The organism is Ruegeria atlantica, assembly GCF_001458195.1.
Taxonomy (GTDB): domain Bacteria; phylum Pseudomonadota; class Alphaproteobacteria; order Rhodobacterales; family Rhodobacteraceae; genus Ruegeria; species Ruegeria atlantica.
The window spans coordinates 1-57,671 of the sequence record NZ_CYPU01000013.1 but is presented as its reverse complement, the minus strand read 5'-3'; the positions used below and the strand labels follow the sequence as shown (position 1 = coordinate 57,671).

General features: G+C 54.5%; 52 protein-coding genes and 6 pseudogenes (1 of these 58 running past the window's edge). 45 read left to right on the top strand and 13 right to left on the bottom strand.

The window, feature by feature from the left end; translation table 11 throughout:
- From RUA4292_RS03920 to RUA4292_RS25135, 4 genes and pseudogenes are all read left to right on the top strand, one after another.
- Positions 1-807, top strand: partial view of an alpha/beta hydrolase gene (locus RUA4292_RS03920; protein ID WP_058276404.1) — the 3' portion only. The gene continues 90 nt to the left of window position 1, outside the view; 807 of the gene's 897 nt are visible here — the last part of the coding sequence; its start codon lies beyond the left edge, outside the window; it ends in the stop codon at positions 805-807.
- The gene (locus RUA4292_RS03915; protein ID WP_058276403.1) at positions 804-1,178 is read left to right on the top strand and encodes a nuclear transport factor 2 family protein; all 375 of its coding nucleotides are present in this window, start codon (positions 804-806) and stop codon (positions 1,176-1,178) included. The genes RUA4292_RS03920 and RUA4292_RS03915 overlap by 4 nt, the downstream gene beginning before the upstream one ends.
- A gap of 529 nt (positions 1,179-1,707) precedes the next feature.
- Complete coding sequence (locus tag RUA4292_RS03910; protein WP_058276402.1) at positions 1,708-2,415, top strand: IS6 family transposase; 708 nt, start codon at positions 1,708-1,710, stop codon at positions 2,413-2,415.
- Between the two features lie 52 nt (positions 2,416-2,467).
- A pseudogene (locus tag RUA4292_RS25135) lies at positions 2,468-2,623 on the top strand (IS6 family transposase); the annotation flags it as partial.
- A 66-nt stretch (positions 2,624-2,689) separates the two neighbouring features.
- Here the strand turns inward: RUA4292_RS25135 and RUA4292_RS03905 are convergent.
- On the bottom strand, positions 2,690-3,940 hold the full coding sequence (locus tag RUA4292_RS03905; RefSeq protein ID WP_058276401.1) for a M24 family metallopeptidase: 1,251 nt from the start codon (positions 3,938-3,940) through the stop codon (positions 2,690-2,692).
- Complete coding sequence (locus RUA4292_RS03900; protein ID WP_058276400.1) at positions 3,937-4,722, bottom strand: HalD/BesD family halogenase; 786 nt, start codon at positions 4,720-4,722, stop codon at positions 3,937-3,939. The genes RUA4292_RS03905 and RUA4292_RS03900 overlap by 4 nt, the downstream gene beginning before the upstream one ends.
- A gap of 99 nt (positions 4,723-4,821) precedes the next feature.
- Between RUA4292_RS03900 and RUA4292_RS03895 the strand changes: the two genes are divergently transcribed.
- The 3 genes from RUA4292_RS03895 to RUA4292_RS03885 all read left to right on the top strand — a co-directional run bounded on the left by RUA4292_RS03895 (position 4,822) and on the right by RUA4292_RS03885 (position 9,508).
- Positions 4,822-5,718, top strand: coding sequence for a LysR family transcriptional regulator (locus RUA4292_RS03895; RefSeq protein ID WP_058276399.1), 897 nt, complete (start codon positions 4,822-4,824; stop codon positions 5,716-5,718).
- A gap of 491 nt (positions 5,719-6,209) precedes the next feature.
- Positions 6,210-7,292, top strand: a complete 1,083-nt coding sequence (locus RUA4292_RS03890) for a DUF2652 domain-containing protein (RefSeq protein ID WP_058276398.1) — start codon at positions 6,210-6,212, stop codon at positions 7,290-7,292.
- Positions 7,293-7,795: 503 nt separating this feature from the next.
- Entirely contained in the window at positions 7,796-9,508 is a 1,713-nt protein-coding gene (locus RUA4292_RS03885) for an adenylate/guanylate cyclase domain-containing protein (RefSeq protein ID WP_058276397.1), read from the top strand.
- A gap of 71 nt (positions 9,509-9,579) precedes the next feature.
- On the opposite strand, the gene RUA4292_RS03880 is transcribed toward RUA4292_RS03885, so the two are convergent.
- Positions 9,580-9,993 carry a cupin domain-containing protein gene (locus RUA4292_RS03880; protein ID WP_058276396.1) on the bottom strand — a complete coding sequence of 138 codons (414 nt, stop codon included), beginning with the start codon at positions 9,991-9,993 and terminating at the stop codon, positions 9,580-9,582.
- Between the two features lie 409 nt (positions 9,994-10,402).
- On the opposite strand from RUA4292_RS03880, the gene RUA4292_RS03875 reads away from it, so the two are divergent.
- The 11 genes and pseudogenes from RUA4292_RS03875 (at position 10,403) to RUA4292_RS03825 (ending at position 20,919) form a co-directional block, all read left to right on the top strand.
- Positions 10,403-10,897 (top strand): aminopeptidase P family N-terminal domain-containing protein, encoded by a 495-nt coding sequence (locus RUA4292_RS03875; protein WP_082636988.1) that lies wholly within the window; start codon positions 10,403-10,405, stop codon positions 10,895-10,897.
- 31 nt (positions 10,898-10,928) lie between these two features.
- Positions 10,929-11,570 (top strand): annotated as a pseudogene (locus tag RUA4292_RS03870) (IS6 family transposase); the annotation flags it as partial.
- A gap of 255 nt (positions 11,571-11,825) precedes the next feature.
- Entirely contained in the window at positions 11,826-12,776 is a 951-nt protein-coding gene (locus tag RUA4292_RS03865; protein ID WP_058276395.1) for a Bug family tripartite tricarboxylate transporter substrate binding protein, read from the top strand.
- A 67-nt stretch (positions 12,777-12,843) separates the two neighbouring features.
- Positions 12,844-13,326: a tripartite tricarboxylate transporter TctB family protein gene (locus RUA4292_RS03860; protein WP_082636987.1), complete on the top strand. Its 483-nt coding sequence runs from the start codon at positions 12,844-12,846 to the stop codon at positions 13,324-13,326.
- 5 nt (positions 13,327-13,331) lie between these two features.
- A complete protein-coding gene (locus RUA4292_RS03855; RefSeq protein ID WP_058276394.1) occupies positions 13,332-14,834 on the top strand; it encodes a tripartite tricarboxylate transporter permease in 1,503 nt (500 codons plus the stop codon).
- Between the two features lie 2 nt (positions 14,835-14,836).
- Positions 14,837-16,012, top strand: coding sequence for an L-rhamnonate dehydratase (locus tag RUA4292_RS03850; protein ID WP_058276393.1), 1,176 nt, complete (start codon positions 14,837-14,839; stop codon positions 16,010-16,012).
- Positions 16,009-16,923 (top strand): dihydrodipicolinate synthase family protein, encoded by a 915-nt coding sequence (locus RUA4292_RS03845; RefSeq protein WP_058276392.1) that lies wholly within the window; start codon positions 16,009-16,011, stop codon positions 16,921-16,923. The genes RUA4292_RS03850 and RUA4292_RS03845 overlap by 4 nt, the downstream gene beginning before the upstream one ends.
- A gap of 1 nt (position 16,924) precedes the next feature.
- Positions 16,925-17,635, top strand: coding sequence for a GntR family transcriptional regulator (locus RUA4292_RS03840; RefSeq protein WP_058276391.1), 711 nt, complete (start codon positions 16,925-16,927; stop codon positions 17,633-17,635).
- Between the two features lie 2 nt (positions 17,636-17,637).
- Complete coding sequence (locus RUA4292_RS03835; protein WP_058276390.1) at positions 17,638-18,633, top strand: 4-hydroxythreonine-4-phosphate dehydrogenase PdxA; 996 nt, start codon at positions 17,638-17,640, stop codon at positions 18,631-18,633.
- A gap of 2 nt (positions 18,634-18,635) precedes the next feature.
- Entirely contained in the window at positions 18,636-20,144 is a 1,509-nt protein-coding gene (locus tag RUA4292_RS03830) for an aldehyde dehydrogenase (NADP(+)) (RefSeq protein WP_058276389.1), read from the top strand.
- 67 nt (positions 20,145-20,211) lie between these two features.
- Positions 20,212-20,919: an IS6 family transposase gene (locus RUA4292_RS03825; RefSeq protein WP_058276388.1), complete on the top strand. Its 708-nt coding sequence runs from the start codon at positions 20,212-20,214 to the stop codon at positions 20,917-20,919.
- A gap of 106 nt (positions 20,920-21,025) precedes the next feature.
- Here the strand turns inward: RUA4292_RS03825 and RUA4292_RS03820 are convergent, their stop codons facing one another.
- The gene (locus tag RUA4292_RS03820; protein WP_058276416.1) at positions 21,026-22,054 is read right to left on the bottom strand and encodes a LacI family DNA-binding transcriptional regulator; all 1,029 of its coding nucleotides are present in this window, start codon (positions 22,052-22,054) and stop codon (positions 21,026-21,028) included.
- Positions 22,055-22,445: 391 nt separating this feature from the next.
- Between RUA4292_RS03820 and RUA4292_RS03815 the strand changes: the two genes are divergently transcribed.
- From RUA4292_RS03815 to RUA4292_RS03785, 7 genes are all read left to right on the top strand, one after another.
- Positions 22,446-23,612, top strand: a complete 1,167-nt coding sequence (locus RUA4292_RS03815) for a Gfo/Idh/MocA family protein (protein ID WP_058276387.1) — start codon at positions 22,446-22,448, stop codon at positions 23,610-23,612.
- Positions 23,609-24,523, top strand: coding sequence for a sugar phosphate isomerase/epimerase family protein (locus RUA4292_RS03810; RefSeq protein WP_058276386.1), 915 nt, complete (start codon positions 23,609-23,611; stop codon positions 24,521-24,523). The genes RUA4292_RS03815 and RUA4292_RS03810 overlap by 4 nt, the downstream gene beginning before the upstream one ends.
- A 49-nt stretch (positions 24,524-24,572) precedes the next feature.
- Positions 24,573-25,598: an ABC transporter substrate-binding protein gene (locus RUA4292_RS03805; RefSeq protein ID WP_058276385.1), complete on the top strand. Its 1,026-nt coding sequence runs from the start codon at positions 24,573-24,575 to the stop codon at positions 25,596-25,598.
- Positions 25,599-25,727: 129 nt separating this feature from the next.
- Positions 25,728-27,158, top strand: coding sequence for a sugar ABC transporter ATP-binding protein (locus RUA4292_RS03800; RefSeq protein ID WP_233493336.1), 1,431 nt, complete (start codon positions 25,728-25,730; stop codon positions 27,156-27,158).
- Entirely contained in the window at positions 27,155-28,096 is a 942-nt protein-coding gene (locus tag RUA4292_RS03795) for an ABC transporter permease (protein WP_058276383.1), read from the top strand. The genes RUA4292_RS03800 and RUA4292_RS03795 overlap by 4 nt, the downstream gene beginning before the upstream one ends.
- Positions 28,093-29,100: an ABC transporter permease gene (locus RUA4292_RS03790; RefSeq protein ID WP_058276382.1), complete on the top strand. Its 1,008-nt coding sequence runs from the start codon at positions 28,093-28,095 to the stop codon at positions 29,098-29,100. The genes RUA4292_RS03795 and RUA4292_RS03790 overlap by 4 nt, the downstream gene beginning before the upstream one ends.
- A gap of 261 nt (positions 29,101-29,361) precedes the next feature.
- Positions 29,362-30,069, top strand: coding sequence for an IS6 family transposase (locus RUA4292_RS03785; protein WP_058276381.1), 708 nt, complete (start codon positions 29,362-29,364; stop codon positions 30,067-30,069).
- 90 nt (positions 30,070-30,159) lie between these two features.
- On the opposite strand, the pseudogene RUA4292_RS23855 reads toward RUA4292_RS03785, so the two are convergent.
- Positions 30,160-30,696 (bottom strand): annotated as a pseudogene (locus RUA4292_RS23855) (inorganic phosphate transporter).
- 438 nt (positions 30,697-31,134) lie between these two features.
- Here RUA4292_RS23855 and RUA4292_RS03770 point away from each other — a divergent pair.
- The 7 genes and pseudogenes from RUA4292_RS03770 to RUA4292_RS03740 all read left to right on the top strand — a co-directional run bounded on the left by RUA4292_RS03770 (position 31,135) and on the right by RUA4292_RS03740 (position 37,119).
- Entirely contained in the window at positions 31,135-32,994 is a 1,860-nt protein-coding gene (locus tag RUA4292_RS03770; protein ID WP_082636986.1) for a Na/Pi cotransporter family protein, read from the top strand.
- 40 nt (positions 32,995-33,034) lie between these two features.
- Positions 33,035-33,283, top strand: coding sequence for a hypothetical protein (locus tag RUA4292_RS03765; RefSeq protein ID WP_145974850.1), 249 nt, complete (start codon positions 33,035-33,037; stop codon positions 33,281-33,283).
- Positions 33,284-33,384: 101 nt separating this feature from the next.
- Positions 33,385-34,092, top strand: a pseudogene (locus tag RUA4292_RS03760) (IS6 family transposase).
- Between the two features lie 212 nt (positions 34,093-34,304).
- Positions 34,305-35,366: a DUF1214 domain-containing protein gene (locus RUA4292_RS03755; protein WP_082636985.1), complete on the top strand. Its 1,062-nt coding sequence runs from the start codon at positions 34,305-34,307 to the stop codon at positions 35,364-35,366.
- A gap of 16 nt (positions 35,367-35,382) precedes the next feature.
- Positions 35,383-36,384 carry a DUF1214 domain-containing protein gene (locus RUA4292_RS03750; RefSeq protein WP_058276377.1) on the top strand — a complete coding sequence of 334 codons (1,002 nt, stop codon included), beginning with the start codon at positions 35,383-35,385 and terminating at the stop codon, positions 36,382-36,384.
- A gap of 93 nt (positions 36,385-36,477) precedes the next feature.
- Positions 36,478-36,696, top strand: coding sequence for a YMGG-like glycine zipper-containing protein (locus tag RUA4292_RS03745; RefSeq protein WP_145974849.1), 219 nt, complete (start codon positions 36,478-36,480; stop codon positions 36,694-36,696).
- A 54-nt stretch (positions 36,697-36,750) separates the two neighbouring features.
- Positions 36,751-37,119 carry a YmgD family protein gene (locus RUA4292_RS03740; protein WP_058276375.1) on the top strand — a complete coding sequence of 123 codons (369 nt, stop codon included), beginning with the start codon at positions 36,751-36,753 and terminating at the stop codon, positions 37,117-37,119.
- A gap of 102 nt (positions 37,120-37,221) precedes the next feature.
- Here the strand turns inward: RUA4292_RS03740 and RUA4292_RS03735 are convergent.
- Positions 37,222-37,503 (bottom strand): annotated as a pseudogene (locus tag RUA4292_RS03735) (DDE-type integrase/transposase/recombinase); the annotation flags it as partial.
- Between the two features lie 56 nt (positions 37,504-37,559).
- Between RUA4292_RS03735 and RUA4292_RS03730 the strand changes: the two are divergent.
- A pseudogene (locus tag RUA4292_RS03730) lies at positions 37,560-37,712 on the top strand (IS6 family transposase); the annotation flags it as partial.
- A gap of 208 nt (positions 37,713-37,920) precedes the next feature.
- On the opposite strand, the gene RUA4292_RS03725 reads toward RUA4292_RS03730, so the two are convergent.
- On the bottom strand, positions 37,921-38,793 hold the full coding sequence (locus tag RUA4292_RS03725) for a LysR family transcriptional regulator (RefSeq protein WP_233493335.1): 873 nt from the start codon (positions 38,791-38,793) through the stop codon (positions 37,921-37,923).
- 162 nt (positions 38,794-38,955) lie between these two features.
- Here RUA4292_RS03725 and RUA4292_RS03720 point away from each other — a divergent pair, with 162 nt between their 5' ends.
- The 4 genes from RUA4292_RS03720 to RUA4292_RS03705 all read left to right on the top strand — a co-directional run bounded on the left by RUA4292_RS03720 (position 38,956) and on the right by RUA4292_RS03705 (position 41,266).
- A complete protein-coding gene (locus RUA4292_RS03720; RefSeq protein WP_082636984.1) occupies positions 38,956-39,387 on the top strand; it encodes a GFA family protein in 432 nt (143 codons plus the stop codon).
- Between the two features lie 32 nt (positions 39,388-39,419).
- On the top strand, positions 39,420-39,614 hold the full coding sequence (locus RUA4292_RS03715; protein ID WP_058272354.1) for a DUF1059 domain-containing protein: 195 nt from the start codon (positions 39,420-39,422) through the stop codon (positions 39,612-39,614).
- A 232-nt stretch (positions 39,615-39,846) separates the two neighbouring features.
- Positions 39,847-40,467: a DUF1326 domain-containing protein gene (locus RUA4292_RS03710; protein ID WP_158506943.1), complete on the top strand. Its 621-nt coding sequence runs from the start codon at positions 39,847-39,849 to the stop codon at positions 40,465-40,467.
- Positions 40,468-40,495: 28 nt separating this feature from the next.
- Positions 40,496-41,266, top strand: a complete 771-nt coding sequence (locus tag RUA4292_RS03705) for a DUF2182 domain-containing protein (RefSeq protein ID WP_058276414.1) — start codon at positions 40,496-40,498, stop codon at positions 41,264-41,266.
- A 181-nt stretch (positions 41,267-41,447) separates the two neighbouring features.
- Here RUA4292_RS03705 and RUA4292_RS03700 read toward each other — a convergent pair whose 3' ends face one another.
- From RUA4292_RS03700 to RUA4292_RS03665, 5 genes are all read right to left on the bottom strand, one after another.
- Positions 41,448-43,157, bottom strand: coding sequence for an adenylate/guanylate cyclase domain-containing protein (locus RUA4292_RS03700; RefSeq protein WP_267885445.1), 1,710 nt, complete (start codon positions 43,155-43,157; stop codon positions 41,448-41,450).
- 204 nt (positions 43,158-43,361) lie between these two features.
- Positions 43,362-43,982, bottom strand: coding sequence for a class I SAM-dependent methyltransferase (locus RUA4292_RS03690; RefSeq protein WP_058276369.1), 621 nt, complete (start codon positions 43,980-43,982; stop codon positions 43,362-43,364).
- A 420-nt stretch (positions 43,983-44,402) separates the two neighbouring features.
- Complete coding sequence (locus RUA4292_RS03685; RefSeq protein WP_158506941.1) at positions 44,403-45,551, bottom strand: adenylate/guanylate cyclase domain-containing protein; 1,149 nt, start codon at positions 45,549-45,551, stop codon at positions 44,403-44,405.
- 546 nt (positions 45,552-46,097) lie between these two features.
- A complete protein-coding gene (locus tag RUA4292_RS03675) occupies positions 46,098-46,457 on the bottom strand; it encodes a hypothetical protein (protein ID WP_145974847.1) in 360 nt (119 codons plus the stop codon).
- A gap of 712 nt (positions 46,458-47,169) precedes the next feature.
- Positions 47,170-47,751, bottom strand: a complete 582-nt coding sequence (locus RUA4292_RS03665) for a TetR/AcrR family transcriptional regulator (RefSeq protein ID WP_058276364.1) — start codon at positions 47,749-47,751, stop codon at positions 47,170-47,172.
- Positions 47,752-47,829: 78 nt separating this feature from the next.
- Between RUA4292_RS03665 and RUA4292_RS03660 the strand changes: the two genes are divergently transcribed.
- The gene (locus RUA4292_RS03660; RefSeq protein ID WP_058276413.1) at positions 47,830-48,294 is read left to right on the top strand and encodes an MAPEG family protein; all 465 of its coding nucleotides are present in this window, start codon (positions 47,830-47,832) and stop codon (positions 48,292-48,294) included.
- 247 nt (positions 48,295-48,541) lie between these two features.
- Positions 48,542-51,916 carry an AAA family ATPase gene (locus RUA4292_RS03655; RefSeq protein ID WP_058276363.1) on the top strand — a complete coding sequence of 1,125 codons (3,375 nt, stop codon included), beginning with the start codon at positions 48,542-48,544 and terminating at the stop codon, positions 51,914-51,916.
- Positions 51,917-52,232: 316 nt separating this feature from the next.
- Here the strand turns inward: RUA4292_RS03655 and RUA4292_RS03645 are convergent, their stop codons facing one another.
- On the bottom strand, positions 52,233-52,784 hold the full coding sequence (locus RUA4292_RS03645; protein ID WP_158506937.1) for an ankyrin repeat domain-containing protein: 552 nt from the start codon (positions 52,782-52,784) through the stop codon (positions 52,233-52,235).
- A gap of 507 nt (positions 52,785-53,291) precedes the next feature.
- Here RUA4292_RS03645 and RUA4292_RS03640 point away from each other — a divergent pair.
- From RUA4292_RS03640 to RUA4292_RS03615, 6 genes are all read left to right on the top strand, one after another.
- A complete protein-coding gene (locus tag RUA4292_RS03640) occupies positions 53,292-53,870 on the top strand; it encodes a Crp/Fnr family transcriptional regulator (protein ID WP_442475949.1) in 579 nt (192 codons plus the stop codon).
- 85 nt (positions 53,871-53,955) lie between these two features.
- Positions 53,956-54,387: a YeeE/YedE family protein gene (locus RUA4292_RS03635; RefSeq protein WP_058276412.1), complete on the top strand. Its 432-nt coding sequence runs from the start codon at positions 53,956-53,958 to the stop codon at positions 54,385-54,387.
- A gap of 4 nt (positions 54,388-54,391) precedes the next feature.
- Positions 54,392-54,820: a DUF6691 family protein gene (locus RUA4292_RS03630; protein WP_058276360.1), complete on the top strand. Its 429-nt coding sequence runs from the start codon at positions 54,392-54,394 to the stop codon at positions 54,818-54,820.
- Between the two features lie 37 nt (positions 54,821-54,857).
- Positions 54,858-55,739 (top strand): MBL fold metallo-hydrolase, encoded by an 882-nt coding sequence (locus tag RUA4292_RS03625; RefSeq protein WP_058276359.1) that lies wholly within the window; start codon positions 54,858-54,860, stop codon positions 55,737-55,739.
- Positions 55,740-55,758: 19 nt separating this feature from the next.
- The gene (locus tag RUA4292_RS03620; RefSeq protein WP_058276358.1) at positions 55,759-56,097 is read left to right on the top strand and encodes a protein tyrosine phosphatase family protein; all 339 of its coding nucleotides are present in this window, start codon (positions 55,759-55,761) and stop codon (positions 56,095-56,097) included.
- Between the two features lie 12 nt (positions 56,098-56,109).
- On the top strand, positions 56,110-57,671 hold a 1,562-nt coding region (locus tag RUA4292_RS03615; RefSeq protein WP_058276357.1), incomplete at its 3' end, for a SulP family inorganic anion transporter.

Sequence of the window (57,671 nt, the reverse complement as noted above, 5' to 3'; positions counted from 1 at the left end):
GTCACTGTCATTCCGAGTTGGAGCAGCAACAGCGAGTCGGCGCGCGCCTCTACCGATTGCAGTCTCGATATCCGTTATGGAGAAGGCGAAAAACAAAAGCTGGATGTCTTCCGTTGTCAGGATGCGGATGCGCCGACGCTGGTTTATGTGCATGGCGGCTACTGGCAGCGCGGCGACAAATCGGTTTACAGCTTCATTGCACCGCCCTTTGTCGCGTCGGGTATCAATACTGTTGTCATTGGCTATGACCTGTGCCCATCGGTAACCATCACGCGAATTTCCGAAGAAATCCGCGAAGCGATTGCCTTTATCTGGCGCAACGCGCGCGATTTTGGCATCAATCCAGACCGTATCACCGTGATGGGCCACTCGGCTGGCGGCCATATCACCCAGATGATGATGGCGACCAATTGGCCTGCTTTCAGAGCGGATCTTCCAACAGACCTGATCAAATCCGGCATCCCGGTTTCACCGCTCAGCTACCTCGAACCGGTGCGTCTGACTGAGGCGCTCAATTCCGGCATCCGCTTGACTCCGGAAGAGGCCGAGGCCGAAAGCCCGATGACCAACCATCCTCCGGTTACAAATGCACCGCAGCTGGTCGTTGTTGGTGGCGCGGAAACGGATGAATTCCACCGGCAGGCACGGATGTATGTCGAAAAATTTGGGACGGCAGACCGCGAGGTCGGCCTGTACATCGTCCCGGACGCCGATCACTTTGACGAATTGAATGTGCTTGTCGACCAGGCAAGCCCGTTCTTCAAACACACTTGCGATATGCTTCATGGAAAAGGACCGCAATCATGACCGCTTTGACCCGAGCCCTCGTCGACGCTGTCGGCGACGCGTTTAACGCTAACGACATCGATGCAGTGATGAAGCATTTCGCAGACGACGCCACATTTGACCACGCCGTCGGCCCGGACGAACATGGCATGCGGCTGGAAGGCGCCGAAAAGATCCGCGGTGCATTTTCTGCGCTGTTCGAAAAAGTCGAAAACGTGCATTGGGAAACCATGGACTGCGCGATCTCGGGCAACAAAGCCTACTGCGAATACCGCCGCACCGCGACGCATAAGGATGGTTCTAAAGAAGAGTTTCTGAGCGTCGACATCCTGACCTACCGTGATGGGCTGATAGTCCACAAGGACACCTATTACAAGCAACGGACAAGTTGATCGCTTATCCCCTGATGCGGCCAGACCTTCGACAGGCTTGTCGGTGGGGCGCGTCGTCGCTTAGGTAAACCCGACCACGGGTGACACTTTCGTAGCCCGCGCAACCAATGCGCGCTTTGGGCCTGTTCATTGTCGTGCGGCACCAGTTGTTTCGGCCTCTGAACCTATTTCAGGGGGCCGTGCAGTAATATTGCAATCAGCAAGCCAGACGACTGTCAATCACGATTCATGTCGTTCGTCCCTTTCACGGCGACGCGCACTTCCCGCCAATTCTGTTCTTCTTCAACAAGCACGTTCCTTGTTCAAATTTTCCAATGTACGCTTTGAGGAATGCCCGAGTTTTTTGCCGCAAAGCAGCGAATTCACACTTTTCGCCCTTCCGCTTTTTGTCTCGGAAGCGATGCGCGCAAACCGGTCTTTCGTTGTAAAATTGCGAATGGCTGCTCCGTCCGCTCAGCAGGCGTTCAACGAGGGTCTTGTCAGAAGAACTTTGCTTGAGAGGGGTAGGGCGGTTGCGTAGCTTTTGTTCATGACCAGACCTGCCTCATTCAAATACTCCAAAACCAGCCCTGAGATTATCCGCCTTGCGGTGATGCTGTATATTCGGTTTCCACTCTCGCTTCGGAATGTCGAAGATTTACTGCACGAGCGAGGCATCGACGTGAGCCACGAAACTGTCCGATACTGGTGGAATAGGTTCGGCCCGATGTTTGCTGCTGAGATCAGGCGGAAGCGGGTGCAGCAGCTGCGCGCGTTCTCGAAATGGAAGTGGCACGTGGACGAAGTCTTTGTGAAGGTGAATGGCAAACGCCACTATCTCTGGCGTGCAGTTGATCACGAAGGTGAAGTCCTTGAGGCCGTTGTCACCAAACGCCGAAACAAAGCTGCGGTACTGAAATTCCTCAGGAAATTGATGAGGCGGCACGGCAATGCCGAAAAGATCGTCACCGACCGCTTCGCTTCCTACAAGGCTGCTCTAAGAGAATTGGGTGCTCTCGAAAAACAAAGGACGGGCAGGTGGCTCAACAACCGCATTGAGAATTCGCACCTGCCGTTCCGACGAAGAGAACGCGCAATGCAGCGTTTCAGGCGTATGCGAAGTTTGCAGAAATTCGCCTCCGTCCATTCTTCCGTCTACAACCACTTCAATCAGGAAAGATCGCTAGCCAGCCGAGACACCTTCAAGCTGACGCGCACCGCCGCTCTTGCCGAGTGGCGCGAACTTGGTGCGGCATAAAGGGCAGCTATGCTGGCCTAGCTGAGACTGGTTCGAATTCGTCTGACAGCACCGTTTCAGGCGCATGCGAAGTTTGCAGAAATTCGCCTCCGTCCATTCCTCTGTCTACAACCACTTCAACCAGGAAAGATCGCTAGCCAGTCGAGACACCTTCAAGCTGACCCGCGCCGCCGCTCTTAGCGAGTGGCGTCAACTCTGTTCCGGATAGGTTCGCGGTTTCCGCGGTAAACTGAGACTGGTTCGAATTAGTCTGACAGCACCCTTTGAAGCAGCGCTACTCAAACGGGAAGCTGTCCAGCCGTTCAGCCCCTGTTTCGGTCACGAGGACCTGGGTTTCCAATTTGATGCTTTCCGAGCCCTCCTCAGCAATCAGACTCTCCACGCAGACAACTTGACCAGGCTCAAAACGCCCTGACATCGCACCTGCGCCCCAGTCCACATGCAGCGGCACCACCGGCCATTCATCGGCCATGCCAACGCCATGGATCGCCAGTGAATAGCGGTACGGCACATGGGCCTCCGGGATGCGCCAGCTTTTGTCGTTGAATTCATCAAAGCTCACGCCTGGGCGCACAAGGTCCAGATTGTGATGAATCTGCTCCAACGCTGTGTCATAGAGCCGCCGTTGCCTGTCATTCATCTGGGTGTACCCGCAGGTCCAGGAGCGTGACAGATCGGCACAATAGCCATAGGGCCCGATCATGTCGGTATCGAACGAGATCATCTCACCTTCCTGGCACACTCGGTCTGAACATTCCTGATACCACGGGTTGGTCCGTGGGCCGCATGTCAGCAACTTGGTCTCCAACCAGTCACCACCGGAGCGGGCGTTTTCAAAGTGGAGATGCGCCCACAGCTCGCGCTCGGTAACACCGGGATGGGAATGGTCGAAGATCCGGGCCATCCCGGCCTCGCAAACGCGGACGGTCCAGCGCATCAGCTCAATCTCGTCTGCAGATTTGATAGACCGCGCAATTTCGGTCATTTGCGTGCCCTCGACATAGCTCAGCCCGCGTGCCTCAAGCGCGTAGACCCCGCTGCCATCCAGACGGTCACAGGCAATACGCGTGTTGCCGCTGCCAAATTCCCGGACAAGACCGGCAATCTCATCGGCCCAAGCGTCTGTAGCGGCACCAACTTTGTCGCCCGAAGCCATGAACATCCAGGTCCTGGCAACCCGAACTTCATCAATGCCAAGCAGGCCCTCGCATTGGTGCAGACAGCCCTTGAATTCGAACATGATAGCCGGACCATCTGCCAAGATAAGCGCGTAGCGCATCGGGTTATGCAGCGTCCAGACCTGCATGTTCGAACAGTCAAATGCATAGCGGATGTTGCAGGGGTCATAGAGCAAAAGCGCCGCACAGTCCGAGCGGTCCAGTGCCGCGCGTAAACGGCCAAATCGATAGGCGCGCGCGCGGGTAAATACATCATCGTTGACCGGGCTTTTCAGTGGTTTGCTTGCGCCCTCGGCGTTTAGATAGGTGAGCTTGCGATCGTCCTTAAAGGCAGTGTTCGGGCTCATGCGGCGCGACCGTAAAAGCCGATGCGTTCCTGTTCGGAGAACTCCACGCCCGGGCGTTCGTAAAAGGAAAAGACGGCAATGATCCTGTCCTGATCGCCTTTCACGGGCGTCACGCGATGGGCCGTGTTCTTACCCTTGAAGATGTTGAGCGTTCCCGGCTCCAAAACGATGCGCTTGGGGCTGCGGTGTCCTTCCAGTAAGTCGGCCACACCGGCATAGTTCGGATCATCCGCACTACGCAGATCCTGATCATATTCAAACTCACCGCCGACTTCAGGCGCTTGCAACAGCAGGGTGGTGGTGAACTCGGAGCGGTCAAAGTGCCAGTTCAGCGCCTGTCCTTCGTGATACCCCATCACATTCACGCGCGCCAAAGGGTCCTGCATGGTGAATAGCACCGACTTGTCCATCACCGACGCTAGGAATTTTGCAAAGGGCGGCCACTCATATAGCCGGATCACCGCCGCCTGGCCCATCTGATCCGCGCAGATCGTGCGGTTCGAGGTTTCGTATTCGGTCAACGCCGGATGGTCGGCGGGCAGCCCTTCGATCTCTTTCTGGAAGTAAATGTTGTGCTTGCGCGAGTGAGTGAAAGACTGCGTCTCCAGAACGGGTTTCAGCTCTGCCACAGCCTCGGGTAGCGCATCTGCGTTTATGAACCCTGCCAAGTTGAACAGGCCGTCCTCTGCAAGCTTCGCCTTGCAGTTATCGACTAGGGTCACCCAGTCCGGGCTGCCGGGCCGGTCCAAAGGATAATCCTGCAGATTGATTAGCTCGCGCATGGCAGTGCTCCTCTTGCTCGTGAGCAAGTTACGTCCGTACCCCTTTTCAACAAACAGTATTTCTATTTATGATGCATAAGGAAAACTTTTGGAGAACCTGTGACTTACAACGCACCCCTAAACGCTCTCAAAGCCTTTGAAGCGGCTGCCAGAACCGGGTCGTTCACGGCCGCCGCGGCCGAATTGGGCGTCAGCTCCCCTGCAGTCAGCCAGCAGGTGAAGCTGTTGGAGGCGTTTTGGCAGCAGGCTCTGTTTATCCGCCAAGGCAATCGGCTGTCTTTGACTGATGCCGGGCAGACTGCCTACCCGCAGTTGGCCCAGGCCATGGGAAGCCTTACGGAACTATCGGCCAGAATGCAAAGCGACGAGATCAGGAAAACCCAGCTGGTGCTTAGCGCGCCGCACTCAGTTGTGGAAACCTGGTTGCCAAGGAAACTTGCACCACTGATGCATACCGATGACTATTCTCCGATTGACGTGCGCATTGACGACGACCCCATCGATTTTGTGCGCGACAAGATCGACATGCGGATTTTCTTTGGCCATGATCTGTATGGCGATTTCCAAACCGAAAACCTGATTGCCGACAGCCTGATCGCTGTCGCCAGCCCGGATTTCATTCGCCGTTTCGGCTCCCGGGTGCAGGATCTGCCGGATCGCTACTTGATCCACACACACTGGGGCAGCGGCTTTGCATCATCGCCAAACTGGGAAACCGTGCTGCCGGTCGGCAAAACCGTCAATCGCAGTCTGGGCATGTCGGTCAATTCCAGCAGCACCGCCTTGAACTTTGCGCGCAGTGGTTTTGGCGCAGCCTTGATACCAGCAGAGATGGCGGCGGATGATCTTTCTTTGCAGCGAATCCTGCAGATGGATACCGAGGCAAAGGAACTACCCCGAAGCTACCGTATTGCATATCCCAAGCGGCTGCGCTTCAACCCAACCATTGTTTGCGTTTTACATGCTCTGTCACACTGGCCAATTCAATCGGAGTGAGCGACAATCTTTATGCTCCAATGACGACAAAGCTGCCGTTCCTAAATCGAAGGCTTAAGTCTGCTTCGTCCCGCACAGCGGTCTTTCAGGCTGAACGCGGCGAAAGACAGCTCAGAGCCCAAACTACCAATTTGCTGCGGCGCGACGAATGTCGGCTATACCACCAATTTCGGTGGCTTCAGCTGAATCAGTTTTACCACTTCTCACAACACTTCGCGTCTCGCCCTTCGTAGGCCTCCGAAACCTTCGCCGGGTCCAGTTCGAATTGATTTTCGGTGACTAGGTCAACGCCGTCAAACGCATGCTGTTGCCTGCGCAGTTACGCGATAGAAATGCGCCGGTGGTGCTCTCTGGGCTGCGTCCGATACCAAACAGCAGGCGTTGCGATCTCAGCAGCGTCTATCTGATATGTTGGACGAGGGCAGACCCGCTTGCCCGCTATTTTGGCGGCAGCTACAGTGAAGATACGCAATGCAAATGGGGATGCTCGGATGTCTGTTCAGACAGGTTACCTGCTAATCGCGGATATTACGGGTTATACGGGATACCTGACCCGGTCAGAGTTGGAACACGCCAACCCAATCATCCGGTCTTTGCTTGAAGCAATTGTAATAGAGCTGAAGGACCCAATGAAGTTGCGGGGTCTCGAAGGTGACGCCGTTCTCGCTTATTCGAGTGGACCGTTCCCTTCAGGTGAAACTTTCCTCAACATATGCGAAAGCCTTTATCGGGGGTTTGCCGAACGCCGTCGTAACATTGTGCAGAATACGACTTGCCCCTGCAATGCATGTCGCAACGTTGCCGATCTCGATCTGAAGATCCTTGCACATCACGGGAAATTCGAAGAGCTTTCGATTGGCCCGATGAAAGATATTTCTGGTGCTGACGTCATATTGGTGCATCGCATGGCGAAGACCGATGTGAAAGAAGATACTGGTATCCGCAGCTACGCCCTTTTCTCGGAAGACGCGTTCCAGGCAATGAGCATCGAGTCTGATCTCATGCAATACAGCGCTCAGTTCGAGCACTTTGGTGACGTGCCCATGCGGGTCTACGATCTTGCAGCCGCCTGGCAAAGATACCGGGAGATCGCCGGACCCGTTCGCGTTGCCGATGAAGATGCTGTGTTCACAACCCGGCACATACTGAAGGCCCCGCCGGTCATAGCCTGGGAAATGCTTACGGATCCCCGGCTCAAGATGCGCTGGATGATGTTGAAGGACGCTTATCGGGAAGGGGATGTGTCGCGAACGTCTGCAGGCGTGCGCCTGCACTGCATTCATGAAGCAGCTCACTTTCAGATGCTGATCGTCGACTGGCATCCATTCGAATACGTGACCGATATCCTGCACAATTCTTCCATTGAGGGCCTTACAAACCTGGAGACCTATGAGTTGGTCCCGGTACAAGAAGGAACCGAGATCGTATTTCGGATGGGGCAGCTGACTGACGCCGAAGGCAAACATCATCCCGCAGAGGAATCTGCAGTAATCGATCTGTTCGAGAATTTTTATCCGGTGGCTTTCGGTATTCTGGACGAAATGGCGTTGGAGCTCCAACAAGAGAAAAAATAGTAATGAGAATGCTGCTTGGGCGACTATTAATCGGAACCGCCACCGCGAAACAGTCGGTCGCTGTGAAAATCCCTCGCTCAGGGTTGGTCAGCCGCCCAGCGATCAGGAACGAGTTGCTGTCATAATTTTCGAATATTTGCTTCGGAATAAGCGAGCTTTTTAACCGCCAACGTCAGCCAAAGCGGTCGCTGACGCGATCAGGTTGAACGGCAGAACTGTCCGCAAGGCAGACGTAGAGCGAATTTCACTGAATGACCGCTTCGAGCCCAAAGCGGAATTGCTTTGCCACGAACATTGGTAGCTAAAGAAACGCAAGTGACTAACTCCGCGGATATGAAGGTGACCGTTTGCTGAATGCGCGACAGGTATTTGAGCATTACCTTTTTAGTTGTGCGTGTATGCCTGTACCTGTGCTTTCTATTCATTAAGGCTTTTCAAAATCTGACGAATGGGCTGACAGAAGCAACCCACCGAGCTAACTTCATTGCAAAGAGGAGGGGTGAATGGGAAGACGTCTCACGACGGTATTGGCCGCCGACATTGTGGGCTATTCCGCGCTGATGGATCAGGACCGTACTGGCACAGTCGCTGCATTAAAGACCTTCCGCGAGGACACGTTTCTCCCGATCGTGGAAGATACCAATGGTTCACTGATCAAAAGCATGGGCGACGGCTGGATCGTCGAGTTTCAATCACCATCTGAAGCAGCAGCTTGCGCGATTGCAGTTCAGTCCGCCCACAAACCTGACCACATCAAACTGCGCATCGGGGTTCACACAGGGGAAGTGGTAACCGATGGCGATGACATTTTCGGCGACGGCATCAATGTTGCGGCGCGTCTGGAGGCTCTCGCGAAGCCGGGACAAGTGCTCTTTTCAGATACGTCACATAACAGCCTTGACCGTAACGATGCGGGATTATTCGACGGCGGAGAGCAAACCGAACTGAAAAACATCAAGCGGCATGTTGGAATCTGGTGTTGGCCAAAGGGTACGAAAGCCAATCTCGCGATCAAAGCGGATGTGAGGCCGGGAATCGCAGTGCTCTCATTCGACAATATGTCGGGTGATCCGGAGCAGGAGTTCTTTGCCGATGGCATAACGGAAGACATCATAACTGAGCTATCTCGGTTTCGTTGGTTGATGGTCGTCGCACGAAACTCTTCTTTTGCTTATAAGGGGAAAAGCACGGACATCCGCGACGTGGGCCGCGACTTAGGGGTTCGGTATGTACTGGAAGGCTCCGTTCGGCGTTCCGGGCAGCGCGTCCGCATCACGGGACAGCTCATAGATACCGAAAATGGGAGCCATTTGTGGGCGGACCGCTTTGACGGTGTGCTCGACGACATCTTTGATCTTCAAGATCAAGTCACCGAAGACGTAGTTACAGCTATTGAACCATCGGTGCGGCACGCTGAAACAAATCGTGCGCGTGCAAAACCCACCAAGGACTTACAGGCATACGAGCTCTACCTCCGAGCTTTATCACATTTCCACTTGCTGACTGACCAAGACAACATAGAGGCAATACGACTGACAAAACTGGCTTTGGATCGAGATCCGGAATACGCCTCCGCAGCGGGCTTGCTGGCATGGCTTCATATCCAACGTCTTGTGCAAGGTTTGGAACCTGTAGATCAGGGACCCAAGTCAGCTGTCGCGGCCGCAGAGCAGGTGCTGCGGAGCGATCGCGCGGACGGCATTGCAAAGGCTTATGCCGCACATTCGATCTCAATGCTGGCACAAGACCTGTCCCGCGCGCGGACAGCCTTTAAGGAAGCATTGTCGGAAAATCCCAACGCGGCGACGGTCCACATGCTCGCCGCTGCAAATCTTTATTTGCTGAATCGCCCTGACAAGGCGCTGGAACATGCAGTCCGGTCTGTCGAACTCAGCCCGGGTGATCCATTGCGGCACGCCGCTTTCATGGGACAGGGTGCCGCCTTGTTTCACTTGGGACGTTATGAGGAAGCCGCGCAGGCCTGTCGCGAAGCCTTGTCTGTGCGTACAACCTTCCTGATGAGCCACCTGATGCTGATTGCCTCGCTCGCTGAGCTCGATGACATAGATGCGGCAAAAACAGCAGCTGTCAAATTGAACGAAATCGCTCCGAATGCGGCTTCGATAACCGAGACAACACGTTTACCATTATTCTCTATTCCAACCTGCGCTGATCGCTGGCGCAGCGGGTGGAAAAAAGCAGGGTTGCAAGTGTGAAGGCAAACGGCACCCCCCCGGTTCCGACAACCATGCATTCGGTAAAGGATATTTCGCCTTTGTCTTGAAAATCAGTCGCTGACCAAAACTCTGCCTGGCTGGCCCTCCTCATGGACACGGAACACCAAAATGGTTGCCCCTTCGTCCCCTGAGCGAGCGGTGTGCACTTTTTTCAACGGAACGACGCCTACGTCACCTGAAAAAGCTTCTTGTTCGCCTTCGCCGTCTAGGATGAGGGTGACGCTGCCCTGCAGAATGTAGGCAAATTCTTCACCGGGATGCCAATGCATTGGTAAAGTGAGGTTTGGTGGTAGGGCAACATGGCTCACGACAACCTCCAAGCCCTCAGTGCTTTTGAGCGACTCGGTTAGCAAGTCCTGAATAAGCGGTTTTTGCAAAGTCGCTGGATCCCGCACATCGTGCGACATAGCCGCTGCGGCACCAATCACGACAATCAAAAAAGCAAATATAATTGGTTTCCACATCTAATCCCCTCCTACTTTTAGAAGATGATGGCATTGGGACCTTTTCGAAATCAATGCTGGTGTGCACGCTGTTAACTGCGGCGTTCCAAATTGTTGTGTCAAAGGCTGTTCCAGGGTCCGCAAAGTTCGCGGAGCGCTTCTTAGTGGACGGTGCGGCGAGTGGCGGCTTAGTCCGCAACTCGGACAGTCGTGCAAGGTGCTGCGAATGACTGCTGTGAGCGCATATTGCAAGACTTCGGAAATACCGCGAATGCCGCATTATAGGCGTTTGAATACAGCTGAATTGTCTCGCAGAAATAGTTTTCTCGTTTGTCGCATCCAATTTTGGAATTTCGGTTTGTGATATGATTTGACACGTTCGCAGCACACAGCCTAGCGTTCCGAAGTCATTATTTTCCAGGAATTTGCAATGCTTGAAGAGGCTCAAAAGCGCACCAGCGCATTACAGTCCCGCATGAAAGAAAACGGTGTCGAATGTGCCGTCATCACTGACGAAAGTTCGATTGCCTATCTTGCAGGTTTTTGGGGATACCTCGGCATTGAATTTGGCAGACCAACCATGTTGGTGATTAAAGCTCAGGATGAGCCGATCGTCATCACACCGTTGATGGAATCCGAAATGGTTGCAGAAATGACATGGGTCGAAGACGTGCGTGTTTGGGAGAACTTTGGAAACCGTACCTGGGGTGCGGCACTTGCTGGCGCTCTCGGTGCTAGACCGTCTGAAATTTGGGTTGAACGCAATACCATACCGGCCATCGTGCGCAACCATTTGGATGAAAACTTCACTGATGTCCCGATCAAAGATATCTCGGTAATTCTGGGCGCAATGCGGATAGTCAAGTCGCCGTTTGAAATCACGGGGATGAAGGAAGCAGGGTCTTGTCAGAAGAACTTGTCTTGAGGCGGGCAGGGCGAGCACTTAGCGTCGCAGGATGACAAGACGCAGCCCTTTTCGCTACTTCAAGACGAGCCCCGAGATCATCCGTCTGGCCGTCATGATGTATGTTCGGTTTCCGCTTTCGCTTCGCAATGTTGAAGATCTTTTGCACGAGCGCGGCATCGAGATCAGCCACGAAACTGTGCGTTATTGGTGGAACAGACTTGGCCCGATATTCGCGGCAGAGATCCGCAGAAACAGGGTCAATCGGATGCGGTCTTATTCGAACTGGCAGTGGCATCTGGACGAGGTCTTCGTGAAGATCAATGGCGAGACGCACTACCTATGGCGGGCTGTGGATGACGAAGGCGAGGTGCTGGAAAGTTATGTGACCAAGCGCCGTGACCGCAAAGCTGCGTTGAAATTCCTCAGAAAATCAATGAAACGCTGCGGTCAACCTGAATCCATCGTGACAGACAAACTGCGGTCTTATGGCGCGGCGATGAGAGTTGTCGGGAACGGTAGTCGGCAAGAGACCGGCCGCTGGCTGAACAATCGGGCCGAGAATTCCCATCTGCCATTTCGACGACGAGAACGTGCGATGCTCCGCTTCAGGCAAATGCGATGTTTGCAGAAGTTCGCCGCAGTTCATTCTTCCGTCTACAACCACTTCAATCAGGAAAGATCGCTAGCCAGCTGAGACACTTTCAAGCTGACGCGCACCGCCGCTCTCTCCGAGTAGCGCGAACTTGGTGCGGCATAAAGGGCAGCTATGCTGGCCTAGCTGAGACTGGTTCGAATTCGTTTGACAGCACCCGTCTGACAGCACCACACCCATATTCCAATGTTGCCAATTTTTGGTATACCAAATTCCAAATACCTGATACACCATGCTCACGAGATTACGAATCGGCCCTAGGGAGTGCCGGTTTGAAACACCTAGGAGGAACTAATGAAAAACTTTCTTGCCACCGTATCGGTCGCTGCAATGGCCCTAACGGGCTCTATTGCAGGTGCCGATGAGTACCCATCCAAGACTATCGAAGTCATCACTCATGCCGGTAACGGCGGCGGCACGGATGTCACTACCCGCATGATGATGCTGCGCGCCCGTCGTGAGCTGAAAACGGATATGGTTGTCGTGAACAAAAAGGGTGGCGGCGGTGCAGTTGCCATGGATCACTATCTGACCGTTCCCGCGGATGGTTATTCGATCCTGACCTTCACCATTGGTCACGCGGCGACTGTCGCAAAGGGCAAAACCGAAATGACGCTGGATGATATCCGTCCAATTGCACGCGGTACGGATGATCCACAAATCCTGATGGTACGCTGTGGCGCCTATGCTGACGCGGACGCATTCGTTGCGGCGCAAAAAGAAGCGCCTATCAGCTATGGCACCACCCATCTTGGCAACATCGATGACGTATCGGCATTCATGTTCACCAAGAAAGGCGGCATGCAGACCCCAAAAATCGTCCCGTTTGATGGTGGTGGCGAATTGGCGACCCAACTGGTTGCCGGTGCGGTTGACGCAGCTGTTCTGAACCTTGCCGAAGCTGGTTCGCAAATCGATGCTGGCGACGTTTGCCCGATTGTTGTTCTGGCGAATGAGCGTATGGCAGGCTTGCCTGACGTAAAAACCGCTAAGGAAATGGGCATTGATGTCAGCTTCTCAACGGTACGTGGGTTCGTTGTTCACAAGGACACGCCTGACGAAGTGGCTGAACAGATCGAAGCTGCTTTGATGAACTCGATGAACCACGGGGTTTATCAGGGCTTCCTGGAATCGGTCGGTCTCGACAGCACTTCGGTTGTTGGTTCAGAAGAGTGGGGCAACCAAATCACCACTATGGTCACCGATATGGAAGCGGCTCTGAAAGAGCTGGGGTTCATCGAATAATTTGACCAGTTGGCACGGCGACTTCCCTGTCGCCGTACCGCACTTCCTTCTTCAGGAATGACATGAGATGCAAGACGCTGCTGACACCACCGATCAACCCCGCCGAGACATTTCCCGTTATGCTGTCCCATTGGGGATTATTGCATTTTGTGCTTGGGCCTATTGGTTGTCGACCCAGTTTGACCGGGTGCCGCCAATTCTGAAACGCGGAATGCAACCCGAAGACTTTCCCCAGCTTGTGATCGGTTTGATCATCATGCTGTCAGTCTGGCTCTTGTTTCGCGACACCAGCGCCGCGCCTGAACGACTGACAAAAATGGTGCAAATGACCATGGGGCTATTGATCGGGTTCTTGCTTGTCGCTGAAATCGATTTGTTTCTTGGACTTGGCCTATTCGCCGGATCGCTGTCAGCCCTTTGGGGTGAACGCCGCTTCTGGGCCGTTTTCCTCGTTGGACTGATCACCCCAATTGCCGTCTTTTTTCTGTTTGACGGCGTTTTCGAGGTCCGCTTCCCGCGCGGGCTGTTCACTAACCTCTGGTACGGATAAAGACCATGGATGCAGCTATCCTGAACGGACTGTTGGCGTTAGCTGATCCACATCTGTTGATGTTGATCTTTGTAGCCACCCTTGGTGGAGTCCTCGTGGGTGCGCTCCCCGGACTTAACGCCACTACAGGCGTCGCGCTACTGTTGCCATTTACCATCACGATGGAACCGATCCCGGCAATCGCCATCCTGACGACAATCTATTGCGCTGCCACTTTTGCAGGCGCAATCACCGCTATTCTCATCAACACGCCAGGGACTTCGGCCAGTGCCACCACTTGCCTTGACGGCTATCCACTGGCGCAACGTGGCGAGGCAGGCCGTGCGCTGGGGATGGCGGCGGTCTCCTCGACCATCGGTGGCATAATCTCGGTTGTGTGCCTGATGGCCGCTGCCCCGCTAATGGCCCGTGCGGCCTACAACTTTGCGCCTCCTGAATACTTCGCCCTGACCGTTTTTGGTCTTTCGATGCTCGCCACTATAGGCGACGGTTCTCCAGTCAAGAACATCCTGTCTGGCGCATTCGGCGTGCTGGTAGCCACAGTGGGTATTGACCTGCTGACCTCGATCGAACGCTTCACCTTTGGTATGAACGAGCTGAGCGAAGGCATTCCCTTCGTACCTGTCATGATCGGCGTTTTCGGAATATCGGAGCTTCTGGTGCAGGCCGACAACCTGCATGTGGAACGCAAACAGGTCATCATGAAAGCGATAAAATTACCCAGCCGAGAGGATTACTCGCGCGTTTGGAAGACCATTCTTCGATCATCAGGTATCGGCACATTCATTGGCATTCTACCTGCCGAAGGCGCAACTGTTGCCTCGATGATCGGTTACAATGAGGCCAAGCGGTGGTCCAAGAAACCCGAAGAGTTCGGCAAAGGCTCGCTCGAGGGAATTGCTGGTTCTGAAGCGGCAAATAATTCAGCAACCGGTGGTGCCATGGTGCCAACGCTTGCGCTGGGCATTCCAGGTAGCCCCACCGCCGCTGTGATCCTTGCCGGTCTGATGGTGCATGGATTGCGTCCGGGCCCGACCATGTTCACGGAACAGGCCGATTTCGCATTCGCCATCTTCTGGTCGATGATGCTGGTCAACATAATCTTCTTCTTCATCGGGCTCTGGGGCGCCAAGATATTTGCTCGCGTCACGTTGATCCCGATCCAGGTCCTGTGGCCCATCGTCTTTATCTTCTCGATTGTTGGGGCATATGCGCTGGAGCAATCGATGATGGACGTCTGGATCGCCATCGGTTCGGGTATCTTGGGCTTCTTCATGCGCCGACATGGTTTCTCGGTTGTGCCTATGGCGATTGGCCTGATCCTTGGTGGGATGCTTGAAACCCGTCTTGGTCAATCCATGGTCATGCTCGACGAAAAATGGTGGCTGATGCTAACCCGCCCGTTGTCGCTCTTCTTCTTTGTTCTCACAGTTTTGGCCCTGTTTGGGCCGACGATCTGGGGACGCTTTTTCAAACAACGCTCGCCGCTTAAGTCGACTGGAGAATAACAATGACAAAAATTAGATCAGTCCGCACACGTGTCTGGAACTGGAAAGGCAAAACCGTTCCGCCAACTGGCAACTTCTGCACCAACGCGAGTGACGTTTTGTGGGAAAAAGGGGATGCTATGTCGTCCTTCCGCTTTCATCAGTGGCTGACCTGCGAGATTGAAACCGAAGACGGTACGGTCGGGATTGGTAACGCAGCTCTTGCACCGAATGTCGTGAAGAAAGCCATAGACGAGTGGTTCGCGCCGATGGTGATTGGCGAAGATCCATTTGATTATGCCTATCTTTGGGAAAAGATGTATCGCCGCTCGCATGCATGGGGCCGCAAAGGTGTTGGCATGACCGCGATTTCCGCGATTGATGTGGCGATTTGGGATCTGATGGGCAAGCTGACTGGAAAGCCGGTGTTCAAACTGTTGGGCGGGCGCACCAAAGAGAAAATCCCGGTATATTATTCCAAGCTTTATTCTGGCCCGATCGAAATGATGCAGGCCGAAGCCGAGGAAGCGAAGAAGAACAATTACCAAGGCTACAAGATGCGCTTTGGCTGGGGTCCCAAAGACGGTATGGCGGGCATGCGCGAAAACCTCAAGCGGGTGGAAGCGGTCCGCGAAGTTGTCGGTTACGATGTGGACCTGATGTTGGAATGTTATCAGGGTTGGAACCTTGATTACACCAAGCGGATGTTGCCCAAGTTGGTCAAATACGAACCACGCTGGCTGGAAGAGCCGGTGATTGCGGATGATGTCGAAGGCTACCGGGAACTGAACGCCATGAACATCGTGCCAATTTCCGGTGGTGAGCATGAGTTCTCGGTTATTGGTTGCAAAGATCTGATCGAGAAAAAGGCCGTTAGCGTTCTCCAATATGACACCAACAGGGTGGGTGGTATTACGGCGGCGCAAAAGATCAACGCCATCGCCGAAGCCTTCCAAGTGCCTGTGATCCCGCACGCCGGGCAGATGCACAACTACCACCTGACCATGGCCAATACGAACTGCATGATCAGTGAATATTTCCCCGTCTTCGATGTCGAAGTCGGTAATGAGCTGTTCTACTACATCTTCGAAGGTGACCCGGATGCCGTCGACGGATACCTTGATCTGGATGACAACAAACCCGGTCTTGGTATCGAGATCTCGGACAAACACCTGCATGACTTTGAGGTGGAAGAATGAGCCGCATTTACACTGGTATCTGGCCGGTTGTTCCCACTCCTTTTAACCCCGATGGTTCGCTTGATCTTGAAGGGATGAAGCGGGTTCTGGATTGTTTGATTGATCAGGGCGCAGACGGGATCTGCATTCTGGCCAACTTCTCTGAGCAGTTTCTGATTTCCGATGCAGAACGAGAGGTTCTTGCCCGGCTTTCCGTTGAACATATTGCGGGTCGCGTGCCGGTGATCGTCACGATCAGCCATTATGCGACGCAGATCGCCATGGAACGCGCGCAATTTGCCAAGGATCTTGGCGCCGACATTGTCATGATGATGCCCCCTTATCATGGTGCTTTGCTGAAAGGCACGCCTGAACAGAGCTTTGAGCAATTCGAAGCCGTGGGCAAAGTAGGTATCCCGATCATGGTGCAAGACGCGCCGCTGTCAGGTGTAGATTTGCCCGTGCCTCTTCTTGTGCGCATGGCCAAAGAGATCGAAGCGGTCAAGCTGTTCAAGATCGAGTGCCCGCGTGCGGCTAGCAAGATCCGTGCATTGATCGAACAGGGTAGCGAGGCCATTGAAGCGCCTTTCGACGGCGAAGAGGCGATTACGCTTTTGGCGGATCTGGACGCCGGGGCGACAGGTTCCATGACCTCCGGGATGATTGTCGACCAGATCAAGCCGGTGCTGACCCATCACTACGCCGGGCGTATCGACGAAGCGACATCAGCCTATGGCCGTGTGGCTATGGCAATCAATCATGAAAACCGGCAATGTGGCTGGCAATCGTGTAAGGCTGCCATGGTCGAAGGCGGCGTAATCAAGTCGGAATTCTGCCGGCATCCGATCCCTCCTTTGCATCCCGCCATCCGCAGCCGGTTGATAGACCTGTTAAAACCTCTGGATCCAATGGTCCTGAAGTGGGGGAAATGAATTGAGTGAAAGCTGGATTGATAACCTGAAAGAAGAAGGTGGCGTGCGACCCCGTCGCACACTGGCCGAAGAAGCGGCGGATAACCTCCGGGAGTTTATTCTTCTGGGTAAACTTGCCCCCGGAACTGCTATTCCAGAACGCGATCTTGCCGATGCTCTGGGCGTGTCCCGCACACCGTTGCGCGAAGCGTTGCGGTTGTTGGAAATTGAAGGGCTTGTTGAATATTCTGCCACCCGTCGCCCGCGTGTAGCTGACCCGTCTCTGCATGAGTTGACGCAGTACATTTCCGTACTTGGCGCTCTCGAAGCGCTGGCCGGTGAAATGGCCTGTATCGAGGCTACAATGGCCGAGATCGCCGAGATCGTGCGGTTGGGTGCCCGGATGTTCAAAAATTCGTCGCGATTGGAGCCGCTTGAGTTCTTCCAACTGGACATGCAATTCCACGCCGCCATCGTTGAAGCCAGCCGGAATGAGCCCCTGATCGAAACGCACAGACAGTATAACGCACGACTTTGGCGCGCGCGCTTTCTTTCTTCACAGCAAGTCGATCGCCGGGATAACACACTGGCGCAACATGCCGACATCACAGACGCCCTGCAAAGACGCGATGCCAAGGCAACGCGCCGCGCACTCAGAGACCATCTGAAAAGTACAATCGAGAACATCGCCCGCATTCATTCAGATGACGCGGACAGAGCCCCCGAGGAGTGAGCATGAAACCCAAAATTGGCATTATCCCCGGTGACCCCAGCGGCATCGGGCCTGAGTTGATCGCGCGCTTGCTGAGTTCTGAGGGCGTAGCAGATGCCGCTGATATCCTGTTGATCGGCGATGCGCACGTATTTGAGGCCGGCCAGAACGTGGCCCAATGCCAATATGATCTGATCCCTGCCGACGTCACAACAAACTGGACTGTCGAGCAGGGCTTCGCTCACCACGCAATGGATACCATCGCCCCGGATGAGATCAGGGTAGCAGAAGTTTCTCAGGAGGGCGGTGCTTCGGTATTGCAAACGCTGGATCAAGCTCTGGAGTTCGTTCAGACCGGTGTTATCGATGCCATTGTCTTTGGTCCATTTAACAAGGCCTCCATGCATCTCGCAGGTTTGGGACATGATGATGAGTTGCACTACATGGCCGAGAAGCTGGGCGTAACCAGCTACATTTCGGAATTAAACACGTTGGACGGCATTTGGACGAGCCGTGTCACAAGCCATATTCCATTGCGAGATGTCGCTGACACGATCAGCGAAGAGCGTGTCACAGAAGCCGTGCATTTGATCCACAACGTGTTGCGCCGATCAGGTATGGAGCGCCCGCGAATTTCCGTGGCCGCGATCAACCCGCATGCCGGCGATGGCGGGAACTTTGGAACAGAAGAAATCGACATTCTGGAACCGACCGTGAAAAAGCTCGCTGGCGGACAGATGTCAATCGACGGCCCATGGCCCTCTGACACGGTGTTTCTCAAGGCTGTGGCCAAGGATATCGACGCCGTTGTGACGATGTATCACGATCAGGGGCAGATCGCTTTGAAGCTCTTGGGATTTGATCGTGGTGTAACCGTCCAGGGCGGGCTGCCTTTCCCGGTTTCTACACCCGCACATGGGACAGCCTTCGACATTGCCGGACAGGGCCGAGCAGACGTCGGTGCCACCCGCGCCGCCTTTGATATTGCCTGTGACATGGTCACACATTGGGATAACTGAACATGACATTCGAACCGCACGGAAAACACCTCATCGCTGGCCAATGGGTTGACGGAGAAAGTCACTTTACTTCCGAACCTGCACATGGACCTTCACATCACTTCTCGGTCGGGACAGCGGAGCATGTCGACAATGCTGTTAACTCTGCTGAGCAAGCGTTCTGGTCATATGGCTATTCCAGCCGCGAGGACCGCGCTGCGTTTTTGAACGCGATCGCTGATGAGATTGAAGCTCGCGCTGAGGCCATCACAGAAATCGGAACGCAGGAAACTGGGTTGCCCGAAGCACGTCTGCAAGGCGAGCGTGGTCGTACCACGGGCCAACTGCGCCTGTTCGCAGCGCACATCCTGCAAGGCGATTATCTAGATCTCCGACATGACGAAGCCCTCCCCGATCGCGCGCCTTTACCGCGCCCAGACCTCAAGATGATCCAGCGACCGATTGGCCCTGTGGCCGTTTTTGGAGCGTCGAATTTTCCTTTGGCTTTTTCTACCGCTGGGGGCGACACCGCCGCGGCGCTGGCTGTGGGCTGCCCGGTTGTCGTAAAAGGCCATTCTGCTCATCCAGGTACAGGCGAAATCGTAGCCGAAGCCATTCACGCAGCAATAGTAAAATGCGGCATTCACCCGGGTGTGTTTTCGCTGGTTCAGGGTGGAACACGCGATGTGGGGCAGGCGCTTGTGCAACACCCGCTGATCAAAGCCGTTGGGTTCACTGGGTCGCTGCCTGGTGGTCGCGCACTTTTTGACCTTTGCGCTGCCCGCCCCGAGCCGATCCCGTTCTTCGGTGAATTGGGTTCCGTGAATCCGATGTTCATTCTGCCCGAGGCCGCGTCGTCGCGTGGGGCGGAGATCGGCGCAGGTTGGGCCGGATCGCTGACAATGGGGGCAGGGCAATTCTGTACGAATCCGGGAATTGTCGTGATCCTTAAAGATCACGCCAAGGCCCTGACTGAGGCTGCGATCGAGGGATTGGAACAGGTTGGTGAACAAACCATGCTTACCGATGGGATCGCCGCTGCATATCGTAATGGACAATCACGTATCGCTGCCAGCGAGGGTGTCCAAGGTATGTTGACCACCATGTGTGATCAGCGAACCGCGACGCCGTATCTGTATCAGACAACGGCTGCACATTGGCTGGCTAACGCAGAACTGGGAGAAGAGGTTTTCGGCCCGCTTGGTCTGATTGTTGTTGCTGATGATTTGGATCAAATGCGCGCTGTTGCTCTGGCACTGCAAGGGCAACTGACCTGTACGTTGCACATTGATGAGAGTGATATGGAGACCGCGAAGTCGCTAGTGCCAATCCTTGAGCGCAAGGCTGGGCGCATCCTGATAAATGGCTTCCCAACAGGCGTTGAAGTCAGCGGTACCATGGTGCACGGAGGCCCCTATCCCGCTTCGACCAATTTCGGGGCAACCTCCGTCGGAACCCTGTCGATCAGGCGGTTCCTGCGGCCCGTGTGCTTTCAGAACATGCCGTCTGATCTGTTGCAGGAACAATTTTAGCGACGAAGCAGGCACTGTCAAAAGAAACCAGCTTGAGGCGGGTAGGTCCGTTTCGTAGCCTGCTGTGATGAGAAAACGCTCCCCTTTTCGCTATTTCAAAACCAGTCCAGAAATTATTCGCTTGGCGGTTATGATGTACGTTCGCTTTCTGCTTTCGCTCCGAAACGTCGAGGACCTTCTGCACGAGCGTGGGATCGAAATCAGCCACGAAACTGTTCGGTTCTGGTGGAATAGATTTGGTCCAATGTTCGCGGCTGAGATCCGCAGAAACAGGGTCAGCCGGATGCGATCTTATTCGAATTGGCAGTGGCATCTGGACGAGGTCTTCGTGAAGATCAATGGCGAAACACATTACCTGTGGCGGGCTGTCGATCATGAGGGCGAGGTGCTGGAAAGCTACGTGACCAAGCGCCGTGACCGCAAAGCGGCATTGAAATTCCTCAAAAAATCAATGAAGCGATACGGCAATCCAGAAGTGATCGTTACGGACAAACTCCGATCCTACGGCGCTGCGATGACGGTCATCGGCAACGCGCCAAAGCAGGAAACCGGTCGCTGGCTCAACAATAGAGCGGAGAATTCTCACCTGCCGTTTCGACGACGAGAACGCGCAATGCTTCGCTTCAGACAAATGCGATGTTTGCAGAAATTCGCCGCAGTCCACTATTCAGTTCACAACCATTTCAACCAGGAGCGCCATCTCTACAACAGGGATAATTTCAAGCTCAACCAAACCGCCGCTCTCGCTGAGTGGCGTCAACTTTGTTCCGGATAGATTCACGGTTTTGGCGGTAAACTGAGACTGGTGCGAATTAGTCTGACAGCACCGTAGCGCTTGTTTCCGTCTTGGAGAGGGCTTGTTTCAGGTAACACCGTTCCCTTCAGTGTGCCGAACTCAGGGGCAAAACACTGTCGCGCACGATCAATTCGACATCGACAGCAACAAAGTCATTGTCATCGGAATGCCCAGACAGCCGCCGCAGGAGCCGTTCGGCTGCCTGCATGCCGATCTCGTGACGGTCCTGTCGGATTGTTGTCAGCGCCGGGACATAGAATTCTGACATTTCAATGTCGTCAAAACCAACTACGGAAATGTCTTGTGGTACAGACACACCACCTTGCCGCAGGCCTGAGATCAATCCGAATGCAACCATATCGGCAGCACAAAAAACGGCGCTGGGGCGTTCCTGCATTGCCAGTATTTGAGAGGCTGCGGCATGCCCCGATTCAAGAGAGAAATCGCCCCGGATGATCCACTCAGGTCGGGAGGGCAAATTGAGCCTTTCGCGCTCTTCGTGCATGCCGGATCTACGCGCGCCGGTCAGGACATTGCCTTCGGGGCCAGTGACGTGCGCAATGTTGCGGTGACCCATTTGATGAAGATGGCGAATGGCCAATCGTGCGCCTTTGACATTGTCACTCCGAATCGAGGGGAAAAAGGGGTCCGAAGTCCACTCACAGGCGAAAACGATCTTTTCCGCGACGTTGGCGGCCCGACAGTGATCCAAGACAGATTTGGATAGGGACCCATCGAGCGAAATTACGCCATCGATGCTGCCGTCAAGGAATCGGCCAGCCAGGTCGCCTTCGAGGATTGGTTTGCCTTCTGAGTCGGTAATCAGGACTTCTAGGCCACTTTCTGCGAAGCCATCATTGATGCCGGAAAGAACCGCAGAAAAAAATGGCTTTGCCAGGTTTGGCACCAGAACAAGAATTGCTCCTGCGCGTCTCGTGCGAAGGTTTCGCGCTGCGCGATTTACTCTGTAACCTGTTGATTTTATGGCCTCAAAAACTGCTTTTTTGGTGTTTTCTGTTAACAGTTCTGGCTTGCGGAGAGCACGGCTGACGGTAGCGGTCGAAACTTGCGCGGCTTTCGCGACATCCTGAACTGTAGCGGGTTTTTTGGCCATGTGATCCATTAGCTCCTGACATATTTTCTTGACAGCAGTTATTGACTGCTCCAGTTATGTAATCGATTTCATAGTCTGAGATCAAACGAAATTGAGTGGCTCTGCGACTTTGGTTGAGGAGCGGAAAACCGGGGAGATAAGAAACTGCAATCCGTTGGGATCAAAAGCACTTGGGCATGGGATGACCTGAGGCGGCCGAAGTTGGATTTGGCATCCATCCCTCAGTGTTGGACCGCTAAGGTGAATCTTGTCTCGCGCCTGATCGTTCGCGGCAGATCCATGTTCTCGATGAAAGTGGCTTCCCCTTTTTTACAGCGAAATGTAATCGATAACATTGACGAAATTTCTCACCATTCTAATCGGTGGAGACGCTTTGAAGGGGGGCGGCAGAATGGGTGATTTCGGAACAGTTCGTGCCGCGGTCATCGGGACCGGCTTCATTGGTTCGTTGCATATCGAGATGCTGCGACGCCTAGGAGTGCAGGTGGCTGGTGTTTTGGGTTCGGACGAAGAACGCGGTGCTTTGCGGGCTCGGGAGCTGGGCGTCCCTGTAGCTTATCGTTCACTGGACGACCTGGTTTCAGATGAAGCTATCGACGTAGTGCATGTAACATCACCCAACCACGCACATTTCGATCAGGTGTTGGCGATACTGAAGGCGGGAAAGCACGTCGTTTGCGAAAAACCGTTAGCGATGACGTCGAAGCAATCAGCGGAAATGGTGAAAGTCGCCGAAGCGTCCGGCAAAATCGCTGCTATTTGCTACTGCATTCGGTTTTACGCGCTGAACCAGCACGCACATGCGATGGTCCGCGACAACGAACTTGGGGATATTCGATTTATCAGTGGTCATTACCATCAGGACTGGCTGGCGATGCCCACAGATTGGAACTGGCGTCTGCAATCCGAAATTGGTGGGGCACTGCGCTCCGTCGGGGATATTGGAACTCACTGGGCGGATCTCACCTGTTTTGTATCCGGCCTAAAAGTCGACGAAGTATTTGCCGAACTTGCTAATTTTATTCCGCAACGCGAGCGCCCTTCAGGACCGACCGAAACCTTTTCCTCCGCAAGCGGAGAGACCGAAATGGTAGCCGTGGAAACTGACGACGCGGCAATGATCCTCATTCGCTACGTGGGTGGCGCAAGAGGGGCGATGTCGACGAGCCAAGTGAATTTTGGAAGGAAGAACGCCCTTCGGTGGGACATTGCCGGATCAAAGTCTAGCGCGGCCTGGGACAGTGAAGCGCCGGATCAATTGTTTATTGGGCACCGCGGTCAACCAAATCAAACTCTGCAGCGGGATCTTTCGCTTATGAATTTCGCCGGCAAGGCTTCAACGACCTTGCCTTCCGGGCACGTCGAAGGGTTTGCCGACAGCTTTCAGGCATTTTTTCGCGCAGTTTATTCAGATGTTTTGGCCGGAGAGCGGCGGGCGGGATCAACTTGGGCGACCTTCGAAGATGGGCATGAAGAAATGCTCTTTTGTGATGCGGTGCTTCGCTCCTCCCGAGAGGGGCGTTGGGTTCAAATTAAGGAAATTCGGAGCGAACAATGAAACTTGGCATTTTGACTGCACCATTTGAAGATCTACCGCTCGAAGCGGTCGCTTCCTGGGCTGCTGAAAACGGGTTTTCGGCTTTGGAAATCGCCTGCTGGCCGTCGCTTGGCGGGGAAAAGCGTCGCTATGCCGGTACTTGCCACACTGACGTTAATGACCTCACAAGGATGCAGGCCACCGAGATCGCCGGGATGATGGCAGACGTTGGCATCGAGGTATCGGGTCTTGGGTACTATCCCAACCCACTGCACCAGGACGCCAGTCACCGCGAAGAGGTCATCGCGCATCTTAATAAGGTGATCTCGGCTGCGCAGCTTATGAATGTTCCGGTCGTCAACACGTTTGTTGGCGGCGACCGAAGGTTGAACTTGGATGACAACTGGGATCGGGCGCGGGAGATTTTCGCTCCGATTGTAGCGCACGCGCAGGAAGCCGGGGTGAAACTGTGCTTTGAAAACTGCCCGATGATCTTCAGCTACGACGAATGGCCCGGCGGTCACAATATTGCCTACTCGCCCATGGTCTGGCGACGCATTTTCGAAGAATGGGGTGACGCCGTTGGGATGAATTTCGACCCAAGTCATCTGGTCTGGCAAATGATTGACCAGGGTAGGTTCATCCGGGAATTCGGGTCGAAGATGGCACATGTCCACGCCAAGGACGTGATGATTGACCGTGAAGGTCTTTACGAGCGTGGCGTAATGAGTGCGGGCATGGGTTGGCAAGTGCCGCGCCTGTGCGGATTGGGAGACGTCAACTGGTCGGAGTTCTTCTCTGAACTCTACATGGCCGGATATGACGGCCCGATCATAATCGAACATGAGGATCGGTTGTTCGAAGGTTCGGACGAGAAGGTGAAGCGCGGCTTCGCCCTCGCTCGAGATGTTCTGCAGCCGTACATCAAATGATGAGGGTGACAAGCTCCTGAAATTAAACATCAACAGAAAGGGAAATAAAATGCGAAATCTTAAGATGACTTTGACAGCTTTGGCAATGGGTGGAGCAATGGCTTCCTCTGCTGTCGCTGAAAACTACACGATTGGTGTTTCCAACACCGTACAGGGCAATGGCTGGCGCGAGCAGATGATTTGCGCCATGCGCGCGCAAGCACTGGCCGAGGGCGACGTGTCGAACCTGATCGTATCGCACCGCAATACCGACAGTGCTGGGCAGTTGGAAGATTTGAACAACCTGATCGCCGCAGGCGTTGATGCAATTGTTCTGAATCCCTCTAACCCGGACGCACTGAACTCCGCTATCGACAAGGCGATCAGCCAGGGTATCGTTGTCGTCGCCGTCGATGCCGGCGTGTCGGCAGAAGGCGCCTATATCTTGTCCAACAATCAGGAAGAATACGCCTATCTCGGAGCCAAGTGGCTGTTTGAGCAGCTGGGAGGTTCGGGCGATATTGTCTACATGCGTGGCATTGCCGGGGTTTCGGCCGACACGGATCGCGACAATGGCTTCAAACGCGCTCTTGCCGAGAATCCAGGTATCAACGTTGTGCACGAAGTCTTTACCGGTTGGCAGCAGGACCAGGGTAAGCAACAGATGTTCGATTTCCTGGCGACGGGAATCCCGTTTGACGGCGTCTGGACCAGTGGCATCGACAACGTCATCGTCGATGCATTTGTTGAATCCGGTGCGCCGCTGGTGCCAATCGTCGGTGCCGACAATGCCGGCTTTGTCCAGTATCTGACCGAGGTCGATGGGCTGAACGGCGCGGCGGTCACTAACCCCGGTTCGGTTGGTGGCGCAGGTGTTGCGCTAGCCGTCGATGTTCTGAACGGCAATGCTCCTGCAGATAAGCTGGTCCTAGTGGACCCGGTTCTTTGGGAAAACGCCACAGATCAAGGCCGTGCCACAATCGAGGCGGCTCAAAACCCCAACCTCGACCCCGAATGGCCGGTATCCGTCACAGTGCCGGGCTGGACCGATTACACGATGGAACAGATCATCGCCTGTGAAGGTCCCGGCGCCTAACGGACGCCAACAGACCCCCGGGCCCTTCCTCCGGGGGTCGCCACATTTGCAAAGAGAACACCGATGCTGACAGACAATACCTCCCAACCTCTGCTTGACGCGGCGAATGTCACTAAGAGTTTCGGTGCCGTGCATGCATTGACAAATGCGAGCCTACGCGTGGGCGTCGGCGAAATCGTCGCCTTGATGGGCGCCAATGGTGCGGGCAAATCGACTTTCGTAAAAATTCTGACAGGTGCGCTCCACCCCGATGGCGGTGAAGTCATTATCAAAGGAAAGGCTGCGCATGTCGGGTCACCGGCGGAGGCCCGGGCTTCTGGACTTGTTCCGGTGTATCAGGAGCCATCTCTCGTGCCGGATCTGAGCGTTTTCGACAATCTACGGCTTACTGATACGCCAGTGGAAGCCTTCATAGATTTCGTCGAAAAATTGGGAATAGAAAATCTTTCGCTTAATGCGATGATTTCCGCGCTGCCATTGGCTACGCTCCGAATTCTCGACCTTGCGAGAGCCTTGGCATCGAAGCCAGATGTGTTGCTTTTGGATGAGATGACAGCGGCCCTTCCGACAGACCTAGTCGAGCGTGTGCTCTCAGTGGTGCGCGAAGCGGCCGACGCGGGTTGCGGTGTTGTTTACATTTCCCACAGGTTCGCAGAAATTTCTGCGATTTGCGACACGGCCACCGTATTGCGGGACGGAAAAACTGTTGGCGAACTGAAAATCGAGCCCGGAGTAGAAGACCGCGTGGTCGAACTCATGTTGGGCGCCAAGATCGATCTGGGTCAGCGCGAAGTTGGCAAGGAAAGCCGCATTCGCACGGTGACACCGCGTCTTAGCGTTAATGGGATCACCGCAGCGCCAAAGCTTAAGGATGTGTCTTTTGATCTCTATCCCGGAGAAGTCCTTGGCGTCGTGGCCCTTGAGGGGCAGGGCCAGGACGAACTGTTTGAAGTTTTAGCGGGCTTTGAAAAGCCGTCCGATGGGTCCATCGAGGTCGATGGCGAACCCGTGACCTTTTCTCATCCCGCCGACGCTATCGCCAAGGGGCTGACCCTGGTTCCGGGTGACCGTGCCGATGCCCTTATGGCCGAACGTTCGGTACGCGAGAATATCGCCTTGCCTTTCTCGGCGAGTATTCGGAACTGGGGGCCGTTGAGGCAGCGGCACGAAAAATCCCGTGTGGCACACGCGATCGAGCGATTGCAGATCGACACGCGCGCGCAGGGCGAAGTGCAACGGTTGTCGGGTGGCAACCAGCAGAAGGTGACCATTGGGCGATGGCTGGCCAAGGGTGTCGAAACGCTTTTGCTGTTCGACCCGACGCGCGGAATTGACGTGCGTACCAAGCGACAGATTTATCCTCTTGTTCGTGAGCTGGCAGAACAGGGTGCGGCCGTCCTGTTCTACACTTCGGAACTGGAAGAGGTTCCACTGGCCTGTGACCGCGCCGTCGTGATCTTTAATGGCCACGTTGTCGACGTGATCGATGCCAGTAAAGCCGACGAGCAAACCTTGATGCGGGCCGCCTATGGACTTTCGAAAACGGAGAGCGCGGCATGACTGCACTGGTTTCACGAAACGCATGGAGTTTGGGCCTGATCGGGCTTTTGCTTGTTCTGGTCGCAATGACGAAAATCATTCAGCCGGATTTCGGCCTGTCGGGCCTCGAAAGCTTGTCGCGCGCTGCCTTGCCATTTGCCTTTGCAACGGCCGGGATGGCTGTTGTTGTCATCGTCGGTGGCATTGATTTGTCAGTTGCCTCGATGATGGCGGTGTGTTCGGTGACTGCCGCTGTATTGATGCCGAGCCTTGGCGGGGTGGCTGGTGTTCTATTGGTGCTGGCGATTGGCGCGGCGATGGGAGCGATCAACGGTGCGCTTATCGTCCTGACTCGCGTTCCCGATATCGTGGTCACGCTGGCAATGCTGTTCGTTTGGGAAGGAACGGCCCTGCTGATCCTTGAAACACCGGGCGGCGGCGTGCCGGGCTGGCTGAGGCAGGGCATTGGCGGTTATTTTGTGATCCCTGGACTCCCCAAAGCGCTTCTTCTGATAGCGGTCATTGTCGCCGTAATTTGGATACCTTTGCGTCGCTCCAAGTCCGGTTTGGCGATTTACGCCACAGGCAGCCACGAAAACGCGGCCTTCCGGTCCGGCGTGGTTGTCGGTCGAACTCGAGTTCTGGCCTACGGAATCTGCGGGCTCTTCTGTGCCTTTGGAGGGCTGAGCTTAGTCTCGCTGACCGGGATCGGTGAGCCGGTGCCGGGGCCCTATCTCTTGGCGTCCGTGGCTGCGGTCGTGCTGGGCGGTGTTGTGCTGGGCGGTGGGCGTGGTGGCCTTTTGGGGCCGATCATCGCGGTGTTCGTACTCAGAATAATCCGAACGATCCTTACGCTGGCCGGCGTTGATCCAAACGTCACAACAATCGTCGAAGGAACAGTCATGGTGGCTGTGGTCATGCTTGCCACAGTCGTCACATATCGGAGGGTCCGAGTATGAGCATGGTGTCGGAAGAAAGAAACCCGGTTCAGTTGGGACGGTATCTAAGAGACAATCCGGTGGTACCGCTGATTGCGCTGCTCTTTTTCCTGATTGCGGTGTTGGAATTCATGAAGCCGGGCATGATTATACCGTTGCGCGGAGGGCGCGATGGCTTGGTCTCGATTTTCTGGGTTGGCAACCTAATAAAATTCGCCATCCCGCTTGCCATGCTTGCCGCGTGCCAGGTGCTGACAATGCTGACCGCGGGAATTGACCTGTCAGCCGGTGTGGTGGCCACAGTATCGGCCTTTGTCTGTGCGACGTTGTCCCCGCTGATAGGGATTCAGCTGGCCATGCTGATTGCGCTGGGCGCAGGGGGGATGGTCGGGCTAGTCAATGGTGTCGGGTCCGGCGTCGTGCGGGTGCATCCGTTAATCATGACCCTTGGAACCGGCCTGATTGCGACCGGGTGTCTGCAAGTCTACCAGCGGTTCGTCATTTCAACTGGCACCGAAATTCCCCAGATGCTGGTCTGGTTGGGCACTGGGCGTACACTTGGCCTACCCAATGGGCTGTTTTTGTTTGTACCCTTCGCCCTGGTCATCCTCTGGATCATGCGGTTTTCCGGGTTCGGCAGGTTGCTGTTCGCGCTGGGATCAAATGAAAACGCGGCCAGTCTGTCGGGGGTGCGCTCGTGGCAAGTTCTTGTCGCACTTTACACCTTGTCGGGCCTGATCGCGGCGTTGGCTGGATTGCTTTACCTCGGCATGATCAGGGCGCCATCGCTCAGCCTGGCGAACCCACTGTTGCTGCCGTCGGTCGCGGCTGCAGTGATCGGAGGAACGTCGATTTTTGGCGGCAGAGGGAGCTTTGCCGGGGCGATTGTCGGTGCGCTGATTTTGCGGGTGATCGACACGATGCTGACGCTTCTGCAGATGCCGCAAGGCGCACGCATTCTCATTTTTGGCCTGATTATTCTTACCGTGACGGGGATCTATGAACGCATCATCCGGCAGGGTTAGAGCGCTTCCGCACTCAGACGGATCTTGTTAGAGGAACTTTTCTCGAGCCGGGTAGAGGGCTTGGCTAGCGTCTCGCCATAGCTGAGTTCAGGGAAAAGATGGCATTGTCAAACTAAACCTGCTTGAGCCGGGCAGGGCGGTTTCATAGCCTCACAGGATGACCAAACCTGACCCATTTCGCTATTTCAAAACGAGCCGCGATTTGGCACTGTCAGAAGAACTTGTCTTGAGGCGGGCAGGGCGAGCACTTAGCGTCGCAGGATGACAAGACGCAGCCCTTTTCGCTACTTCAAGACGAGCCCCGAGATCATCCGTCTGGCCGTCATGATGTATGTTCGGTTTCCGCTTTCGCTTCGCAATGTTGAAGATCTTTTGCACGAGCGCGGCATCGAGATCAGCCACGAAACTGTGCGTTATTGGTGGAACAGATTTGGCCCGATATTCGCGGCAGAGATCCGCAGAAACAGGGTCAATCGGATGCGGTCTTATTCGAACTGGCAGTGGCATCTGGACGAGGTCTTCGTGAAGATCAATGGCGAGACGCACTACCTATGGCGGGCTGTGGATGACGAAGGCGAGGTGCTGGAAAGTTATGTGACCAAGCGCCGTGACCGCAAAGCTGCGTTGAAATTCCTCAGAAAATCAATGAAACGCTACGGTCAACCTGAAGCCATCGTGACGGACAAACTGCGGTCTTATGGCGCGGCGATGAGAGTTGTCGGGAACGGTAGTCGGCAAAAGACCGGCCGCTGGCTGAACAATCGGGCCGAGAATTCCCATCTGCCATTTCGACGACGAGAACGTGCGATGCTCCGCTTCAGGCAAATGCGATGTTTGCAGAAGTTCGCCGCAGTTCATTCTTCCGTCTACAACCATTTCAATCAGGAACGCGCCCTCTACAGCAGAGACAATTTCAAGCTCAACCGCGCCGCTGCTCTCTCCGAGTGGCGCCAACTTTGTTCAGCATAAGTTCCGGCATTTAGGGGTAAACAGAGACTGGTTCGAATTGGTCTGACAGCACCCTTTAGGGAAGTCGACCTTCACCAACTTCTTCACACCTTAGAGCATAAGATACGTGCCGAAGGCCCACGCCATAACGGCAACAAGGAATGGCACCATTCGGTTGGCTGCAGTCAATACATCCGATTTATAGGTTATTGTGCGCTTGATGACGTAAAGGAAAGTTGCCGCAATGACTCCTCCAAGGACGGGAGAAATAATCCAGCTCGCCGCGATCATCCCAACCTGATACCAGTCCGCTATGCTCCAGCCGGCCGCGGCTATCCCAGCCCCAAGTACGCCACCGACGATTGAATGCGTTGTGGAAACCGGGGCACCGACAGCTGTGGCGAAATTCAGCCACACCGCTGCCGCGAGTAGAGCCGCCGTCATCAGCCACATGAATGTGTCTCAGTCCGCCACCAAGTCTGGGTCGATAATGCCTTTTTTTATTGTGCCGACAACATCGCCCCCCGCAATCATGGTGCCGCCTGCTTCAAAGAAAGCCGCAATCAGGATAGCGCCGGTCAAAGTAATTGCTTGGGATCCGACGGCGGGGCCAACATTGTTCGCCACGTCGTTCGCGCCAATGTTCATAGCCATGTATCCACCGATCATTGCGGCGACGATCAAGAGCACTCCGTCTGTTCCGCCGTCTGATCTGGCCATTGCTACCAGCATTATGCCGACGATGAAGAGCAGAGCCGTACCAAACCGGAACAGTTCTTCGCGGTTTAGGCGAACTGCTTTTTCTACTCTTTTAGTTCTCAACATGTTTGGTCCATCGGTGTCATGTAGCAAGTCAGTCCAAACATTTGGGTAAGTAGAGTTCCTACGCCATGATTTGAATCAATGAGACATGTACGTTGCGGTAGTAGAAACATCGAGGTCAGAAAGCGCCCGGGTTTGGGATGTGGTATCTCCTGAGACTCGTGGCGCTGCACGAACGTTGGTTGAGGTTAGTGTGCGGTCTTCCTGTAGGTCGAAATTCGCGCCATGCGGTGTTTTTGCGATCCAAAAATTCGGACTGATTGAATGATCAAGTACTACCTACCGGTCGCAATTGGCGCGCTACTAATTGCCTTTTGGGTAAGTCCTGACGCGCAGGTGGTTGCAGCTGGGATCGCTATCTTTTTGTTTGGCATGCTTATGCTTGAAGACGGCTTCAAGCTACTTGGAGGCGGAACACTAGAACGAATGCTTCAGCGGGCGACAAAATCCGTTTCGCGATCTCTATTATTCGGTTTCGTCTCTACTGCGTTGTTGCAGTCCAGCTCACTGGTTTCGGTCATGACGATTTCGTTTTTAAGTGCGGACCTTATTTCTCTGGTCGGTGGGGTGGGGGTAATCTTTGGGGCCAATATCGGAACGACGACGGGTGCGTGGTTGGTCGCCGGGCTAGGATTAAAGGTGAATATCGCAACCTATGCCATGCCAATTATCGGCCTTAGCATAATTCTTGTGTTTCAGAAGCCGAAGGTGCTCCGTGGGATTGGTTACGCCCTTGGAGGACTGGGTTTTCTGTTTTTAGGCATTCATTACATGAAAGAGGGTTTCGACGCATTCAAGGACCAGGTCGACCTAATGCGATTTGCTTTGTCGGGATTTTGGGGGCTGGTGGTCTATTGTTTGTTGGGGACTGCCGCAACCGTGATTATGCAGTCGAGCCACGCGACGATGGTGCTTACTCTCACCGCGCTTGCCGCTTCTCAAATAAGCTATGAAAACGCGCTGGCTCTGGCGATCGGGGCTAATATTGGAACCACGATCACGGCGATTATTGGCTCGATCAGCGCCAATTTTCAGGGGAAGCGACTCGCATTGGCGCACCTGATCTTCAATACAACGACTGCGGCGGTAGCTTTGGTTTTCATAGTCCCGCTGAGTGAGACGGTTGACCTGATCAGTGGTACCGTGGGCATCGGTGCGGAGGATTATGCTCTGAAGTTGGCGGTGTTCCATACCATCTTTAACGTGCTCGGCGTCTTGCTCATGTTACCATTGATGCGTTGGCTGATCTCCTTTCTTGAACGCAGTATCGTCGAACCAACCCCCGATGTCAGTCAACCGCGGTACCTGAACGATGCGGCCGATGATTTCCCACAAACTCTTGAGATAGCACTTCGAAAGGAAGTCATGCATCTCTACGAAAACGCGATGACGTTGATCTTGCATGGCCTGAATTTGCATAAGAAGGATGTACTTGGCGCGAACAGCGTTGCAGAGGTGGTTCGCAGCAGTCGAACACCTACCGACATGGATATCGAGGAAAGCTACCGGCGCAAGATCAAGTCGCTCTATTCTGCCATTGTCGAATTCTCGACGCGCGTCGGGGAAAAACGTGTCGAACCAGACGTTGCGGAACGTGTTTATGCACTGAGGGATATCGCCGGTGACATCGTTCAAGCGGTTAAGTCGGTCAAACACCTGCGAAAGAATATCTTGCGTCACACTGTACGGTTTTCCGGGAGTGCAACCGAACTGTATGATGACCTCCGTACTGAAATTGCCAGAATACTCGTCGAAATTCAAAAACTTGAAGACGCAGAACCGGATGAGCGTAGTGCGCTCTGGCTTGATCAGGAACGTGCACAAGTAGAAGAAGATGCCCGGACCGCTGCGCGCCGTGTAGAACAGCTCATTCGAAAAAACCAACTCACTCCCGATGCCGCAACATCATTTCTCAACGACTCGGACTATGCCTATAGCGCGATGCGTAAGCTGATCGAAGCAGCGAGAACCTTTTACATCGAACGAGACAGCGCTATGGCCGAAGTCGAACGTTTGTTGGCTTTGGAAGAAGAAGAACTGGGTGAGTATAAGATTGAAACCGATGCGCTCTCTAAGGAAGACGAATCCGAAAAACGTCACAGTAAAGTCGTAGAAAGCAAATAGCATGCTGAAATTTTGCGACGATCTGCGGGAGGGTATTAAGATGGGATTGAAAAAACTTGCCGAAAAAATGGTCGAGTACAACTTGCGTCTTGAGGCAGGCAAAGCGGAGAAAATTAAATCCAGCCATGTTCAAAAGGTACTCAAGAAGCTGCGTAAGAAGGCAGCAGGTCTTGAGGCCGAAATTCATATGGAGAAGAATTCTGATAGGAAAGCCAGGCTGGTTCGAAAACTCGGAACAGCACACGAGAGCGTCAAACGGGCGGAGTGGCTATTGAGGGAGATCGACTAATACGCTGGTCCTGCCTTTAGAAATTGGTTTGAGTCGTGCTGAGGGTCTTGTCAGAAGAACTTTGCTTGAGGGGGGGCAGGGTGGTTGCGTAGCTTTTGCCCATGACCAGACCTGCCTCTTTCAAATACTTTAAAACCAGCCCTGAGATCATCCGCCTTGCGGTGATGCTGTACATCAGATTTCCGCTCTCGCTTCGGAGTGTCGAGGATCTGCTGCATGAACGCGGGATCGATGTCAGCCATGAAACTGTCCGATATTGGTGGAACAGGTTTGGTCCAATGTTCGCTGCTGAGATACGGCGGAAGCGTGTTCAGCAGCTGCGCGCGTTCTCCAAATGGAAGTGGCACGTGTACGAGGTTTTCGTGAAGGTGAATGGCAAGCGTCAATATCTGTGGCGGGCTGTGGATCACGAAGGCGAGGTGCTGGAAGCGGTCGTCACAAAACGCTGAAACAAAGCTGCAGCACTGAAATTCCTCAGGAAATTGATGAAGCGGCACGGCAATGCCGAAAAGATCTTCACCGACCGCTTCGCTTCCTACAAGGCTGCTCTAAGAGAATTGGGTGCTCTCGAAAAACAAAGGACGGGCAGGTGGCTCAACAACCACGTTGAGAATTCGCACCTGCCGTTCCGACGAAGAGAACGCGCAATGCAGCGTTTCCGGCGTATGCGAAGTTTGCAGAAATTCGCCTCCGTCCATTCTTCCGTCTACAACCACTTCAATCAGGAAAGATCGCTAGCCAGCCGAGGCACCTTCAAGCTGACGCGCACCGCTGCTCTTGCCGAGTGGCGCGAACTTGGTGCGGCATAAAGGGCAGCTATGCTGGCCTAGCTGAGACTGGTTCGAATTCGTCTGACAGCACCCTCGCGAACGGCCGCCTTGGGTCTCGAACAGTCGTTCAAAAGCGAGCAGTTGAGCAGTCGTACGGAGCCGGGACCCAAAGAAAATCCGTGCGATTGATATGAATCAAAGCAGCTGCAGTGGCCCTTCGATAATAGTCCACCGGAAGTTGTGGGGGGATTATGCGAATTTTTGGTTTAACGGGCGTAAGCGTATTGGTCGTTGCGTCATCAATCTGTACAGGGATCGCATTTGCCCAAGATGCTTCAAACAATTTGCGCGCGCTTTTGGATGCGAAAGAGATCCCAGTCACCATCGACAACTTTATGCGCGCAGCTTCAGATATCGAGTTCAGCAAGTACCTCGCGATCAGCGGTGATGTGAACACCTGGGTGCATGTCCGAGAGCCGACGCCTGTGGAACGGCAACCCACGATCCGGATGAACCGCGACACGCTTTACAGCATTGCGGTTATCGACATCAGCGAGGGCGTGACGCTGATTTTGCCCGAAACGGGTGACCGCTACATCTCGGCGCAGATCGTCAACCAGGACCATTTCATGAATGACGTCTTTGTTGGCGGCGGCAGGTACACGCTCGACATAGAAAAGTTCGATACACCGTATGTTCTGGCGATTGTCCGAACACTGGTCGATTCCGCCGACCCTGAAGACGTGGCTGAGGTACATGCACTCCAGGATTCGATAGTGCTCGATGCCGGGTCCTCGAAACCCTTCGTGCTTCCGAACTACGACCAGGAAAGCTTCGATGCCGTTCTCAAGGCGGCCATTGAACTCGGCAGGCATGTTACGGACAGTACCCGGATGCATGGGCGGAAGGGCGAGGTCGACCCGGTTCGTCAACTATTAGGTACAGCTGGCGGTTGGGGGGGGCTGCCGGAGGCGCAGGCTTTCTACCTCAATGTTGAGCCTGGCCTTCCAGTGGGAGAATACAAGATTGAAGTTCCGTCGGATGTGCCGGTGGATGCATTCTGGTCTGTCAGCCTCTACAACGCTGACGGCTTCTTCGAGCCGAACGCCCTTGGAGCCTACAACATCAACTCCGTGACGGGCGAACGTAACCAAGACGGCTCTACGACGGTCCATCTCGGCGGTTGCGACGACGGACGGGTGAACTGCCTGCCAATCATGGAGGGCTGGAACTACACCGTCAGGCTCTATCGTGCCCAGCCAGAAGTCCTCGACGGCAGTTGGGAATTCCCGTCCGCCGAACCCGCAAGCTGAATATAGTGAGTAAACAATGAAGTATCTTGTAGGAACAATAGCGCTATGCATCTCGACCGCCGCGTACGCCGAAGAGGTCAATGTCGAGAATTTCGTGCGGGCTGAGACCGATACGATGTTTCGCGCCACTTTGGCGACACAGGGCGGCGATGTTGGAGAAGTGTTCCACCTTCGGGAGCCAACGACGCCGGATAACCAGCCGGTTATCCGTATGAATCAGGATACACTCTACACCGCCATGGTTCTGGATCTGTCGGAACCTGTGCGGATCACACTGCCCGAGATTGAGGGGCGGTATCAGTCCATGCAGGTGATCAACCAGGACCACTACATGTTTGTCGAGGCCACGCCCGGCACATACGATCTGACCGAGGAGAACGTCGGTTCGCAGTTTGCGCAGGTCTCGATCCGGACTTTCGCCAATCCAACCGACCCGAATGATGTGAGCCAAGCGCACGCAGCGCAGGATGCCATCGTCGTTGAGGGCGGTGGTGCAGGCCCCTTCGAGGCCCCGGTTTGGGACCAGGAAGCCCTCGCGGTCGGCAGACGAGCGTTGAGTGACTTTGCAGCTGGGCTTGGGTTTGAGGCGTCGAGGGCCTTCGGTCGTGAAGATGAAGTCGATCCGACCTCCTACATCATCGGCGCGGCCGCCGGTTGGGGCGGACTGCCGGCAAGCGCAGCGATGTATACCATGGATAGCGTCTCGGAAAATGACGGTAACACGCCTTATAGGGTCACGGTGGGTGACGTGCCAGTTGACGGCTTCTGGTCCGTGACGATCTACAACGCGGAAGGATATCTCGAAGCGAATGATCTGGGCGTGAACAATTACAATAGCGTGACCGCCGAACAGAATGATGACGGCTCGACGACCATACATATGGGCGGTTGCGAGGTTGGTCAGATCAATTGCATTCCGATCACGCCCGGCTGGAACTATTCAATTCGGATGTACGAGCCCCGTGCTGAAATCCTTGATGGAAGCTGGACCTTCCCCGAAATGGAAGTGGCGGACTGAATCCACAGTTGCCAACCCAGAGACGGAAGAAATGCATCTCGCAGAAAGCGTTGAAAATTCACAATTTGCAATCGGACCATGGAGGAAAAGACCATGCTAAAAACACGCAACCATCTGGCTGTGCTACTCATTACAGCACTGGGCATCGGAACTGTTTTACCGACGCCAGCAGACGCATTGAGCAAGCGTACGAAGAATACGATGGGTGGCGCAGCCATAGGGGCTGGGGTCGGTTACATTGTAGGCGGCGGCAATGGAGCGACCGGCGGTGCTGTCGTGGGCGCGATCGCTGGTTACAACAAGAAACGTTAGATCGCGAAAAGTAGTCATCAAGCTCGTCAAATGAAATTAAAATGGAGAAAGATAATGTCTCTTTTTTCGAAATGCTCCGCAACTACAGTTGCATTTGTCATCGGGTGCGTAGGCAGTGCATTTGCTGACGAAGAAATGGACCGCATTCTCAACGCGGCCATGCCGCACATGCACCACAGCTGTGAGAGCATTCTGGCCAACTATCCCGACGATGAGGAAAAAGTCGCTGAAATTGTCGGATTGATGGTGGCGGTTTCCCTCTTCAATCGCGAGTTCGACGTTGAGGCCGAGATACCGGACGAGGAGCAGCGTGCAACTCTCAGAGTTGAGTTCATCGACCGATTGGAACAGGTGTGTGAGGCCGATCCGGACACGCTGCTGGCTGGGGCCGTCGACATAGCGACAAAGGACGCACTTAACTGAGGCGTCGCGTAGAAAATTGCTCCGTTCGAGAAGCCTTGGTGATCACAAAGGTGCTGGCAGACTAATTCGAACCAGTCTCTACAAGGCCAGTGACACTGTCCATTAACTCGCGCCAAGACCACGCCACTCATCAAGAGCGGCAGCGCGGTTGAGCTTGAAATTTGGTCTCGTTGAAAGGCTACGTTCCTGATTAAAGTGATTGTAGACTGAAGCGTGGACGGATGCGAATTTCTTCAAACTTCGCATCCGCCTGAAACGCAGCATCGCCCGCTCTCGTCGTCGGAACGGCAGATGCGAGTTCTCGGCCCTGTTGTTCAACCAGCGACCGGTTTCCTGTCTGCCTGCAGCGCCAATCTCCTTCAAGGCCGCGCCATACGATGCCAGGTCTTGTCAGAAGAACTTGGGTTGAGGCGGGTAGGGTGCTCTCGTAGCCTTCACGCATGATTAAACAATCGCCATTCAAGTACTTCAAAACCAGTCCCGAGATCATCCGCCTGGCGGTGATGCTGTACATCCGGTTTCCGCTTTCCTTGCGGAATGTCGAAGACCTGCTGCGCGAGCGAGGCATCGATGTCAGCCATGAATTCGTCCGATATCCGCAATATGAGCGAGGTATTACAGATGTAGATGGCCTGTACTTCTGCGGACTGCACTGGATGCATTCACAAGGGTCAGGCCTGTTTTATGGCGTGGGCGAGGACGCGGAGTACGTAGTTGATCACTTGATTTCTACTTCGAACAAATAAGCTACGCGACAGCCTCGAGCCTAGCTTGGATCCAAGGTTTCCAACTGTAACTAGATCAGTTTTCGGACGTGTGTGCCGATACGGCTTGTGATTGCGCTTTAAGCCACTTGACGAACATCTTAGCCTCGGGACGCTGATATTCTGCTTGCGTCTGGATGTAATAGACGCCGAAGAGTGGCTCAGAGAACAACTCAATCATCCGACCAGATGACAGATCGTCCTCAAAAAAAGCTCTGGCAGAATACGTGATACCGTCACCCCGACGAACCGCAGTCATGATCAGGTTCCCTGGCATGTGATTTATGGTCAATGGCTCGGGAGGTACGACCCCATGATAGGTGAACCAGTCGGCCGCCTCGTTTGTGCCCAGTTCCTGCAACCAGGGCAGCTTCGTTAAAGAGGCCGGGTCACGCAGATCTTGGCCTTCCACCAGTGAAGGTGCTCCGATCACGACCATGTCGGAAACAAGGACAGTATCCTCTTCTTTTCTTGACATGCGTCTATCGTGATACCGAATGGCGACATCGATACCACCTGGCTTTATCTGAACCAGCTCCGAGGTTGGGTTCAGCATCAAATTGATCTCTGGATGTTGACGTTGAAACTCTGCCATTCTCGGCAATAGCCACTCTACCGCGAATGCGGGTGACATGGTCACTTGAACGGGGCGGTGCCCTGCATGTTCCGCCAGTCGTTCGACACCCCTTCCGATAATTTCAAAACCGATACCCAGTTCACGTGCCAGAATGATGCCTGGCTCTGTCAATTCAATGCTGCGCCCACGTCTGGCAACGAGAGCTACACCCAAATGCCTTTCCAACGATTTTACCTGCTGGCTGACGGCCGCTTGGGTCACGTTCAAGCGTTCAGCCGCCACGGTGTAACTCCCTGCTTCCGCAACTGCTGAGAAGGCGCGCAAAGCGTTCATCGGGGGAAGGTGCAACCAATCCATACTGTAGATTTTCTAATGTTTTGTTAGACTATTTGAGTCGCATGATATCGGTTTTCTTGACAATATTCATATCGAAATCTGTTTATAAGCTCAAAGAAAAATAGGTATAGGCATCATCACGGATGTCAGCCTAGCCGCATGCCAGGAGATCTTGATACGATGAAAAAAATTCAAGGTGGATGCTACTGTGGTGCGGTTCGATACCAGATCGCGACACCACCTGTCTGGTCGGGACATTGCCATTGTCGTTCATGCCAAATGGCCCTTGGCGGTGCCTTTGTAACTTGGGCTAAGGTAGCCGCCGAAGACTTCGCCGTTATCAAAGGCGAAATCCAACACATTGAGAAAACTCCGGGTATTCGCCGCGGATTTTGTCGGGACTGTGGAACGACGTTGACCTATGCCGCACTAAATGAAGTTGAGGGCCAAGACTGGAGCGCTGACGCGTGGTTTTCTGCTGTAACGTTGGACGACCCATCGATTGCGAAACCCAAGGCCCACGTCTTCGTGTCACATCAGCAGCCATGGATAAAACTCGACGACGGTCTCCCGACGTTTCCTGAGTTTTGATCAACTTTCCCGTCCAGAAAGAGGAGAAAATGATGAACACCGCATTTTCATATGCCTGCAAGGATTGCGAGGGCATGGAGGCCTGCCCAGGCAAAGTGATCGCAGCGACCAAAGATGAAGTCTGGAAGCTCATGGAACTGCACGCGGTGGTCGCTCATGGAGAGGACCCCAGCTCGTGGGATGCCGACACTCGGGCATATCTGGGAACATTGATAAAACCAGCATGATCAAATCAGTTAAGCTTCGAACCCAATGATATTTCGGTTTGGATCGCTTGGTGACGAATGGCGGCTTTGTTGCGAAGGACCGGCTTGGGCTGCCAACCAGCTAATCATGTAAGCTGTAGGGATAGGCAGCTCTGAGCCCTGAGGAGACATGTTTAACCTTCTGGTTGATTGGTGAAAAGCAGCCTTTCTGCTAAAATGCCTCCGTGGAAAATATGGGATGGGAGGAGAAATCATGGCTTGGAATGTTTCAGCGGAACTCGTCGAAACCTGCAATTGCAACATGCTTTGCCCATGCTGGTTCGGACAAGCTGACCTTATGCTCTTGGACCAAGGGTATTGCGCGACGTCCCTGTTGATACGCATTAGCGAGGGCTCTCATGAAGGCGTGGACCTTTCTGGCCAAAATGCGATTGTCTCATTGCATTTCCCCGGGCCGACACTGTTTGACGCCAACGGCACCGGGCGAGTGTACATTGACGAAAACGCCAGCGATGCGCAGGCGGCGGCATTGGAGACTATCTTGCAGGGTGCGTCCGGTGGCGGCATGGAGGTGCCGGCAAGCCTGTTGTCGACCTGGCTTCCAACCAAACGCGCCGGGATCAGCGTGACCGAGGCCGATGGCGAAATAACTGCAAGCGTGGCCGGTGTAGGCGAGATGAAATCCCGTCGCCTGGTCAATGACCTCGGCAACAAGATGAAACTGCAGAACGCCGCGTTCAGCCTCGCCTTCGGGCATGAGGGGCATGAAGGTGATCTGGCCCCCAGTGATGGAACCACTTGGAACGACGCGGATATGCCCGTGACCTGGGCGGGCCGGTCGGGTGTGGTCGGACAAGTCGCTTGGGCCGGCTGAGGCCGGGCCGGATCTTCAGGCCATCCTAATGAATGCTGTAGGGGTCGCACGACGAGATCGGGCGCTGGTGCTGGCAGCGCTAGTCGCGCTCACGGCGCTGGCGTGGGCCTATACAATTTACCTCGGGCGAGGTTCGTCCTCGATGACGATGGTTGGCGACATGGCCATGCCGATGATGATGCAGTGGTCCGTCGCGGATATTGTCTTCATGCTTATCATGTGGGCGGTGATGATGTTCGCGATGATGCTGCCTTCGGTTACACCCGCCGTAATGATCTACGAGCGGGTCCGCGCGAAGCGGGAGGAGGCAGGGCGACCCTTCGTGCCAACGGGTAGCTTCGTGGTGGGGTATCTGTTGGTTTGGCTGGTGTTCTCGCTGGCGGCGACGGTATTGAATTGGTGGCTGCACACGGGCGGCGCGCTTTCCTCGATGATGGGGAGGGTTGCGCCGACTGTGGGCGGCGTGATGTTGATACTCGCCGGGTTGTTTCAGTGGACGCCGCTCAAGAACGCTTGCCTGGAGCATTGCCGCTCGCCCATGAGTTTTCTGACGGCTCATTGGCACGAGGGAACCCTGGGTGCCGCGAAGATGGGGCTTCACCACGGGGCCTACTGCCTTGGTTGCTGCTGGATGCTGATGGTGCTGTTGTTTGTATTGGGCGTCATGAACCTGCCGTGGGTTGCCGTTCTTACAATCGTAGTGTTGGCAGAAAAGACGTTGCCATTCGGGCGGATTCTGAGTCGAGGATTGGGCGTGGTTTTGATTGTCTGGGGCGGGTGGCTGATCACGCTCGCCTGAGGAAACTTTGGTGCATTCACAGGTTGGATAAATGCCACCGCAGAGCGATTTTCAAAACGTCACCGGACAAGCAATTCCTGCGGGAGATTAAGTCCCGCTCCGAACCCTTTGCGGTCATTCGGCTTGACCTGACGCAAGCATTCAAGACAAGCGGCAAAGCAAGGGCCGATCACAGGAAAAATCAGGCCGGGATACCTGCCTTTGCAAGCCCTGCAAGGTAAAGTTCCATTTGATCGTCCCGCTTCAGATAGAACAGCTTCTTTTTTGCGAATGACCGCGAGAATTTCGGCTCTTCCACCATTAGGTTATGCACCATCTTCGCCAGATCTTTGTCCCGCCCGAGATTGGCAAGCGCCACGACTGCATGCGCGGTGGCCCAGTATTGGCAATTTGGCACATCGCGAGCCCGCTCTGCCCAGTCCAGAGCTTTCTCGAACTGGTGATCGAAAAGCAGAGTCAGCGCGCCATAGCTCAGAAAGGCCCAAAGCTGCGGATGGTTAGGGCTCATCTCCACGGCTTTCTCGAAATTGGCAATCGCCTCTTCGTATCGTCCCTCATAGGAAAGTGAGTCTCCCAATCCGCAATATGCTGGAGCCAGAGTCGGGTTCAATTTGATTGCAGTTTCATTCTCAGCCAGCGCGCTGCGGTATTCCCGGCGGGCCAGTTGGACTCTGCCCATCAGCATGTAGAGCAGCGCATTCTGGTTATCCATTGAAACGGCGGTGCGTGCGGCAGCCAGCGCTTCGTCCATAAGGGCAGAATCCGGTTCCGTGTCCCAATACACCATCCCGAGAATCGTGGCATAAGCCCACCAGGCATGTGCCTCGGGAAAACTGGGGTCCAGTTCGCGGCTTTGGAGAAACAACCTCTGAGCTTCACGGTTGCTTACGGCAGTAAACTTGTAAAAGTGCGCAAGCCCAAGATGATAGCAGTCCCAGGCATGGGGGTTTCGGCGCGGCGTATCTTCTAACTTGCGCCGGATCGCATTTCCGACTTCGGGCTCCAGTCTGCCAACAATTGTTTCCGTGATCTCGTCCTGAACATCGAAGATGTCTTCCAACTGACGGTCATATTTTTCCGCCCACACGTGGTTGCCAGTCGATGCGTCAATCAGCTGAACCGTGACTCGAATGCGCGCACCCGCTTTCCTGACCGAGCCTTCGACAACGTAGTCGGCGTCCAAGTCATCGGCGAGCTGCCGAACATTCGGGGATTTTCCCTTGTAGGCAAAGGTCGTGTTGCGCGCGACGACCTCGAGCCAGTGGTGTTTCGACAGAGCCGTAATTATGTCTTCGGACAACCCGTCCGAAAAATATTCCTGTTCAGGGTCGCCTGAAATGTTGTCAAATGGTAATACGGCGATCGCAGTTCCGTCAGGGGACCCAGGCGGTTCAGAATCATAAAGCGGATCTACAGACTCGGCGTCCCCCCACCACCAGACTGGCACCGGTCGATCAATGTTCTTAAGCTCACGGTTTTCTCCGCCTTGGAACGCGCAAGCCGTTTTGCTGTCCAGGCATTCATAGGCGGAGCCGGAGATGAGAACCTGCCCGGCTTCGGCAAGCGCTTCCAAACGAGCGGCGACGTTAACGCCATTACCAAATACATCATCCTCCTCGAAAACGACTTCACCTATGTGTATCCCAATTCTCAACTTCAGTGTATTCTCGCTGGCCAAAGAGTTCTGAATGGCGACAGCACAGGTCACAGCGTCAGAGACTGATGGAAACTCGACTATCCAACCATCCCCCATGCATTTCACTAAATTGCCGCGATGCGCGACTACAGAAGGGTCAAAAAGCCCAGATCGAAGCTCTCGCAACGCGCTGAGCGTTCCGCTTTGATCCGAGTTCATAAGGCGGGAATACCCAACCAGATCGGCTGCAAGTATGGCGGTCAGCCTGCGTTTCAGAGGTCATCCTCCTCCGAGCAAAGTGCAATTATCAAAGATTATCATGCGCAGGCTTGGAAAGAAACCGAAGGGCGACTTCGTCCGCAAGACGGCCGCCGGATGAGTAAAGTTGCAGCGAAGGCATGAGCAAGGCCATTGGATGTCACAGTCGTGCCGAAGCGCATTAGCAGCGCAACAGCAGCGCTACTGGCCCACGCGTAACAAGCTGAATTGGAAGGACTGAGAGCTTCCCCAAGGAGTATGGTGTGTGTGCTCCCGATGCGTGACCAGGGAAATACGATCGCCTAATACCTCGCATAGCCCCTCTGGATCATAGCGAACGATTGGCAAACCGCTGCACTTCTTCGGACCGTCGAGCGCAAACGTTGCGATAATCGCATGGCTACCTGGGAGAAGGCAGCGGTACAACTGGTCCCGGTAGGCGGAACGGTCGTCCGCATCGACAAGGAAATGAAATACGGCGCGATCGTGCCATAGATCATAGCTTCTCTCCGGGCTCCAGGTTGTGACATCGGCTGCGATCCATTCAATCTGCTCGCCTACGGCGCCAAGTTGTCCACGAGATCGATCAAGCGCAGCTTTGGATACATCGAGCACAGAAACGTCGCTCAGTCCTCTTTCGATCAGGCGTTCTGCGAAGCGTGAAGTGCCTCCGCCTATGTCTATCACAGAGGAGGCATTATCGACGCCGACCACGTCGCAGAGCTCCAACGAGATCGAGGGATCATCCTGATGCCAACTCAGCTGGGTATCGTCTTTCTCGCGGTAGGCCTCCTCCCAGTGGCTCACTCTCTCGTCTGCCATGGTGTCTCCACTAAATCCCGTCAGGTGGTGATCATGTATCTTTAGGTCAATGACTGCAATGTCCTCAGAGCAGACGATCAGTCAAATTTGTCGAGTGTCCGCTCTGAGCCCGAAATTGACCGATGCTGCACGATGCCCCAACGACAGGAATGCGCAGAAAACTGACATTGCAAACTCCATCTGTTTTCTGAAAAGCGGACATTCGTTCTGAGGTTTCGAACTTCTGATCAGAGCCATTTCGAAACGTTCAATCGACGTCGCAGACAAAAAAATCCGAATTCACTCAAATGCGCAAGCATCGACCCATAGGGGTCACATGGATCAAACAAAAGACAACGGCCCTCGGAAGCCAAAAAGCTGACCCACAAATAAAATAACCGAGATTGATGATGTGTTAGGATAACGGATGCGCAGCTTGGTCTATGTTTTGACCACTCTTAATGGCGTATTGCCAAATTCGGGCAGTGTGAAAGCCAACAGCCCACCGTCGATGCCAGCGACATCTTGGCGACCAAGTGACGCCAATTCCTGGCCATAGATCGCCTTGAACGGTTCCGACGCGATCACGGGCACAGCGAGATGCTTGCACAGACCTTCCAATCGCTCAACTTCGTTGGCAGCCGAACCGGTCACTGTTAAATCGAGCCTCCGGACTGTCCCGACATTTCCATACATGACCTTGCCGGCATGAAGACCGATACCAAATTCGATTTCAACCAGTCCATCTTCAGCCCTGGTCCGGTTTTTTTCGGCCAGCCGGCCGAGGGCATCGCGAGCTGTCATGACTGCGGTCAGACACATGTTGTCCGCAGGTCTGACTCCGTCCTCGAACGGAAAGACCGCCATAACCGCATCGCCGATCAGTTTGAGAACTTCCCCGCCATGATCGAGCACGGCGTCTGCCGTGCAATCAAAATAGTCGTTGATGGTGGCAAAATAGCTTTCGATATCAAGCTCGGCCGCCATCCTCGTCGAGTGTCTCAGGTCGCTGAACCACAAGCAACAATTGATCACCCTGCCATCGCCCCGATCGACTAGGCCATCTAGCACTTGGGCCCCCGAAGCTTTGCCGAGATAGGTCTCCAGAAGTGTCTTAGCGAGGCTCCGGTCGCTGGCCCCTTTCATGGCGAGAGCAAGCGGCGTCGACAGGCTTTTAAGGTCTTCTACTTCGTCTGCAGAAAACCCGCCAGTCCGTTTGGTGGCAAACGAAGCGATGGCACCTTCGACACCGGCAGGAAGGTCAGCCCACGTCATGGGCGTTTTGCGCCCATAAGATGCAAACAGCGCAATGTAATCGGTAATGCCAATACCGCCCAGTGTTTCAAATAACGGATATTTAGCGCGCACCTCAGGGTCATTCAGCCTGTAGCGTTCAAACGGCGTTTTGTTTTTGACCATCCGGTAGAACGGCGCGTTTTGAAACTCGGGAGTCTTGGCGGCGGTCCTGGGCACGGCTTGGCTTCGGCAATTATCGCTGAGGGCATCCCAGGTGAGATCCAGCGCGCCTAGGACAGGGTGCAGGAGCATCGAGCCAAAATTGATCCGAAATACCGGCACACCGCCCTGCACCAGCCTGCGCCCCAGACCGGCCACTGTTTCGTCAAGATCGGCATCCGTTAAAGCGCGTTCGAGCAGCCAACAGGAAATATCTCTGAACAATTCCGGTTTTCTCATAATCTCCCTACCCGGGATGGACGTTCACACCAGGTCACCCGACGACCCTTGCGAATAAGACTACAGCCGCAAAAAGAAGAAAAGGCAATGGGACGGCATGCGCGTCGCATTGCGGCTCGGCGGCTCCATTTGGCACAAAGCACCAATATGCGATACATCGCTTTCAGGATTTCCGCTGCCAAGCGCCTTGGTCAAATTATCCGCAAACCAACAAATGTGCCAAGGCGCAACAAACGTCTGCTTTCGTCATCCCCGACGTTGGAACGATTGACCGATTGGGGCTGTCTGCGGTCCTTCGGTGAAAGCGGGTCAATGGCAGCAAAGTCCGCAAGGCGGACGTTGGCGCTTTGCAACGTTGGGTCTGCTATCCGTCCAAAAGCCGACATCTGACCAAATCAATCAGCTGACCGCGTTGAGTCCAGGGGTTATGATTCAGCCGTTTTACTTAGCAAGGTCACCAACGATGCCAACGGCATCGACGACAGTCGAAAGATCATCAGAAACTTCCAAAATTTCATCGTTGACGCGTATGTAACGATTTCCTTTTCCTGGAGGTTTCAATTTCCAGTTGGAAAGGTCGCCGATGTCCGAGTAATCCAAGTCGGCGGGAAGTTTGGCTCCTCTTGTATAGCGCTTTATTTGCCCTGGCGGCACAGCTTTCTGACCCTTATCCGGCTTGCCATCCAACTGAACTTTCTTGTCTTTTGACTTCCCGCCTTTTTCTTTGGCGGAAGCCACATCGATGACGCCAACCATCAAGGTCAGGGCCAGCATCCAAACGAATACAGAATAGATCTTCACGCGGTGTTCCTTCAATTTCACTGAACTCATACTGTTGTTGCATTTGTTACATTTTCTTTGGAGACTTCATTTAATGAACCAACGAACAATCATGCCCTAGCCTGTGTTCACGTCGGTCTGAATTTGAAGGCCTCTGGAGCAGTCTGGTCATGAATTGTGTTTTTAGCGGTCAGACTTTGTGGCAATTGAAGCGAATGCCCGCTTTAAGACCAGTAGTTGTTGCAACATCTTTAAGCAAAGAACCTGGCATCTCGGTCGAAGCTAAATTGTTTCACATGAGGATCGATGCGTAGCTCGCGGCAGAAGCCTTATGAAGGCTATAGGCAAGCAAAACTGCAAGAACGCATATTGGGCCGGCTATTTCCAAAAACGCTTTGAAAGATGATTGGGAGCTATTCCCAAGGGAGAAATACTGGGAGAGCCTACTTTTTGCAGGCAATAGCTTCCATTCACCTAGTCTTAACATATTCAACTCGTTAAAAAACAACGGTTGAAAACTAACATTCATGGTCTCAGACCCGTAAAGTTTTCGCAATTTTTAGAGATTTTGCTCCAAATTCGACAAAATAGGTCTACAGTCACTACGGAAAAACGCACATTGTAGACGAACCCAAGGCCAATTGGTTGTTAAACGGCCTATGGTAAATACTTCATCTAAGTTCGACGATTTCGTAAATTGCCTACTCCCTCTGGTCGCGTTGTTTCTTGATTGTTATGAGGACAGTTTCGCAATCAATGCAGAAACGAGCTCGGCCTCCGAGTGCTTCAGTGGATCGACGATGCCGTCAGCGAGCCCAAGCATCAGTACGAGTCCCAAGGTGGCAGAGTGAATCGCAAATGCCGTCTGGCGAGCTTTTTCGGGTGGCCCGTCGAGTCTTGCAGCTAAGGCGTCATACAATTTCGATGTGGTAACGTGGATTTTCTCGAGAACATCGCTGTTTCGTACCTCTTGCATTCCTGCCTTCAGCGTCTGGGGGGCGAGGTACATCATCCTGTAGCGGTCAAGGTTGGATGTATGGAACCGCGTGATTGACCGAACGAACGCGTCAATGGCCTCATTTGAAGTTTTTACAGATAGCAGGCTTGTTTCGGCCTCATTGGTTTCTTCGCCCAACCAATCGAGAAACATGGCGGCAAGCAAATCGCTTTTTGTGGGGAACCAGTAAAGTACCGATTGCTTAGTAATGCCAAGTGCGCGCGCAATCGTGTCGAAAGAGACTGCGCCAAAACCACCGTCTGCCAGTAGTCTTTGCGCCGCATCAATGATTTTCCCGTCGGTTTTAAGATCGGTCATAAGTTACCCCTTGCCTGACTACCGTTGGTAGGTTATCTATTCTACCAACGGTAGGCAAGCAGAATGGGGCTTGGAAATATGGATTTGTTGAACTTAGAGAACCCAGTGTTCGTAACGTACGCAATTGCAGCCTCCCTGATGGTAGTGAAAGTTATGGGGCAGGGTTGGATGACGGTACACCGCATGCTGAAAGTAGGTGGTGGATGGGCGAGTCCTGAAGACCTCAGGACGGGCCTCATAAACAAAAACCCTGATCCATCTCAGCTCAATACTAACGACTACGTCGACCGTTCTCGGCGAATTCATCGGAACGACCTAGAGAACATTCCAGCGTTCTGGATCGCTGGATTGCTCTTTGTGTTGGCTGATCCGGCGCTGTTGTCGGCACAGCTGCTACTCTACGGGTTCGTCGCCGTGCGTTTCGCACACTTTTTGGCCTATGCGACCAAGCAATCCCATGAAATTCGAGCGACCTTTTATACCCTAGGCTCGTTAATTGTAATCTACATGGCGTTGCACATGATTTGGGTAACAATAATCTGACGGGAAATTTCAACGGCAACTAAGTCCGCAGAGCGGTCATTGCTGCACTGCGCAACGAATGACTGCTTCGAGCCCAAAGTGACCAATGCAGCGTAGCGGGCGGGCTCGTCTGGGTGACTGTCACCGGTCATGGCGCCTCCATTCGGCCGGATCACCGTCTATGGCAGACGCGAGCTGTTCATGATAGCTCTAGTGTGCCGTTGCTCTCTGGCGACTGGCAATTGACGGCAACGAGGTAGGCTGAACTTTGTCCGACATTCAAAACTGGCTCGCTGAACTCGGTTTGCAAAAATATGCTGAAGCATTTGTCGACGCAGAGATTGAATACTCAGATCTTTCGGAATTGACCGATGACGATCTGAAGGAAATTGGCCTGCCAGTGGGTCCGAGGCGCAGAGCGAGCAGCGCGATAACGGCCATGAAAGGCAATGCAAATTCTACACCCACCGACGCACCTGATGCCGCGCCCGCTGCGCCGGGCGTCCCGACCAACCGTGCCCCTGCCTCTGCTCCAGTAACCGACGCCGAGCGCCGCCACCTGACGGTCATGTTCGTCGACCTTGTCGGCTCGACCGAAATGGCGACCCGGATGGACGCCGAAGACATGCGCGATGTCATCACGTCCTATCAGAACACGGTTGCTGGCGTCGTCAGCCGCTACGAAGGCTTCGTCGCCAAGTTCATGGGCGACGGCGTGCTGTGCTATTTTGGCTGGCCCCGCGCCAATGAGGATGACGCCGAGCGCGCAGTCCGGGCGGGCTTGTCGATCATCGAAGCCGTCAGGAAAACCAAAGCGCCCAACGGCGCGCCCTTTGCCACGCGGATCGGCATTGCCACTGGCGTGGTGATCGTTGGTGACATGATTGGTAGTGGGGCGACACAAGAGGCCGCGGTGGTCGGCGAAACGCCCAACCTGGCCGCACGGCTGCAAGGGGTTGCGCAGCCCAACCAGCTTGTGCTGCCGCAGGAAACGCGACGACTGCTGGGAAACACATACAAACTGACGTCCATAGGAGCTCAGGACCTCAAAGGCGTAGGCGCACCAGTTGAGGCGTTTGTCGTTGACGGGGAGACTGCTCTCGAGAGCCGCTTCGCCGCCCGCCAGTCAGGCGCGATGACGCCTATCGTTGGACGCGAGCGTGAGATCGAGTTGATGACCGAACGCTGGGCGCTGGCTCGGTCCGGCCAGGGTCAGTTGGTCATCGTCAGCGGCGAGGCGGGAATCGGCAAGTCCCGTATCACGCGGGCTGTCATCGACCAGATCACTATAGAAGAAGACAACATTCGGATGACCTACCAGTGCTCTCCGTATCACGCGGACAGCGCATTTTATCCCGTCATCCAGCAGATGTCCTTCGCGGCAGGGTTCGCCTCGTCGGACGACGCCGAAACGCGGCTGGACAAGCTGGAAACACTGCTCGGCGATGATCAGGATACTCTGCGGCTCGTCGCGCCTCTGCTGGGGCTGGATGGCGAGGCCCGCTATGGCGCGTTGGACCTGACGCCAGCACAGCAACGCGCTCAGACAATGAAGGTGCTAGCGAGCCTGCTTGTGCAGCAGGCCGCTGAGAAACCTTTGCTATTGGTCTACGAAGACCTGCATTGGGTCGACCCAACCTCGCAGGAACTGCTGGACATCTTGCTGGATCAGATAGCAGACCAGCCCGTCATGATCCTCGCCACCGCCCGCCCGACATACGAATATGGTTTTGGTGGGCATCCCATCGTTACGAAGTTTGCGCTGAACCGTCTGGGTAAGGATCAGATCAGCGCTATCGTGGCAAAACTGACCGACGGCAAGGCGCTGCCGGATGAGATCATGACGATCATTGCGCAGCGCACCGACGGCGTGCCGCTGTTTGTGGAAGAGCTAACCAAGACAATCCTCGAATCCGGCGCGTTGAAAGAGGACCGCGAGCGATACGTGTTGAACGGCCCGCTCAGCGCTATCGCCATTCCCACCACGCTGCATGACAGCCTGATGGCCCGGCTGGACCGGTTGAACCCAATCAAGGAAGTCGCGCAGACCGCCGCCTGTATCGGGCGGGAGTTCAGCCACGGACTGCTGTCGCAAATCTCACCCCTGCCAGACGCGGAATTGTCCGAGGCCATGGACGGTCTGATCGCAGCTGAGCTGATCTACCGTCGAGGCCTTCCACCCGAGGCGACATATCTGTTCAAGCATGCGCTGGTGCGCGACGCCGCTTATGAAAGCTTGCTAAAGGAAAATCGCCGCGCCGTTCATAATCGCATTCTCAGCGCGCTGGAGACCGACTCTGACATCGCCCCTGAAGTCCTTGCCACCCACGCGGAGGCCGCAAACCTAACCGATCGCGCCATCGATCTGTGGGCAGCCGCCGGCAAGGCCGCCATAGCACTGCCGGCTTTCGACGAAGCGATCTCACATCTTGGTCGGGCAATTGAATTGATCACCCCTCAACTGGAAAACAGCGACGTCCCGCCGTTTGAACGCGCGCTTGGCTTGCAAGTGCCTCTCAGCATGACCCTTCTCGCCCGCAAGGGGTTCACGGCCGACGAAACACTAGAGTCGTTTGAAAAGGCTTTGGTTCTTGCGGACAAGGTCGGTGAGACCCCGATGCGGTATTCAATTCTGTACGGTTTGTGGATTGGCAAGGGAGCCAGAGGGCAGCACAGAGAGGCTTTGCGAAGCGCGGAAGCGCTTGTCGAGGAGACTGCCAATGCGCCGAACACCCCCCCAATGGTGGTCGCCAATAGGGTTGCAGGCGCCTCGCACTTTTTGATGGGTAACTTTGCAGAAGCGCAACGGTATCTGGGTGTTGCCCTGGCCAACTATGACTCCATCGCACATGCGGGCCTCGCGAACCAGTTCGGGCAGGATATTGGTGTCACAATCCACGTTTTCCAGGCAATGAACTCGTTGATGCTGGGTCAGACAGAGCGAGCCACGACTCACCTGAACGAGGCTGAGAGCGTTGCCAAGTCGACCGATCATATCCAGACAATCTGCTATCTGCTGAATATGCGTTTTATATATGGCTTGGCGTCCGGTGGCCGTCATGACGTTGAGCGATGTCTTAACGAAGTATCGCCTATTGCTCAGGAACATAATCTGGCGCTCTGGTCGGCTATGATACCGATGTGTATCGAAAATTTGGCGGCATATAACGGCGACAAAACCAGTATGGAAAGATGGCAAAAGGCCGGAGCAGCAATTGACGCTATAAAGTTCAAATTGTTTATCGTGAGCTTTCACGTTGACCTTGCCCGATCAGCACTGGCGATGGGCTTTCACGGCGATGCGGCCGAACTGGCCATGAAAGCGCAAGAGTTGATCGACGAAACAGGCGAGACTTACACCCTGTCCGACCTCCACCGGGTGCAAGCTGAGATCGCCATGGCGGATGACGACTCCGAGACTGCAGAAAAATGCCTCGTTACGGCCCTCGCCGTCGCCCAGCGGCAAGGCGGAAAATTATGGGAACTGCGCGCGGCCATAGACCTTGCCCGTCTCTGGCGAGATCAGGGAAGGAACGCCGAGGCGATCTCTCTCCTCCAGACCGTCCACGACAGCATCGCAGACGGGGACTGCCCGGAAGATCGGGCATCGGCGCGTGAGTTGCTTGCGGCTTTGGCTGGGTGACGCGGCTTTAACCAAGCCCTGTCCGGAAGCACCAAAGGTACCCCCTGAACTATTGGCGGGCCACCTCCGGCGCCTGGAAGCCTCGATTGCGGCTGGCGATGATGAGGTCCGGATCGGCACGCCAGATGAAGGGTTTCGCCTCGACCTCATGGTCCTCGGCGATGAAGCGGTTGACCGCTTTCGCAAAAATCGCACTGCATTGCCGAAACTTTCTACGCGATTTGGTGGACGCGCGGCCGCGAAGTTTTCTGCATCAGCATCAGGCGGTTAGCGAAGCGTACCGTAAGTTTGAATCCGACCTTCTCCCAAATCTCTTTTATTGGCTGTCTTCCAGCATCTTCAGTGCGTCCGTTCCTGCTATCTTCTCGTTACCAACCCCGAAGGCGAAGGCAGACTCGCCCATTTCAGTCCTAGCCCCGGCATCCGCTCCTGCTTCAAGCAGGACCATGATCTGATCTTCCGATCCAAACTTTGCGGCACCATGGATGGGTGTCCAATCATTGCTGGTCTTCGCGTTCACCTCAGCCCCGGCATCCAACAGCAACCGGATATTCTCCACTGATCCCGAGGCTGCCACGAAGTGCAATGGCGTTCGATCCCATTGGTCCTTGCTATTCACGTTCGCCCCCGCCTCCAGAAGCGTGGAAATGACTTCCGGCTTTGCTGTCGCGATCCAGTGTAGCGCTGATTTCCCGACATCATCCCGTGCGTTTAAATCGACACCTTGGTCGAGCAGATGCTGAACATCGGCGGCAGTCGCTGTTGTATAAAACTCCGCGTTGCAGAGATCCTTGCAATCGCCATCTGCAAACACCGGACCCGCCGCGATCATCAACGCTAATTCAACGGCTAGAACGCATTTTCTCATAACCGCCCTCCCTTTAATCCAGCCAGTCTTACCACGGATAAGCGCCGAAACCATCAGTTGATCAGCTTTGAGTGAAGGTCGGTTTTGTCCGCAACTCTGCCATTTAGCAGATTTCAGCGAAAGTCCGCTGCCGTTTAATGCAGACCTTCAGGCGAAATTCCTCGGAATGACCACCAACAATGACCGCTATCCGTTCCTAAACCGGCATCTGAATGAAAGACTCAGATGACTTCCTTGAGCCCGAAGCGGCCAAAGAGCTGAGCCGTGCGTTAATCGCAAGTCGGGCTGTCCAATGTTGGGCGATGCTCGGATCTAGCTCGTCTGAAAAGCGAAGAGAGCCATTGATCCAGATCGCGTGCCACCGCATCTTTGTAAGGAACCAGTGAACCGAACGCACAGGGCATAGGACATAAATTGAAGACAACTGTCGGAGATTGGACCGAAAGCTTTCTTGGCACGAGAAATCTACCTCGGCGGGTCAGAGATAAGCTTCTACATGAAGCACGCGTGGTTTCGTACAAGCAGGGCCAGCAAGTTTTTGGACCCGACAACATCCCGGACAGTCTGATGTTTTTGCATGTCGGCCGCATACGCGTTTCCCAAAGCTCTGATGCCGGGCGAGAAATCGTGCTGTATCGCGTTGAAGCTGGAGAGAGCTGCGTGCTGACCACTGCCTGCATGCTGTCCGAAGAAGCTTATAATGCTGAGGGTATTGCCGAGACCGACGTTACGGCCATCACATTACCAAGAACCTCTTTTGATAGGCTGGCTGCTGAAGAAGACAGTTTTCGCGGTTTTGTTTTCTCGGCCTATTCTCGTCGGTTGATTGATCTTCTGCGCGTGGTCGACGATGTCGCCTTTGGCAGAATGGACGTTCGACTGGCAGAGCGCCTTTTGGCGCTAGGAGAAGGCCATTCCGAAATCCAGGCGACGCATCAGGCTTTGGCAAACGAGTTAGGGACAGCGCGTGAGGTCGTTTCACGCATACTGAACGATTTTCAAAAGCGCGGACTTATCCTTCAGACGAGAGGGCGGATCACCCTCCAGAACAAACCTCAATTGGAGCGTTTGGCGAACAGCGCATGAATTCTTTGCGTTAAGTGACATTGTCACTGAAGAGTAAGGTGCCGGCCGGTAATCAGGTTGCAACATGAACAACCGGAGACGCCTGATGGAAACCGCGTTTACGCCGATCGCCTCATTTGGAGGTGGGCTCGCAATTGGACTTGGATCCGTGCTTTTGATGCTCGGACTGGGACGTATCATGGGTGCAACGGGCATATTGTCCGGCTTGGCATTCCCAGAAAACCGCGAGGAATTCGCCTGGCGAACAGCCTTGGTTTTGGGAATGATGCTCGCACCAGGCCTGATCTATGCTGCGACCGGTGCAATGCCTGAACTTACGGTACCTGCCAGCCCGACTATGATCGTTATCGGTGGTGTGATCGTCGGCCTGGGTGCCAGTCTCGGGTCTGGCTGCACTTCAGGGCATGGTGTTTGCGGACTATCTCGGCTTTCTGTTCGCTCTTTTGTGGCAGTGCTGACCTTCATGGTCACAGCTGCAATCACAGTCTTCCTGATCCGTCATGTCTTTGGAGTATAATGCAATGAAACTTGTTTTTGCTTTGTTTACTGGCCTGATCTTTGGCGTTGGTATCGCTGTGTCGGGCATGATGGATCCGGCCAAAGTTCTGAATTTCTTCGATATTGCCGGGACGTGGGATCCCAGCCTCGCCTTTGTTATGGGTGGTGCGCTCCTAGTCACTTTCTTCGGCTACAGACTTGCCTGGCGGCAAACAACGGCGCTCTTTGGCGGGCGTTTTCAGATCCCAAGCGCGACGGCCGTAGACAAGCGATTGGTTGGTGGTTCGGCTCTCTTCGGCATCGGTTGGGGAATTGCAGGCTTCTGCCCCGGCGCAGCAATACCGGCACTTGGTACCGGGCGTTGGGAAGTCGCTCTCTTTCTGGTTGCCGTTCTTGCCGGGTTTGTACTGCGCAGGCTCCTTTTCGCGCGTCCTGTTCAGTCGGCGGCATAGTCACCGATTTCCCTCAGCCTCCCAGGAGTACAATCAGATGACGTATCCCGTGAATATGAACATCAAGCCGGACGTTCAGGCATTCTTCGACGAGGCGACGAACACCATCAGCTATATTGTGAAAGATCCAACCTCGAACTCATGTGCCATTGTCGATAGCGTAATGGACATTGGCTACGCGGCGGGGCGCATCACTTACGATCACGCAGACGACCTCATCCATCAGATCGCAAGCCAAGATCTGAAGTTGGAATGGATTATTGAGACCCATGTTCACGCCGATCATTTGAGTGCAGCGCCGTATATCCAAGAAAAGCTTGGGGGAAAAATCGGCATTGGTTCAAAAATCATGATCGTGCAGGACACGTTTGGAAAGGTCTTCAACGAAGGTACCGAGTTCCAGCGTGATGGCAGCCAGTTCGATCAGCTTTTCGAAGACGGCGATACGTACATGGTTGGCAATATGCAGGTGTTCACAATGTACACCCCCGGCCATACGCCGGCTTGCATGGTACATGTCGCAGGGGATGCGGCTTTTGTGGGCGATACTTTGTTCATGCCGGATGGGGGATCGGCCCGCGCAGATTTTCCCGGCGGCGATGCAGCAACGCTTTACGATAGCATTCAAAAAGTCCTGAGCTTGCCGGACGAAACACGACTTTTCATGTGTCATGACTACGGACCAAACGGGCGGGACATCGCCTGGGAAACAACCGTCGGCGATGAGAAAGCCCACAATATCCACGTTGGTGGTGGCAAATCAAAAGAAGAGTTCGTCGAGTTCCGCATGGAACGAGATGCTCAGCTGGCAATGCCGAAGCTGATCATCCCATCACTTCAGGTAAATATGCGTGCGGGTGAGGTGCCAACTGACGTGGACGGCAACCCCATGCTCAAGGTTCCGGTCAACAAACTCTGATTTTGAAAGGATGAGAGCGATGGAAATCACCCAAATTTCCGACGACTTCAGTACTTGCGGTCAATTGGAGACCGATGACTTGGCGGAAGCCAAAACGCTTGGATTTCGCTCGCTAATCTGTGTGCGTCCTGACGGCGAACAAAAGGGTCAGCCTACTTTTGGCAAGATCCAAGAATGCGCCAAGGCGCAAGGTCTTCAAGCTCGCTATGTGCCGGTCAAACCCTCCGGCGCAACAGAAGCGAACCACATTGCATTTTCTAAGGCGTTGGCAGAGCTGTCCGAGCCTGTCCTTGGCTACTGCCGAAGCGGTCAGCGCGCTGCAACGCTGTGGCGCGCACGACGAGACACTGCGGCGTAGCGGGAGGTAAGGATGCGGGCGGCGCAATATCTACCGGTTCTGAATTGGGCTCGCAGCTATGGACAGGCAGAGCTTTCTAACGATCTGATGGCGGCGGTGATCGTCACCATCATGCTGATACCCCAATCCTTGGCCTACGCGCTCCTGGCTGGATTGCCTCCAGAAGCGGGGCTGTATGCATCCATCGCGCCAATTCTTCTTTACGCAATATTTGGAACCAGTCGCGCGTTAGCGGTTGGCCCGGTTGCCGTTGTCTCACTATTAACAGCGTCGGCGGTCGGTCAGGTTGCTGAACAAGGCACGGCAGGTTACGCGGTTGCGGCACTGACCCTCGCATTTCTTTCTGGCAGTTTCCTGTTGCTTTTGGGGTTCTTGCGGCTAGGCTTCCTGGCTAATTTTTTGAGCCACCCGGTGATTGCGGGGTTTATCACAGCATCTGGGATCTTGATCGCCGCCAGCCAACTCAAACACATTTTGGGTGTGAATGCTCACGGACATACATTGCTCAAGATCCTCGCATCGATTGCTGCGCACTTGCATGAGGTGAATTGGGTTACGCTCGCTATCGGCCTTAGTGCGACGGCCTTCCTTTTTTGGGCCCGCCGATGGTTAAAACCCGGATTATTGAGGCTGGGTGCTCCGGCGGCGCTTGCTGATATTCTAACGAAGGCGGGACCTGTTGCCGCCGTAGTTGCCACTACGGTCACGGTTTGGGCACTAGATCTTGTCGAAATGGGTGTGAAAATCGTTGGGGAAGTCCCGCAAAGCCTGCCGCCGCTTACATTGCCGGTATTTGCGCCCGACTTGCTTGCAGCGCTGTTGGTTCCGGCGGTTCTGATTTCAGTGATTGGCTTTGTCGAATCCGTCTCAGTCGCGCAAACTTTGGCTGCCAAGAAACGTCAACGGATTGATCCGGACCAGGAACTTATCGGACTGGGCGCAGCCAACATAGGCGCAGCGTTCACCGGAGGCTACCCGGTCACGGGGGGATTTGCGCGATCAGTCGTCAATTTCGATGCTGGCGCTGAAACTCCTGCTGCTGGCGCCTATACTGCGCTTGGCCTCGCGATCGCCGCCTTGGCGTTGACGCCATTGGTGTACTTCCTGCCAAACGCTACGTTGGCCGCCACAATCATTGTGGCGGTTCTGAGCCTCGTTGATTTTTCGATATTGCGCAGAACATGGGACTATTCCCGTGCGGATTTCATCGCGGTATCTGCAACGGTTTTGCTGACGCTGGGTCTAGGTGTTGAAGTCGGCGTCGCGTCCGGAGTGGCGATTTCAGTACTTCTGCATCTATACAAGACGTCTCGACCGCATGTTGCGGAAGTGGGTCGTGTGCCCGGGACAGAGCACTTTCGAAATGTCCTGCGCCACGATGTCGAAACCGCACCTACGGTGTTGACGCTGCGCATCGACGAGAGCCTTTACTTCGTAAACGCCGGCTTTCTGGAAGAACTGATCTTCAGTCGCCTTGCCGAGCGGAAGAAGGTCAAACATGTTGTTTTGATGTTCTCCGCCGTTAACGAAGTGGACTACTCAGCGCTGGAAACTCTCGAGGCGATCAATCACCG

Coding starts and splice junctions, on each gene's coding strand:
- RUA4292_RS03915 (WP_058276403.1), top strand. CDS start 804: ATGACCGCTTTGACCCGAGCCCTCGTCGACGCTGTCGGCGACGCGTTT.
- RUA4292_RS03910 (WP_058276402.1), top strand. CDS start 1,708: ATGACCAGACCTGCCTCATTCAAATACTCCAAAACCAGCCCTGAGATT.
- RUA4292_RS03905 (WP_058276401.1), bottom strand. CDS start 3,940: ATGAGCCCGAACACTGCCTTTAAGGACGATCGCAAGCTCACCTATCTA.
- RUA4292_RS03900 (WP_058276400.1), bottom strand. CDS start 4,722: ATGCGCGAGCTAATCAATCTGCAGGATTATCCTTTGGACCGGCCCGGC.
- RUA4292_RS03890 (WP_058276398.1), top strand. CDS start 6,210: ATGTCTGTTCAGACAGGTTACCTGCTAATCGCGGATATTACGGGTTAT.
- RUA4292_RS03885 (WP_058276397.1), top strand. CDS start 7,796: ATGGGAAGACGTCTCACGACGGTATTGGCCGCCGACATTGTGGGCTAT.
- RUA4292_RS03880 (WP_058276396.1), bottom strand. CDS start 9,993: ATGTGGAAACCAATTATATTTGCTTTTTTGATTGTCGTGATTGGTGCC.
- RUA4292_RS03875 (WP_082636988.1), top strand. CDS start 10,403: ATGCTTGAAGAGGCTCAAAAGCGCACCAGCGCATTACAGTCCCGCATG.
- RUA4292_RS03865 (WP_058276395.1), top strand. CDS start 11,826: ATGAAAAACTTTCTTGCCACCGTATCGGTCGCTGCAATGGCCCTAACG.
- RUA4292_RS03860 (WP_082636987.1), top strand. CDS start 12,844: ATGCAAGACGCTGCTGACACCACCGATCAACCCCGCCGAGACATTTCC.
- RUA4292_RS03855 (WP_058276394.1), top strand. CDS start 13,332: ATGGATGCAGCTATCCTGAACGGACTGTTGGCGTTAGCTGATCCACAT.
- RUA4292_RS03850 (WP_058276393.1), top strand. CDS start 14,837: ATGACAAAAATTAGATCAGTCCGCACACGTGTCTGGAACTGGAAAGGC.
- RUA4292_RS03845 (WP_058276392.1), top strand. CDS start 16,009: ATGAGCCGCATTTACACTGGTATCTGGCCGGTTGTTCCCACTCCTTTT.
- RUA4292_RS03835 (WP_058276390.1), top strand. CDS start 17,638: ATGAAACCCAAAATTGGCATTATCCCCGGTGACCCCAGCGGCATCGGG.
- RUA4292_RS03830 (WP_058276389.1), top strand. CDS start 18,636: ATGACATTCGAACCGCACGGAAAACACCTCATCGCTGGCCAATGGGTT.
- RUA4292_RS03825 (WP_058276388.1), top strand. CDS start 20,212: ATGAGAAAACGCTCCCCTTTTCGCTATTTCAAAACCAGTCCAGAAATT.
- RUA4292_RS03820 (WP_058276416.1), bottom strand. CDS start 22,054: ATGGCCAAAAAACCCGCTACAGTTCAGGATGTCGCGAAAGCCGCGCAA.
- RUA4292_RS03815 (WP_058276387.1), top strand. CDS start 22,446: ATGGGTGATTTCGGAACAGTTCGTGCCGCGGTCATCGGGACCGGCTTC.
- RUA4292_RS03810 (WP_058276386.1), top strand. CDS start 23,609: ATGAAACTTGGCATTTTGACTGCACCATTTGAAGATCTACCGCTCGAA.
- RUA4292_RS03805 (WP_058276385.1), top strand. CDS start 24,573: ATGCGAAATCTTAAGATGACTTTGACAGCTTTGGCAATGGGTGGAGCA.
- RUA4292_RS03795 (WP_058276383.1), top strand. CDS start 27,155: ATGACTGCACTGGTTTCACGAAACGCATGGAGTTTGGGCCTGATCGGG.
- RUA4292_RS03790 (WP_058276382.1), top strand. CDS start 28,093: ATGAGCATGGTGTCGGAAGAAAGAAACCCGGTTCAGTTGGGACGGTAT.
- RUA4292_RS03785 (WP_058276381.1), top strand. CDS start 29,362: ATGACAAGACGCAGCCCTTTTCGCTACTTCAAGACGAGCCCCGAGATC.
- RUA4292_RS03770 (WP_082636986.1), top strand. CDS start 31,135: ATGATCAAGTACTACCTACCGGTCGCAATTGGCGCGCTACTAATTGCC.
- RUA4292_RS03765 (WP_145974850.1), top strand. CDS start 33,035: ATGGGATTGAAAAAACTTGCCGAAAAAATGGTCGAGTACAACTTGCGT.
- RUA4292_RS03755 (WP_082636985.1), top strand. CDS start 34,305: ATGCGAATTTTTGGTTTAACGGGCGTAAGCGTATTGGTCGTTGCGTCA.
- RUA4292_RS03750 (WP_058276377.1), top strand. CDS start 35,383: ATGAAGTATCTTGTAGGAACAATAGCGCTATGCATCTCGACCGCCGCG.
- RUA4292_RS03745 (WP_145974849.1), top strand. CDS start 36,478: ATGCTAAAAACACGCAACCATCTGGCTGTGCTACTCATTACAGCACTG.
- RUA4292_RS03740 (WP_058276375.1), top strand. CDS start 36,751: ATGTCTCTTTTTTCGAAATGCTCCGCAACTACAGTTGCATTTGTCATC.
- RUA4292_RS03725 (WP_233493335.1), bottom strand. CDS start 38,793: ATGAACGCTTTGCGCGCCTTCTCAGCAGTTGCGGAAGCAGGGAGTTAC.
- RUA4292_RS03720 (WP_082636984.1), top strand. CDS start 38,956: ATGCCAGGAGATCTTGATACGATGAAAAAAATTCAAGGTGGATGCTAC.
- RUA4292_RS03715 (WP_058272354.1), top strand. CDS start 39,420: ATGAACACCGCATTTTCATATGCCTGCAAGGATTGCGAGGGCATGGAG.
- RUA4292_RS03710 (WP_158506943.1), top strand. CDS start 39,847: ATGGCTTGGAATGTTTCAGCGGAACTCGTCGAAACCTGCAATTGCAAC.
- RUA4292_RS03705 (WP_058276414.1), top strand. CDS start 40,496: ATGAATGCTGTAGGGGTCGCACGACGAGATCGGGCGCTGGTGCTGGCA.
- RUA4292_RS03690 (WP_058276369.1), bottom strand. CDS start 43,982: ATGGCAGACGAGAGAGTGAGCCACTGGGAGGAGGCCTACCGCGAGAAA.
- RUA4292_RS03665 (WP_058276364.1), bottom strand. CDS start 47,751: ATGACCGATCTTAAAACCGACGGGAAAATCATTGATGCGGCGCAAAGA.
- RUA4292_RS03660 (WP_058276413.1), top strand. CDS start 47,830: ATGGATTTGTTGAACTTAGAGAACCCAGTGTTCGTAACGTACGCAATT.
- RUA4292_RS03645 (WP_158506937.1), bottom strand. CDS start 52,784: ATGAGAAAATGCGTTCTAGCCGTTGAATTAGCGTTGATGATCGCGGCG.
- RUA4292_RS03635 (WP_058276412.1), top strand. CDS start 53,956: ATGGAAACCGCGTTTACGCCGATCGCCTCATTTGGAGGTGGGCTCGCA.
- RUA4292_RS03630 (WP_058276360.1), top strand. CDS start 54,392: ATGAAACTTGTTTTTGCTTTGTTTACTGGCCTGATCTTTGGCGTTGGT.
- RUA4292_RS03625 (WP_058276359.1), top strand. CDS start 54,858: ATGACGTATCCCGTGAATATGAACATCAAGCCGGACGTTCAGGCATTC.
- RUA4292_RS03620 (WP_058276358.1), top strand. CDS start 55,759: ATGGAAATCACCCAAATTTCCGACGACTTCAGTACTTGCGGTCAATTG.